We start from the raw sequence: 56,823 nt of genomic DNA, 5'->3' as shown, positions 1-56,823 counted from the left end.
CGACGTTGTCAGTGCTCTCGGCGACAATGGCGCGGTGCGTTCTACGGCGAGCATCCTCCACCTGGATCTCGACGCATTCTTCGCCGCGGTGGAGCAGCGGGACAAGCCGTCTTTGCGGGGCAAGCCGGTCTGCGTCGGCGGCATCGGCCCGCGCGGCGTGGTCGCGACCGCGTCCTACGAGGCGCGGGTTTTCGGTGCCCGGTCGGCGATGCCGACCGCCGAGGCGCGACGGCGCTGCCCGGCGGGCACGGCGTTCCTGCACCCACGCGGTGACGCCTACCGCAAGTCGAGCCGGATCGTCATGGAGCTGCTGCACGAGCTGTCACCGATCGTCGAGCAGGTCAGCGTCGACGAGGCGTATGTCGACCTCGCCGCCGGTGACCTGACCGACCTGTCGACCGATGGTGTCCGCGCTGCCGCGCACCAGCTGATCGACCAAATCCGCGATGCGACAGGCGGATTGACCGCTTCCGCGGGCATCGCCTCCTCCAAGATGCTGGCCAAGATCGGCTCCGACCTCGAGAAGCCGCAAGGCCTGGTCGTCATACCCCCGGGCCGCGAGCTGGAGACCCTCGCCCCGCTGTCGGTGCGGGTGATCGCCGGCATCGGCCCCATGACTGCAGCCCGGTTGCGCACGTTCGGAGTCGAGACGGTCGCCGATCTGCAACGCATGGAGCGCACCGACCTGGTCAGCATCTTCGGCACTGCCCACGGCGGCAGCCTGCACGAGCTCGCCCGCGCCCGGGACGACCGCGACGTCGTCGTCGAACGGGAGGCCAAGAGCGTGTCGGCCGAGGAGACCTTCCAGACCGACGTGGTGGACCGGTCGGTGCTCGAGGCCGAGCTGACCAGCCTCGCCCGGCGGACTGCCGCACGCCTCGCACAGTCGGCCGCCTTCGCCCGGACGATCACGATCAAGGCGCGACAACACGACTTCTCGACGCAGACCAGGTCGGAGACGTTGTTGCACCCGACGGGTGACGCCGGCGTGATCTTGGATGTCGCACGCCGGTTGCTCGACGGCGTCGACGTCTCGAACGGCCTGCGGTTGCTCGGAGTTGGCGTCTCCGGGTTGAGCACCCACTCGCAGGAGCGGCTGCGGTTCGACGATCAGCAAGAGCTCGCCGACCCGCTGCCGCTCGGCATCGACGACGACGCCGAGGTGCCGGCCACGCCCGCAGGGGATGTACGACGAAAGCCCGGCCCGGCCGCCTACGTCGGTGGCGGCCCGCCCTCCTGGTGGCCGGGGCAGGACGTCGCGCACACCGAGCACGGCGCGGGTTGGGTCTGGGGCAGCGGTCTCGGCAGGGTGACCGTGCGGTTCGAGGGCCCGCGTAGCGAACCCGGCAGGGTGCGCACCTTCGCCGCCGACGATCCGCAGCTTTCGGTCGCCGAGCCACCGCAGTGGTGAAATCCGATTGACCGGTGCCCGACGATGGACTGATGCGCAGCTATGAGGATCTCGTCGCCGAGGCCGATGCCGCCGACGTCAGCGGCTGGGGCTTCGACTGGCTCACCGGCCGAGCGACCGAGGAGCGACCACCCTGGGGCTACGCGGGCTTGCTGGCCGACGCGCTGGCGGGCGCCGACTCGGCGCTGGACCTGCAGACCGGCGGCGGTGAGGTCGTCGGCGAGGCGCCCCTGCTGCCGCGCCGGATGGCCGTCACCGAAGGCTGGCCACCCAACCTCGAGCGTGCGCGAAAGGCGCTGGCACCACGTGGCGTCGAGGTGGTGGACGCCGACCAGGACGCACCGCTGCCGTTCGCCGATGCGAGCTTCCAGTTGGTCAGCGCCCGCCACCCGGTGTGGACCAACTGGGCCGAGATCGACCGGGTGCTCGTGCCCGGAGGCCGCTACCTCGGTCAGCACGTCGGGCCGGCATCCGGCTTCGAACTCATCGAGCGGTTCCTGGGGCCGCTGCCGGAAGAGGTCCGTCGCGCGCGCAGTGCCGACCAAGACCGAGCCGGTGCCACCGCTGCCGGCCTGGTGGTCGACGAGATCCGCAGCGCGCGTTGTCTCCTCGAGTTCTTCGACATCGGTGCGGTCGCCTGGACGCTGCGCAAGCTGGTCTGGTGGGTGCCCGACTTCAGCTCCGAGCGGTATGCCGGCACGCTCCGCGAGCTGGACGCGCTGATCCGGCGGGACGGTGCCTTTGTCGCGCACTCGACGCGCCTGCTGGTGCGCGCCCACAAACCCGCAGGGGACCTCCGCGGCTGACGGCTGCGGGCGTCACGCCAGGCCGCGGGTGACCTGTGGGGGAGTGCGCCGGTCCTGGATCGCCGCGACCATCTCGAGCGCCTGCCGGGTCTCCGCGACGTTGTGCGCCCGGAAAACCGAGGCGCCGTGCCAGGCCGACAGCGCGGTCGCGGCGAGGGTGCCGACCAGCCGCTCACCGGGCGGCAGACCGCCGAGCGCCTCACCGACGAAGTCCTTGTTGGACAGCGCCACCAGCACCGGCCAACCGGTCGCGACGAGTTCGTCGAGCCGCCGGGTGAGGGTCAGCGAGTGCCAGGTGTTCTTGCCGAAGTCGTGCGTCGGGTCGAGCAGGATGCCGTCCCTCGGCAGCCCGCGCGCAACGAGCGACTTGGCGCGGGCCGTGGTGTCGGCGATGACGTCGGCCACGACATCGTCATAGCGCACCCGGTAGGGGCGGGAGCGCGGCGTGGCTCCACCGGTGTGTGAGCAGACGTAACCGGCGCCGAATTCGATTGCCACATCTGCGAGTTCGGGATCATGACCGGCCCAGGTGTCGTTGAGCAGATCGGCTCCCGCGTCGCAGGCTGCGGCACCGACCTCGTGCCGCCAGGTGTCGACGCTGATGACGACGTCGGGGAAGCGTTCGCGCAACGACGCCACGAACGGCACCACCCGCCGGGTCTCCTCGGCGACGTCGACGTCGTCGCCGACACCGGCCTTGACCCCGCCGATGTCGAGAATGTCCGCACCGTCGCGCACTGCGGCCTCCGCGGCACGCAGGGCGGCGTCGTCGGCGAAGGTCGCCCCGCGGTCGTAGAACGAGTCGGGCGTGCGGTTCACGATCGCCATGATCAGGGCGCGGTCGGTCCGGGTCGGGCGCCCGCGGAAGCTGATCGGCATGTGCGCAGCGTAATCACCGGCACCGCTTACCCTTGCTGACGTGCTGCGCCGTGCCGTCATCGTCCCCGACGCCCCGGCGCTCGTGCCTGCGCTGGGCGGAGCCGGCTCACCCGCGCTGCAGACGGTTCGTGACGCGATGATCCGTGCGGTCGGCCCCGGCGACCCCGACGGCCCCGGAGGCCGCTGGACCGCGGTCGGCCCGGGGGAGCGCAGCCGGCTGATCGGCACCGGCACCGGTGCGCGGCTGGCGTCATACGGACGTGAGGGGGAGCTCGGTCTGTCGGAGGCGCCGAGCGCGCACGAGGACAACCCGGAGCCGGCCCTGTTGGTCGCTGCGTGGCTGCGCGAGACCGCCCGGCTGCCGGGTATGACGGTGCAACTCGTCGGCCCCGACGCGTCGGCGCAAGAGTGCGCCGTGCTCGGCACGCAACTCGCCGCGGACACCGACACGCTGCTGGTGCTCGGCAGCGGCAGCTTCACCTGGGAGCCGGGCGACGGCACCGACCACACCGACCATCGGGTAGACACCGAGGTGCGGCGCGCCCTTGCCGCCGGGGACACCGCGCCGCTGGCCGCATTGGACGCGACCGAGTGCGACGGGGTGCACGCCGGCGGACGCGCGCCGTGGCAGGTGCTCGCGGGCGCGGTCGACGGAGCCCGCGTGACGGCGGACCTGCTCTACAGCGACGCACCGTTCGGGGTGCGCTACCACGTGGCGACCTGGGACCTCACGCGTTAGCGTCGTCCAGGAACCAGCCGTGCACCATGCCGGCCGGACGGCCGCGCTCGACGAAGTATTCGGTGCCGAAGCTGCCGTCGAAGACCTCCTTCGGCATGCTCATGAAGCCGCCGATGTCGGAGACCTGACTGCGGTGCGCCTCCATCGACGCGCGGATGCGATCGAGGTAGTCGGAAACGTCGACAGCCCAATGTATTTCGGCTTCCGGAGTGCCCATCGGGTTGCCGTCGTCCATCGGACCGTCCGGGTCGAAGGGAAGGTCGAGCCCGGCCGCCTTGGCGGCCTGCACGGCAGCACGCAGCGCATCGCGGTTGGCGGTCTCCTCCAGCACGCGCGGTGACCGCGCGGCCAGCTCGGTGGCCCGGTAGGTCACCGCGTGCACCTTCACGTGGTCGGGATGACCGTAGTTGCCGTGCCAGTCATAGCCGATGAGCACGTCGGCGCGCTCGTCGTCGAGGATCGCGGCGAGACGGGTGGCAGCCTCGTCGACCGGTGCGCAGTGGAAGGAGTCGGGTGCGGCGTTCTGCTCCCAGCCGGTCATCCCGGAGTCGTGGTAGCCGAGCCAGGCAACCCGCGCGGTGCCGGTGGCCCGCGCGGACTGCTCCGCCTCGGCGCGACGTCGGTCGCGGAGGGTCTCACCGGGCGCGAGGTCGTCGGGCACCTCGCCATGCTCGCCGCCGGTGGCGTAGACGACGACCACGCGGTGGCCCTCGTCGCTGGCTTTCGCCATCGCGCCGGCGGTCTGGGATGCTTCGTCGTCCGGATGGGCGTGGAAGAACACAATGGTCGACACCCGCACATCCTGACAGCGACGACCGACACCGAGGAGGCCGAGGTATGCCGGAACCGCATCCCCTCACCGGGCAACAGTTCGCGTCCCCGGTGCCTCCCGGCACTGGCTGGCCCGGCGACACCGCCGACGCCGACACACCGGTCGCCCGGAACGCCCGAGATGTCGCCCGGCTTGCCCGCACTGCCGACTCGGTGCCCGAGCTCGGCACGCTCATCTCGGTATGCCGGGCCTGCCCCCGCCTGGTCGCATGGCGGGAGGAGGTGGCCACGACCGGCCGGCGCAGGTCCTTCGCCGGTGAGCCCTACTGGGGTCGACCGACCCCCGACTTCGGAGACCCGGATGCGACGCGGCTGATCGTCGGTCTCGCACCGGCTGCCAACGGCGCCAACCGGACCGGCCGGATGTTCACCGGTGACCGGTCGGGCGACTGGATCTACGCCGCGCTCCATCGCGGCGGCTTCGCCACTCAGCCGACCTCGGAGGCTGCGGGAGATGGCCTGGCACTAAAGGGGATTCGCATCGCGGCGGCCGTGCACTGTGCGCCACCGGCGAACAAACCGACGACGACGGAGCGCGACACCTGCGGGCAGTGGCTGGTGCGCGAGCTGCACCTGTCGCAGGAGCGGCTGCGCGTCATACTGGCGCTCGGGTCGTTCGGTTGGGACGCGGCGCTGGCGGCTGCCCGGGCGGCCGGCTGGCAGGTGCCGCGGCCGAAGCCGAAGTTCGGGCACGGTGCGACGGCCACGCTCACCACAGCCGACGGGCGGGCGGTGCAACTGATCGGCAGCTACCACGTCAGTCAGCAGAACACCTTCACCGGCAAGCTGACCGAGCAGATGCTCGACGACGTGATCGCGCGGGTGCGTGAGCTCGGCTAGGCGCTGAGCAGCCGCCAGACGGCGTCCCGCGCCGCGGGCAGGTCGACCGGCTCGCCGGCGAGCGTGGCGAGTGCGTCGGTGAGCGGCCAGCGGACCAGCGACCCATAGCGGGCGGAGTAGATGCCAATGGCATCGATGCGGTGGTCGTCGGTGCGGTCGAACAGCGCGTAGGCCACGAGCTGGTAGATGTCGGTGCGCGGCAGCCTGTCGATGCGGGCGTGCGTGCGCGGATCACGCCGTCCCAGGCGGGTTTTCAGGTCGAGCAGGAGACCGCCCGCGATGAGATCGGCGTCGGCCGGCATGAGGCGCGACGCCGCGAACGTCGGCCCCAGGTTGTATGGCGGGAGCAGCTCAGGCAGCAGTCGCTCGCCGGCGATCGCGGCCAGCTTCTGCAGCTGGCGGCGCGCGTCGGGTGAGGCGAGCCGGAGCAGGGTGTCGGCGGTGAAGCGTTGGGTGCGCAGCAGGGGCACCAGCGGTGAGTCCGGCGGCACCCCGCCTTCGCGGTAGACGCTGGTGGTGAGGGCGAGCGCCCAACAGGCAGAGACGGATTCGGCCGACGTGGGCGACGTCTGCTGCGCGACCTCGACCACCTGCGCGATCGCGTCGAGGCAGGGCGGCAGGCCGGCAAACCCGTAATAGGCGATCTCCGGGACGTAGTCGGCGTCGAGCGCGAAGCGCACCCCGAAGTCGAAGGCGGCGCCGATCGCCGCCGGGTCGGCAGGTCCACCGGGGACGAGCAGGGTGCTGGCGCGGTCGCGATAGTCGGCCTGCAGCGCCCGGACGTCGCCGAAGTGCTGGTCCAGGAATCGTCGCAGCGGCGACCGTCGATTGCGAATCGCGCTGGTGAGGTTGGGATCTCGGTGGCTACTCAAGGCGCGCTCATTCTAGGGTCCGGCCCCGCACTAGTGCCTTGAGTCAGAAATAGAACAGGTGCGGAGCGGGCACTAGGGTGGGCGACCGTGACCACTCGCATCGCGATCGTCGGCGGCGGCATCGCCGGGCTGACGCTCGCGGCCGCGCTCGATCCGCGGCAGTTCGAGGTCGTCGTGCACGAGGCCGAGCCATTCCGGGCCGGGTTCGGCAGCGCACTCGGCCTCTGGTCGGGCGCCCGACGCGTGTTGCGCCGGATCGGCGCGTTGCCGTCGCCGGTTGATCGCGCGACCCAGGGGAGTCTCTTCGCCGTCGACGGGCGGCGCCGGGCGCGACTGCGGGCGGCCGGGCCTGCTCTGGTGGACCGGCCGGCGCTGCTCGCCGCCCTCGACGCGGCGGTGCCGGCGAGCGTGCGGCGCATCACCGAGGAAGTCACCGACCCGGCCGCGCTGGACGCGGACCTGGTGGTCGGCGCCGATGGCGTGCGCAGCCGGGTGCGTGGCCTGGTGCAACGCTCGGCCGCGGAGCGGATCGACACCGGCTACCTGACCCTGCGAGGGATTGCACCTGGCGCGCCGAAAACCACTGACATCGGCGAATATTGGGGGCGTGGCCTGCTCGCCGGAGTCGCCGCGATCCCGGGGGAGCGGACCTACTGGTTCACCGCGCACCGCAGCGAGTTGACCGAGCCGCTGCTCGCGGCCGACGCAGTGGGCGAGACGCGGGAGCGCTTCGCGGACGCGGCTCCCGTCATACGGCGATTGCTGGAGGAAGCCGGCCCGGAGACGCTCGCCACGCGGCTCTGGGTGACCCCACCGATGCATCGCTACGTGCGCGATCGCTATCTGGTGATCGGGGATGCCGCGCACGCGATGCTGCCCAACCTGGGGCGTGGCGCGTGCACGGCGATCGTCGACGCGGGCACCCTCGCCGCCGCCCTTAATTTCGGCCACGACCTGTGGCGGTGGGAGGCGCGTCGCCTGCCTGCGACGCAGCTGGCGCGGGCAGGGTCGGCGGGCGTCATGCGGCTGGCGACTCTCGCGCCCTGAGGCGCCGCTCAGTGCAGGAATTTCAGTCCGGCGACGCACGCGACGATGCCGCCGATCAGCAGCATGCGCACCAGCGTCGCAGGTTCCTCGCCGGTCGCCATCGCGTAGATGACGGTGAGCGAGGCGCCGATGCCGGTCCAGACCGCGTATGCCGTGCCGGTCGGCAGGTCGCGCATGGCGTAGGCGAGACCGCCCATGCTGAGCACGACCGCGACGACGAAGACGGCGGACGGCCAGAGGCGGGTGAAGCCCTCCGATTTGCCGAGGGCCGTGGCCCAGACGGCTTCGAGGACTCCGGCGGCGACGAGAATGATCCAGGACATGACAGCACTCCTCCAAGGAGTCGTCTTGTCGCTGTCCGGGTACGACGCCGCTCGTCCGGGGCCGAGCCCATGAGGGCGGCCTGGTTCGAGGCTCGCACGTGCGTGCGCGGCGGGCAAATCGGCGCACTCGGCCGCTTCGGGCGAGTATGCCGGTCCCGCTCGCGCCAACCCTGACGGTCAGTCGGCCGCCGCTTTGGCACCGAGCCGGGGTTTGATCCACGCCACGAGTTGCGACTCGGGGACGGCGCCGACCTGCCGGTCGACCGGCTTGCCGTCCTCGATGAGCACCAGCAGCGGGATGCTGAGCGCCTCGAACCGCTGGGCGAGCGCGGGATTCTCGTCGACGTTGACCTTGACGACCTTGAGCTTGCCGGCGTAACGGGCGGCGAGCTTCTCGAGCACGGGCGAGATCATCCGGCAGGGACCGCACCACGGTGCCCAGAAGTCGACCAGCACCGGCACCGAACTCGTCGTCTCGGCGTCGAAGCTGCTCTGGTCGGCGGTCACCACCCATGGCAGCGGCCTGTGACACTTCGCGCACCGCGGAATGCCCTTGGCGATCGGGCGCACCCGGTTTGCCGTGCCGCAGTGCGGACACTTGATGACGGTGCCGTCGGTGCTGGCCATGCGTAACCTCCCGGAGCAACTCGGTGCCGCAATGCTAGTGCGGGAGAGGCCTCTTGCGCCGACGAACGGTCATTCGGCGACGGTGGGGCGCCAGTCCGTGCGCGCGGCCCAGGCCTCTGCGGCCGTCATCAGTAGTGGTTGCGCGGTTGCCTTGACCTGTCCGTACGCCATGAGGTCGGTCGGCACGCTCTCGGCCAGCCGCTCCTTGAAGGCTCCCCAGGTCTGGCGGCATGCGTCGTCGGCGCGAAGAAAGTCCCGGAAGAGCAGGGCGTAACGAGCAGTGGCCGAATCCACTTGCCGGATATGCACATTCATCGACCTGCCGCCCACCGGAGGAGCAAAGACCAGCTTCGGCCAGATCCGGCCGTCCAGTTGCTCGTCACGGTTCCACGGCTCCGGCCGCAGCCGAAAACCTTCTCGTCGCAATGAGTCGACCTCAATCGCATCGATGTCGGCCACCCGCACCATCATGTCGAGACAGTCCTTGGCAGGCAGTCCGGGCACAGCGGTCGAGCCGATGTGGTCCACTGCGAGAGCATCGGGCATCAGCCCGCGCAGTCGATCGGCGAGATCGATCCCTTCGGCCGCCCAGCCGACGTTGTATGGCGAGACGATCACCCGCCGCGCGAACTCCTCGTCCGGGAAGGGCATCCGTCAGCGCGCCTTCGCCTGACGCACCAGGCCGCCGCCGATGATCAGTCGCTGGATCTCACTGGTGCCCTCGTAGAGGCGCAACAGCCGCACGTCGCGGTAGATCCGCTCGACGGCGAGGTCGCGCAGGTAGCCGGAGCCGCCATGGATCTGCACCGCGAGATCGGCTGTCGTTCCTGCCATTTCGGTGCAGAAGAGCTTCGCGACCGAGGGGCCGATGCGGCGGTCCTCGCCGGAGACGTACTTGGCGGCGGTGTCGCGCACGAGCGCCCGACCGGCAAGGACCCCGGTCTGCTGATCGGCGAGCATCGCCTGGACGAGCTGGAAGTCGCCGATCGGCGTGCCGCCCTGCGTCGCGACCGCGGCGTGCGCGAGCGACTCGTCGAGCGCGCGCTGCGCCGTACCCACCGCCAGCGCCGCGATGTGCACCCGGCCTCGCGCGAGCGACGCCATCGCGGCCCGGTAGCCGGCATCGACGTCCCCGCCGACGAGCGCCGCCGCGGGCACCCGGACGCCGTCGAAGCGCACGTTCGCCGTCCACGCGCCCTCCTGGCCCATCTTCTTGTCCTTCGGCGCGACCTCGACACCCGGCGTGCCGGCCGGGACGAGGAAGACCGCGATGCCCGGGCCGGACTCGTCGGCGGGCCGGGTGCGCGCGAAGGTGACGAAGAGGTCGGCCAGCGGGGCGTTGGTGATGAAGCACTTCTCGCCGTCGATGACCCAGTCGTCGCCGTCTCGAATCGCCTTGGTGCGCAACCCGGCTGGGTTGGACCCGGCTCCGGGCTCGGTGAGTGCGAACGACGCCACCACCGCCCCGGAGGCGAGCCGCTCCAGCCATTCTTGCTTCTGCTCATCGGTGCCGAAGCCGACGAGCACCTGACCGGCGATGCCGTTGTTGGTGCCGAACATCGAGCGTACGGCGAGGCTGGTGTAGCCGAACTCGAGTGCGAACTCGACGTCTTGGGTCAGATCCAGTCCGAGGCCACCCCACTGCTGCGGGATGGCATATCCGAACAAGCCCATTTCCTTGGCCTGCGCGCGCAGGTCGTCCGGGATGGCGTCGGCATCGGCAATTTCGTTCTCCCGCGGCACAACTCGGGTCCGGATCCACTGCCGCACCTGCGCCAGGATCGGCTGGAAGTCCTCGTCGCTGATCTCGGACAACGTCGTCTCCTCGGCTCGGGTTGGGCACTGCTCCGCCAGCTCCGCACCTTAGACCGGCCGGTGCGACGGGTGCGTCATCGGACTCATAGGCTGACAACGCTTCTGCGGCCGTCGCCGATCCTCGGCTGCACCCTGCACTGGGAGGTCAGCATGTCGGACACGGCCGGGTATGCCGCGTACTTCGCGAGCGAACAGACGTCGACCGGCGAACTGCTGCACCCACTGGAGCTGGCGCGGAGCGGCTGGAACCCCAAGCACCTGCGCGGACCCGCCGTGACCGGAATCCTCGCGCGCGCCACCGAACTCGGCACGAGGGACGACATGTCCGGCCTGCGCCCTGCGCGGCTGTCGATCGACCTGTTCCGTCCTGCTCGTATGGCGCCGTCATACACCCGCGTGGAGGTGGTGCAGCGCGGCCGGCGGCTCGGGCTCGTCGATGCGCAACTCCGCCAGGGTGATGAGGTGGTGGCCCGCGCGCACACGCTCTTTCTCGCGCCGGGCGCGGACGCGACCGGGCAGGTGTGGCACCCGGATCGGCGACCACCGGAACTGCCGCCGGCAGACCTGCTACCGGACGACGGCGGGCGCTACTACCGCAGCGGTGACGCACCGTGGTCGAGCGAGGCTCTCGACCACCTCAACGGCGACCGCAAGCGCGTCTGGCAGCTGCCGGTGCCGTTGGTCGAGGGGGAGGCGCCGACATCCTTCCAGCAGCTCGGGATTGCCGCCGACATGACCAACCTGGTCGTGCACTGGGGCACCCACGGGGTGGAGCACATCAACGCCGACGCGAGCGTGACGTTCGCCCGCCTGCCGGTCGGCGGAGGCATCGGCCTGGTCGCCGAGGACCGCATCGCACACGACGGGATCTCGATCGGCACCGCCGCCTACTACGACCGCGAGGGTGTCTTCGGACACGCGGCGCTGAGCACGCTCGCGAACGGGGGCCTCTCGGTGCGCCCGGGTGAGTCACCGCGGGCCTGACCCGGGACCGGCGGCCGCCGCAACAGCAAATCGGCGGCCCAGCACGAAGCCGGGCCGCCGATCCCACCAGTGTCCGGAGGGGGACTTGAACCCCCACCCCCGTTAAGGGACTAGCACCTCAAGCTAGCGCGTCTGCCATTCCGCCACCCGGACAAATGGGTGCGTCAGCAGGCGGAAACCGCCTGGCCAACGACCGGAAACACTAGCACGGAGAGGGCGAAACTCCCGCATCGGCGCCTGCCCCTGCAAGGATCGGCGGGCAACACCCCTGACCCCGGACCGGCCCCATCCCGAGAGGACCCGTCATGCCCGAGCAGTTGCACGTCACCCACGAGTTCCGCACGTCCCGGCAACGTCTCTTCCGCGCGTTCGTCGACCCGGCCGAGCTGGCCGCCTGGTTCGGCCCCGAGGGCTTCCATGTGCCCGAGGACAGCGTCACCGTCGAGCCGCGCCAGGGCGGCGCGTGGCGGCTCACGATGGTCGCCGACGACAACCCGGAGCTGAAATCGCCGGTCGAGGCGACGCTCACCGAGTTCACCGCCGACCAGACGCTGGTCGGCACCGAGCAGGTCACTGGTTTCCCCGGCCTGGAGGACGGCACCGCCGTCACGCTGCGGCTGGAATTCGCCGACGCGCCTGCCGGCACGCAGCTGTCGGTGACCCAGGGACCCTTCCCGGACGACATGGTCGAGCAGGCGAAGGCCGGCTGGGAGAGCTCCTTCGGCAAGCTCGAGAAGCTGGTCAGCCCGCCCAGCTGAGGCCGCCCCACAAGACACTCGTGGGGTATGACGGGAGCCCCGTCATACCCCACGAATCTGCTTGTGGCGCAACCGCGCTCAGACGGACAGGCCGAAGTCCTGGATGACGCCGGCGAGTCCGGTCGAGTAGCCCTGGCCGACCGCGCGGAACTTCCACTCGCCGTTGTTGCGGTAGAGCTCGCCGAAGACCAGCGCGGTCTCGGTGGCCGCGTCCTCGCCGAGGTCGTAGCGCGCACCCTTGTCGGCGTTGTTCGGGTCGTCGGCGTCGAAGACCCGGATGAACGCATCGGAGACCTGACCGAAGTTCTGGCCGCGGCTGTCGGCCTGGTCGATGGACGCCACGAACGCGATCCGGTCGACGTCCGCGGAGATCTGACCGAGGTTGAGCTTGATCTGCTCGTCGTCGCCCTCGCCCTCACCGGTGCGGTTGTCACCGAGGTGCTGCACCGAGCCGTTGTCGCCGGTGAGGTTGTTGTAGAAGACGAAATCGCTTTGCTGGCGCACCTTTCCGTCCGCGCCGAGGATCAGCACGGAGGCGTCGAGGTCGAACTGCGCGCCATCGGTGGTGCGCGGGTTCCAGCCCAGGCCGACGATCGCCGTCGACATCCCCGGCGCGGCCTTCTCCAGTGAGATGTTGGCGCCCTTGCTCAGATTGACCGGCATGATCTTCCCTTCGTGAACCTTCGAACGAACTTCGAGTCTTCCTCTTCGACAGCGACGCTAGCGCGTCGAAGGTTCCGGCGCCGCCGACACCTGCACGACGAGCTTGCCGAAGTTGTCCCCGCGCAGCAGCCCCTGGAAGGCGCTGACCGCGTTGTCCAAGCCCTCGACGACGTCCTCCCGGTAGCGCACCTTGCCGTCCGCCACCCACGCGGTCATGTCGCGGCGGAAGTCGCCGAGCTGGTCCTTGACGAACTCGCTCTGGATGAAGCCGCGCACGGTCAGGCTCTTGGTGAGGATCGTGCGCATCAGCAGACCGAGGCGGTCGGGTCCGGCCGGCGCCTCTGTCGCGTTGTATGACGCGATCAGCCCGCACACCGGCACCCGCGCGTAGGTGTTGAGTCGGGGGAGCACCGCGTCGAAGACCGGACCTCCGACGTTCTCGAAGTAGACGTCGATGCCGTCCGGTGTCGCCGCCTTGAGCTGCTCCTTGAAGTCGGGCGCGCGGTGGTCGATGGCCGCGTCGAAGCCCAGGTCGTGCAGATAGGCGACCTTCGCCGGGCCGCCCGCAATGCCGACCGCACGCGCGCCCTTGAGCTGGGCGATCTGCCCGACCGCCGAACCGACCGGGCCGGTCGCGGCGGCGACCACCACGGTCTCGCCCGGCTTCGGCCGGCCGATCGTCAGCAACCCCGAATACGCAGTGAAACCAGGCATTCCGAGCACCCCGAGCGCCGTCGAGAGTGGAGCGGCGTGCGGGTCGAGCGGGACGAGATGACCGGTGCCCTCCACCGAATGCGTCTGCCACCCGCCGTAGCCGAGCACGTAGTCACCGGGCTTGAAGTTGTCGTCGCGGGACTCCACGACGCGCGACACCGTCGCCCCGACCATCGTGCCGCCGATCGGGACCGGCTCGGCATACGACTTGGCATCGCTCATCCGGCCGCGCATGTAGGGGTCGAGCGAGAGATAGATCGTCTCGAGCGACACCTGCCCGTCCTGCGGGGCGGGCAGCTCGACCGTCTCGGTGCGGAAGTCTGCGGCGGTGGGTTCGCCTTGGGGGCGGGCGGCCAGCACGATGCGCGTTGTCTGCATGGCCCCCATTCAACTCCGCCCGTATGTCGGGGGCTGCGGGCACACTGCACACATGCTGCTGCACGACGTCATCACCACCTCGGCGCAGGTCGGCGCCACCCGGTCCCGGGACGCCAAGCGAGCCGCGGTCGCGGACGCCCTGCGGCGCGCCGACGGCGACGAGGTGCTGCTCGTCGCGGCCTACCTGGCGGGGGTGCTGCCACAGCGGCGCATCGGCGTCGGGTGGCGCGGTCTGCGCGAGCTGGCAGTGCCTGCCGAGCAGCCGGCGGTCACCGTGACCGAGCTCGACACGGCCCTGACCGAGATCGGCTCACAGAACGGCGCGGGCTCCGCGGGGCGCCGAAAGACGTTGGTAGCAGACCTTTTCGGGCGGTTGACCGCCGACGAGCAGCAGTTCGTCGCGCGACTCATCGGCGGCGAGCTGCGGCAGGGAGCCGGCGACGGGGTGATGCTCGCGGCGATCGCCGCCGCCAGCGGCGTGCCCGAGCCCGCGATCCGGCGGGCGGTCATGCTGGCCGGGTATGCCGCACCGGTCGCCCAGGCCGCGCTGCGCGGCGGACTGCCAGAGGTCGAGCAGATCGGTCTCGTCGTCGGCCGACCGGTGCGCCCGATGCTCGCCGGGAGCGCGCCCACGGTCGCCGAGGCGATCGACGGGGAGACGCTCGACCCGGGGGCGCTGGACAGGGCCGCGCAGCAGGTGGAGGTGAAGCTCGACGGCATCCGGGTACAGGCGCACAAGCTCGGCGACGACGTGCGGCTGTTCACCCGCAGCCTGGAGGAGATCACCGACCGGCTGCCGGAGGTGGTCGAGATCGTCCGCGCACTGCCCGCGGAGACCGCCGTGCTCGACGGTGAGGCGATCGCACTGCGCGCCGACGGGCGACCGGAGTCGTTCCAGGTCACCGGCGCCCGCACGGCCAGCCAGGGCGACACGGCGCAGCTGCGCGAGCAGGTGCCGGTGACGCCGATGTTCTTCGACCTGCTGCACGTCGACGGCGAGGATCTGATCGATCAGCCGCTCGCCGACCGGCAGCGCCGGATGGACGCCCTGGTGCCGCAGCGCTGCCGCGTGCCACGGCAGCAGATCACCGATCCCGACGGCGCGCAGCGGTTCTTCGACGATCAGGTCGCCGCTGGTCACGAGGGCGTGGTCGTCAAGGCGCTCGGCTCGGCATACGCAGCGGGCAGGAGGGGTGCCGGCTGGGTCAAGGTCAAACCCAGGCACACCCTCGACCTGGTGGTGCTCGCGGTCGAGTGGGGCAGCGGCCGGCGCAAGGGGCTGCTGTCCAACATCCACCTCGGCGCCCGCGACCCGCAAACCGGCGAATTCATCATGCTCGGAAAGACTTTCAAGGGTATGACGGACGAGATGCTGCGCTGGCAGACGGAGCGCTTCACCGAGCTGGCCACCGACACCGGCGACTGGGTGGTGCGCGTCCGGCCCGAGCAGGTCGTCGAGATCGCCTTCGACGGGCTGCAGCGCTCGACCCGCTACCCGGGCGGGATCGCGCTCCGCTTCGCCCGGGTGCTGCGCTATCGCGACGACAAGACCGCCGACGAGGCCGACACCATCCAGACGGTGCGGGCCCTCGGCGGCGCGTGAGCGCGCGTGGCAGGCTGGGAGGCATGACGTCCCAGGACTCCGCAAAGACCGAAGAGCACCCGTCCGCCGAGGACGAGGTGGTGCGCATCTGCCAGGACCTGATCGGCTTCGACACCAGCAATTACGGCGACGGCAGCGGCCCGGGGGAGCGCAAGGCCGCCGAATACGTCATGGGCGAGCTGACCGAGGTCGGCCTCGACCCGGTGCTGCTGGAGAGCGAGCCCGGACGGGCGTCGGTGCTGGTGCGCATCGAGGGCGAGGACTCCGAGCGCGGCGGTCTCGCCGTGCACGGTCACCTCGACGTAGTGCCGGCGAATGCCGATGACTGGCAGGTCGATCCGTTCGGCGCCGAGATCAAGGACGGCTGCGTCTGGGGCCGCGGCGCGGTCGACATGAAGGACATGGACGCGATGATCCTTGCCTGCGTGCGTGAGCTGGCCCGCAGCGGCCGCAAGCCGCCGCGCGATCTGGTGATCGGCTTCCTCGCCGACGAAGAGGCCGGGGGAGTCAAGGGCAGCCACTGGCTGGTCGACAACCACGCCGACCAGTTCGAGGGCGTCACCGAGGCGATCAGCGAGGTGGGCGGCTACTCGGTCACCTTCGACGGCAAGCAGGGCCAGCAGCGCGCCTACCTGCTGCAGACCGCCGAGAAGGGCATCGCCTGGCTGCGGTTGCGGGCGCACGGACGCGCCGGGCATGGTTCGGTGCCCAACGACGACAACGCCGTGGTGCACCTGGCCCAGGCCATCGCCCGCATCAACCAGCACGTCTGGCCGCGCGAATACATCGCGTCGGTGCGCCAGTTGCTCGACGGGCTGAGCGACCTGACCGGTGCGTCATACACCGACGACGAGCTGGGTCCGCTGCTTGAAAACCTCGGCGGCGCAAAGGGATTCGTGGAAGGAACGCTGCGCGACACGTCGAACTTCACGATGCTCGATGCCGGCTACAAACACAACGTGATCCCACAATCGGCCAGCGCGTCGCTCGACTGCCGCTTCTTGCCCGGCCACGAGGACGACCTCATGACCACCATCCGCGAGCTCGCCGGCGAGCACGTCGACGTCGAGGTGGTGCACCGCGACATCGCGCTCGACGCACCGTTCGACGCCCCGTTGGTCGAGAAGATGAAGTCCGCGCTGCTCGCCGAGGACCCGGCCGCCGCCGTGCTGCCCTACTGCCTGTCCGGCGGCACCGACAACAAGGCGCTCAAGCGGCTCGGCATCACCGGTTACGGCTTCGCGCCGCTGCAGTTGCCGGCCGACCTCGACTTCGCCCCGATGTTCCACGGCATCGACGAGCGGGTCCCGCTGGACTCGCTGCGCTTCGGCGCGCGCGTGCTCGGAAAGTTCCTCGCCGATTGCTGAGTCGCGTGGCGCTCGGAGCTAGGCGGTCCGGCGCACCCGGATGATCCGGCGGCGCAGCCATACCCGGCGCGCGCCTCCCAGATAGAGACGGGTCCGGGCCAGCTCCCAGTGGCCGTACTCCGCGTGATCGGCGAGTGCCTGGCGCACATCCGCGCGACTGGTTTCGCGCGGGAAGGTCAGCACCCGGAACTCGTACTCGGTCATCACGGCGCATTATTCATGACCCATCCGGCCGGCCGCGGAGCGACACCCGCGACACGTTCCACGGCGATGCTCTATCTCCCGCGCCGCTCATGCCGCTACGGTCGTGGCTATGACCGCTGATCCGCGTGCCGCGCTGACCGCCCTGGTGGGTGCTTTCGAACGTCATTTGGAGGCCGCCGCGTCCCGGCGTGGCGAGAACGACCCGACCGTGGTCGCGGCTTACCGGGACCTGGCGGACGCGTTCGAGAACTACGACGACGCTCTCATGGACACCTACGGCGAAGTCACCCCGCTCGAGGTCTACAGCGGTGATGAGGACGACTTCGAGGACGACGAGGACGACGACCTCGAGCCCGATCTGCTCGACGAGGACGACGACCTCGACGATGACGACGAAGCGGACGACGGTCGGTACGTTGGCCTGTCCGGCGACGACACCGACGACCTCGAATACGAGGACACCCGCAAATAACGACCGTGCGCTAAGGGGCCGAGACGTCGTCCAGCGCCTGCGCGATCTGCGCCGGCAGCTCGACGTCACCGGCCGCGAGCAGGGTGCGCAACTGCGACCGGTTGCGGGCACCGACGATCAGTGAGCTGATCCCCGGGCGCTGCCGGGCCCACGCCAGCGCGACCTGGCCGGCCGGCACGCCGAGGCCGTCGGCCGCGGTCGCCACCGCGTCCACGACCGCATCGCTGTTGCCGCCGAGCCGGCGCGCCGCCCACCCGGAGTGTTTGCCGGTGGCCGCACGCGAGTCGGCGGGTACGCCGCGGCGATACTTGCCGGTCAGCACCCCGCCGCCAAGCGGCGCCCAGGCGAGCAGACCGGCCCCGGCATACGACGCTGCGGGGAGCACCTCCCGCTCGGCGTAACGCTCGACGAGGCTGTACTCGATCTCATTCGCCACCAACGGGATTCGGGCATCGCGCAAAATGTCCGCAGCCGCGACCAGCTGCCAGCCGCCGTAGTTGGAAACCCCGACATACCGTGCCCGCCCCGACGTCACGGCGTATTCCAGCGCCGACATCGTCTCTTCGAGCGGCGTCTCACCGGACCAGGTGTGCGCCAGCCAGAGGTCGAGGTGGTCGGTGCGCAATCGGCGTAATGAGGCGTCCAGCTGATCGAGCAGCGTGCCGCGAGAGGTATCAACCACCCGCTCGCCGGTGGTGCGCGAAATGCCGGCCTTGCCGATCAGCACGCACTCCGCGCGAGCACCGCCGGTCAGCAACTCGCCGAGCAACTCCTCGGAGGCACCGTCGGCATACCCGTATGCCGTGTCGATCGTCGTACCGCCGGCATCCCGGAAGTCGCTGAGCGTCTCCTCCGCATGCTGTGGGTCGACCACCTCGCCCCAGCCCATGGTGCCGAGCGTCAGCGCGCTGACTCGAAGTCCCGATCTGCCCAGTGTTGACGAATGCACCCGGCAACCGTAGTGGTCGCGGTCACCCTGCACCGGTCGGCCGGGTAGCGTTTCGGATCATGAAGCTCGGCATCAACCTCGGCTACTGGGGGACCACCGGCACCGATGACCTCGCCGCGATGAAGGCGATCGCGACTGCCGCCGACGAATCCGGTTACGACGTGGCCTGGTTGGCCGAGGCCTACGGCTCGGACGTGCCCTCGCTCGCGGCATACCTCAGCGCGCACACGACCAAGCTGGGCTGGGGGTCGGCGGTCTTCCAGATCCCGGCCCGCACCCCGGCCATGACCGCGATGACCGCCGCGACGCTCGACAAGATCACCGGCGGGCGGTTCCGGCTCGGCCTGGGCGTCTCCGGGCCTCAGGTCAGCGAGGGCTGGCACGGTGTGCGCTTCGACGACCCGCTCGGCCGGACCAGGGAGTATGTCGACATCATCCGGCTCGCCTTCGACCGCAAGAACGTCGAATACCACGGCAAACACTTCGAATTGCCGCTGCCGGACGGCCCAGGAAAGTCGCTGCGGCTGCTCCTGCTGCCCGAGCGCGCGCAGGTGCCGATCTACCTGGCCGCCATCGGCCCGAAGAACCTGGAGCTCACCGGCGAGATCGCCGACGGCTGGCTCGGCATCTTCGTCAGTCCCGATCACCTGCCCGAGCAGCTTGCCCAGTTGCGCACCGGGCGGGCGAAGGCCGGTCATGAGGACGGCTCGCTCGACGGCTTCGACGTCGCCGCCAGCGCCGGGCTGAGCATCGCCGGCGACCTGGACACCGCCGCCGACCGGCTGCGCGCCAACGCCGCCCTCTACGTCGGTGGGATGGGCTCGCGGAAGAAGAACTTCTACAACGCGCTCGCCCGGCGGATGGGCTTCGAGCAGGCGGCACAGCAGGTGCAGGACCTCTACCTGGACCGCAAGCACCGGGACGCGGCGGCCGCGGTGCCGCGCGACTTCATCGACCAGACCGCGTTGATCGGCCCACGCGAGCACCTGGCCGACCGGCTGCACGCATATGCCGAGGCCGGCGTCACCACGCTGAACGTCTCGCCATACGGCGACACCCTGGAGGAGCGGATCGCTGCCGTCCGCACGCTCGCCGACATCGCGCGGGCCGAAGGGCTCGGCTGACCATGCCGACGGTCCTGCTCGTGCGGCACGGCCGCACCACCGCCAACAGCTCCGGTGTGCTCGCCGGCTGGACGCCCGGCATCGGCCTGGACGACACCGGACGACAACAGGTCGCACGGCTCGGCGCCAACCTGGCCGAGCTGCCCATCGCGCGGATCGTCAGCTCCCCGCTGCAGCGCTGTCAGGAGACCGCCGCCGCCATCCTCGCCGCGCGCAGTGGCGGCGAGGTGTTGACCGACGACCGCCTCGGCGAGTGCCGGTATGGCGGGTGGACCGGCGGCAAGATCAGCGAGCTCGCCAAGGATCCGCTGTGGCGGACCGTGCAGGATCATCCGTCCGCGGTGACCTTCCCGCCGTCGGACACCTTCGAGCACGAATCGCTGCGCGAGATGTCGGCTCGCGCGGTCGCCGCCGTGCGGGAGACCGACGCCGCCGTCCAGGCCGAACACGGCGAGCGTGCCCTGTGGGTCGCCGTGTCACACGGCGACGTGATCAAGGCCGTGCTCGCCGACGCGCTCGGGATGGGACTGGACGGTTTCCAGCGCATCGTCGCCGGCCCGGCTTCGGTCAGCGCCGTGCAGTACACCGCGCGCCGGCCGTTCGTGCTGCGCCTGAACGAGAGCCTGGGGCAGTTGCACGACCTGGTTGCCGCACCGCCGGCGAGTGGCGACGCGACCCCCGGTGGAGTCACCGGAACCGCCACCGAGGATTAGGCTCGACGCATGCCGACGATCGAATTCGACCACCCCGACCGGTTCGTCGCGGGCACCGTCGGCCCGCCCGGTGGCCGGACGTTCTTCCTGCAGGCCGTGCAGGGCCGCCGCGTGGTGTCGGTGTCCCTGGAGAAGGAGCAGGTCGCGGTCCTCGCCGAGCGGGTCAACGAGCTGCTCGACGAGCTCTCGGCCACTGACGACCTGCCCGCCGCGACCGAGGACAACGAACCGCTGACCACGCCGATCGAGGACGAGTTCCGGGTCAGCACGCTGAGCCTGGCCTGGGAGCCGGAGCGTCAGGTCCTGATCATCGAGGCGCACGATCGCGAGGTCGAACTCGAACCGACCGAGGACGGGCAGGACCTGCGCGAGATCGTCGGACCCGACGCTTCACTGATGCGGGTGTTGCTGGAGCCGGCCCAGGCGCGCGAATTCGCCCGGCGAGGCCTGGCGTCGGTCGCCGACGGCCGGCCCCCTTGTCCCTTCTGCGGTGGCCCGTTGGACCCGACCGGACACATCTGCCCGCGTGCCAACGGATACAAGCGCTGAGCGCGCCCGCCAGCTGCTCGAAAGCGGCGAGCTGGAGATCGAGGGACAGCTGACCGACGCCTCCAACGTGGCGCTGCGCGTCTGGGTGTCGTCGGATGAAGACCGAATCCCGGCGGTTTACAAGCCGATTCGCGGCGAACGGCCGCTCTGGGACTTCCCCGACGGGACGCTCGCGGGACGTGAGGTGGCGTCCTATCTCATCGCTGAAGCCGGTGGCTGGGACTGCATCCCGGTGACCGCACTGCGGCAGGACGGGCCGCTCGGTCCGGGGTCGGTGCAGCAGTGGGTCGGTCCCTTGGACGAGCGCGACGACCCCGACCTGCTCCGTATCGATGCGCCGATGGCCGTGCCCGACGGCTACCTGCCGGTGTTGGGCGTCCGCGACGAGGCCGACAGCCCGCTCGTCGTCTCGCACGCGGCCAGCGACGCGCTGCGCGCGGTCGCATTGCTCGACGTGGTGCTCAACAACGCCGACCGCAAGGGCAGCGCGCTGATCGTCGACGCCGGCCGGCTGTATGCCGTGGACCACGGCCTTACGCTCCACGTCGAGGACAAGTTGCGCACCGTGCTGTGGGGCTTCGCCGGGGACACCTTCGAGGCCGCGGACCTGGACCGGCTGAAGCGGTTGGCCGACGCCTTGAACGGAGCGTTCGGTGAGCGGCTGTGTGCCGTCATACAGCCGGATGAGGTGGCGGCGCTGCGGGCGAGGGTCGAATCCCTAATCCGCACAGGCAGATTCCCCGAGCCTCCCGAGCATCGGCATCCGCTGCCCTGGCCGTTGTGGTGACGCAATATCCTGGCGGGCGTGACGATTGCTTCCTGGCCCGCGCCGGATCTGCCTCAGTTGCAAGGGAACGGTGACGGCCTTGCCCTCTGGCGCCGGGGCGCGTCGACCCCCGTGCCGGTGCAGGTTGATGACGTCGCACGACTCTATGTGTGCGGGATCACTCCGTATGACGCCACGCACCTCGGTCATGCCGCAACCTACGTGACGTTCGACCTCGCGGCCCGAGTCTTGCGTGACGCCGGTCACGAAGTGCGCTACGTCCAGAACGTCACCGACATCGACGACCCGCTGCTGGAGCGCGCCGCCCGCGACGGCGTCGACTGGCGGGAGCTGGCGACCAGCGAGATCGAGCTCTTCCACGACGACATGACCGCGCTGCGGGTGCTGCCGCCGGATCACTACGTGAGCGTCGTGGAGACGATGGACAAGCACGTCGCCACGATCACCGGGCTCGCCGAGAAGGGTGTCACCTACACGGTGCCGACCCCGGAGGCACTGCACGCGGGAGCGGAGGACGTCTACCTGGACCTGTCGACCCAGCCGACGTTCGGCGAGGTCAGTGGCTGGGACCGCGGCGAGATGTTCGAGGTGTTCGCCGAGCGCGGGGGAGACCCGGACACGCCCGGCAAACGCGACCCGCTCGACCCGTTGCTCTGGCGCGTGGAGCGCGACGGCGAACCCGCCTGGGAGGGCGGCTCACTCGGCCGTGGGCGACCCGGCTGGCACGTGGAGTGCACCACGATCGCGCTCGACCATCTCGGGATGGGTTTCGAGCTGCAGGGCGGCGGCACCGACCTGATCTTCCCGCACCACGAGATGTCCGCGGTGCAGGCCGTCGCGCTCACCGACGACCCGCCGTTCGCGCGCAACTACGCCCACCAGGCGATGGTCGGCTATGACGGCGAGAAGATGAGCAAGTCCAAGGGCAACCTGGTGCGCGTCTCGCAACTGCGCAAAGAAGGCGTGGACCCGATGGTGATCCGGACGGTGCTGCTCGCCCAGCATTACCGCACCCCGTGGGAGTACACCCCGCAGCTGCTGGCCGAGGCGACGACGCGCTGGCAGACCTGGTGCGACGCGCTCAAGTCCCGCGGCGACGACGGTGCGGCGGAGTTGATCGCCGGCATCCGCGACGCGCTCTCGGACGATCTGGACAGCCCGCGTGCGGTAGCCCTCGTCGACGAGTGGGCGGCGCGCCCGGGCAACGGCGAGCCGAGTCCGCAGGTCGCCGACGCACTCGACGCGCTGCTGGGGTTGCGGGCCTGACGCGCGCTCTCGCGCGCATAAGTCGAAACGGTTGCGGTCTGCGCACGCCTGGGGCGCCGGGAGCGTGCATAACTCGAAACAGTTGCGGTCTGCGCACGCCTGGCGCGGCGGGAGCGTGCATAACTCGAAACAGTTGCGGTCTGCGCACGCCGGGGGCGCCGGGAGCGTGCATAACTCGAAACGGTTGCGGTCTGCGCGCGCCGGGGGCGGCGGGAGCGTGCATAACTCGAAACAGTTGCGGCCTACGCACCACCTGGGGCACCGGGAGCGTGCATAACTCGAAACAGTTGCGGCCTACGCACCACCTGGGGCACCGGGAGCGTGCATAACTCGAAACGGTTGCGGTCTGCGCGCGCCGGGGGCGGCGGGAGCGTGCATAAGTCGAAACGGTTGCGGTCTGCGCACGCCCGGGGGCGGCGGGAGCGTGCATAACTCGAAACAGTTGCGGCCTACGCACGCCTGGCCCGCCGGCGAGCGGCCGCCGCCCGGCCGCGCTCAGTCGTCGGTCTCGCGCCGGCGCAGGTACTTCTCGAATTCCCGGGCGATCGCGTCGCCGCTGGCCTCGGGGAGTTCGGTGGTGTCCTGTGCCTGCTCGAGCGAGTGCACGTAGTCGGCGACCTCGTCGTCGGATGCGGCGAGTTCGTCGACGCCGTGCTCCCAGGCCCGCGCCTGGTCCGGCAGGTCGGCGTGCCCGATCAGCGCGTCCAGCAGCTCCTCGAGCCGGGTCAGCAGCGCAAGCGTCGCCTTGGGAGAGGGGCTGCCCCCGGCGTAGTGCGGCACTGCCGCCCAGCACGACAGGGTCGGCAGCTCCGCCCGGTGTGCCGCGTCGGTGACGACGCCGACGATGCCGGTCGGTCCCTCGTAGCGACTCGGCTCCACGTCGTAGCGCTGCCGAGTCTCCTCGTCCTCGGAGGTGACCGTGACCGGGATCGGCCGGGTGTGCGGCACATCGGCGAGCAAGCCGCCGAGCGTGATGATCATCCCGATCTCGTACTCGGTCGCGAACTCGATGAGCTCGCGAGTGAACGACAGCCACTTCATCGACGGCTCGATGCCCTGCACGAGCAGCACGTCACGGTCGAGCGGAGTGTCCCGGGCCAGGAAGATCTTCGTGGTCGGCCAGGTGATCTCCCGGTTGCCGGCGTCGCCCGAGACCCGCGGACGGTTCACCTGGAAGTCGTAGTAGAGCTCAGGGTCCAACGCGGCGATCGGCGTGGCGTCCCAGGTCTCGATCAGGTGGGCGACGGTTGCCGAGGCGGTTTCGCCGGCGTCGTTCCAGCCCTCGAAGGCGGCGATCATGATCGGGTCGCGCAACATCGGCACGTCCTCGAACTCGATCACCTTCGCACGCTCCTTGTTCGCACCGACTGATCCCGACCAGCTTAGGGAATGCAGGCACCGCTCTGTGGCAGGTATGCCGCAGGTCGCGCGCCGGAGTCGACCCGCCACGTGCCGGAGCATCCGACCGGGTGGCTAAAATCGAGCCACTTGCGCCCACCCTCCCGAAGGGAACCCACAGTGAGCAGCCGCTCCGACCTTGCGCGCGCCAGTGCAGCGCAGCGCGACGAGTCCTTGATTCGTCCCGACCAGACCGACCAGCTGACCGCCGCCATGCAGCAGCGGGTGCTGTTGCTCGACGGCTCGATGGGTGTCTTCATCCAGCGTCACAAGCTGACCGAGGAGGAGTTCCGCGGGGAGCGGTTCGCCCACTGGGACCAGGACGTCAAGGGCAACAACGACCTGTTGTCGATCACCCGGCCGGAGCTGATCCGGTCGATCCACGACGACTACCTTGCCGGCGGCGCCGACATCATCGAGACCAACACCTTCAGCGCGCAGCGCATCTCGATGGCCGACTACGGCATGGAGGACTTGAGCTACGAGCTCAACCTGGAGTCGGCGAAGCTCGCGCGCGCGGCGTGCGACGCGGTCTCCACGCCGGAGCGTCCGCGCTATGTCGCCGGCGCGCTCGGCCCGACCAACCGCACCGCGTCGATCTCCCCGGACGTCAACGACCCGGGCGCGCGTAACACCTCCTTCGAGGAACTCGTGGACGCCTACCTCGAGCAGGCGGGCGGCCTGGTCGACGGCGGCGCCGACCTGCTGCTGATCGAGACGATCTTCGACACGCTCAACGCCAAGGCCGCGGTCTTCGCGCTCGAGACGCTCTTCGAGGAGCGGGGCCGTCGCTGGCCGGTCTTCATCTCCGGCACGATCACCGACGCGTCCGGCCGCACCCTGTCGGGTCAGGTCACCGAGGCGTTCTGGAACAGCGTGCGGCACGCCAAGCCGCTCGCCGTCGGCTTCAACTGTGCGCTCGGCGCTGCCGACATGCGTCCGTATGTCGCCGAATTGTCCCGGGTCGCAGACTGTTTCACCTTCTGCTACCCCAACGCCGGCCTGCCCAACGCCTTCGGTGAGTATGACGAGACGGCCGAGCAGATGGCGCAGATCGTCGCCGGATTCGCGGCCGACGGCCTGGTCAACGTGCTCGGCGGTTGCTGCGGCACCACCCCGGACCACATCGCCGCCATCGACGCGCGCGTGGGCGACACGACGCCCCGCGTGCGGCCGCAGGTCGCCCCGGGGCTGCGGCTGTCCGGTCTGGAGCCGCTGAACGTCACCCCGGACTCGCTCTTCGTCAACGTCGGCGAACGCACCAACATCACCGGCTCGGCGCGCTTCCGCAAGCTGATTAAGGAGGGTGACTACCCGACCGCCCTCAACGTCGCCCGCCAGCAGGTGGAGGCCGGCGCGCAGGTCATCGACGTCAACATGGACGAGGGGATGATCGACGGCATCGCGGCGATGGACCGCTTCTGCAAGCTGGTCGCCTCCGAGCCGGACATCTCACAGGTGCCGATGATGATCGACTCCTCCAAGTGGGAGGTCATCGAGGCCGGATTGCGTTGTGTGCAGGGCAAATCCATCGTCAACTCGATCTCCATGAAGGAGGGCGTCGACGCGTTCGTCGAGCGGGCGCGGCTGTGCCGCAAGTATGGCGCGGCGATCGTCGTCATGGCCTTCGACGAGGAGGGGCAGGCCGACACGCTGGAGCGCCGCAAGGAAATCTGCGGCACGGCATACAAGATCCTCACCGAGCAGGTCGGCTTCCCGGCCGAGGACATCATCTTCGACCCCAACATCTTCGCAGTCGCCACGGGCATCGAGGAGCACGCCAACTACGGCGTCGACTTCATCGAGGGCACCCGCTGGATCAAGGAAAACCTCCCGGGCGCCCTGGTGTCCGGCGGTGTCTCCAACGTGTCGTTCAGCTTCCGCGGCAACAACCCGGTGCGTGAGGCGATCCACGCGGTGTTCCTCTACCACGCGGTCCAGGCCGGGATGGACATGGGCATCGTCAACGCCGGCGCGCTGGTGGTCTACGACGAGATCGACCCGGAGCTGCGCGAGCGCATCGAGGACGTCATCCTCAACCGGCGTGCGGACGCGACCGAGCGGCTGCTCGAGATCGCCGAACAGCACAACAAGGCTGCCGACAAGGTCGACGACGGGTCCGCGACCGAGTGGCGCAATCAGCCTGTGCGCGAACGCATTACGCACGCCTTGGTCAAGGGCATCGACGAGTTCATCGTGGACGACACCGAGCAGATGCGGGTGGAGCTCGCCGAGGCGGGGGAGCGTCCGCTCGCAGTGATCGAGGGCCCGCTGATGGACGGCATGGGCGTGGTCGGTGACCTGTTCGGCGCCGGCAAGATGTTCCTGCCGCAGGTGGTCAAGTCGGCCCGAGTGATGAAAAAGGCTGTCGCACATCTAATTCCGTACATCGAGGCCGAGCGCAAGCCCGGCGACGCGGCACACTCCAACGGCAAGATCGTCATGGCCACGGTCAAGGGCGACGTGCACGACATCGGCAAGAACATCGTTGGTGTGGTGCTGCAGTGCAACAACTACGACGTCGTGGACCTCGGCGTGATGGTGCCCGGTCAGAAGATCATCGACGCGGCGAAGGCCGAAAACGCTGACATCATCGGCCTTTCCGGCCTCATCACGCCGTCGCTCGACGAGATGGTGGGCTTCGCCGAGGAGATGGAACGGCAGGGCTTCGACATCCCGCTGCTCATCGGCGGTGCGACCACTTCGCGGGCCCACACCGCGGTGAAGGTGACCCCGAAGTATCACGGCCCGGTCGTGTGGGTGAAGGACGCGTCCCGGTCGGTGCCGACCGCGGCCGCGCTGCTCTCCGACGCACGCCGGCCGAAGTTCATGGCCGAGGTGGACGCCGACTACGAGTCGATCCGCAAGCGGCATGCCGCGAAATCCAATGACCGGCCGCTGCTTTCGTATGACGACGCGATCGCGGCGCGCACGCCCATCGACTGGCAGGGCTACCAACCGCCGCGCCCGCGCTTCCTGCTGCAGCAGGCGAAGGACGTGTGCGAGGGGCCCGCGTGCGACCACCCGATGGGGCACGTCACGTCATACACGCGGACGTTCAAGGACTATCCGCTGGAGACGCTGCGCGAATACATCGACTGGCAGCCGTTCTTCAACGCCTGGGAGATGAAGGGCCGCTATCCCGACATCCTCAACAACCCGGCGAGCGGCGAGGCGGCTCGCAAGTTGTGGGACGACGCGCAGGCGATGCTCGACAAGGTGATCGACGAGCATTGGCTGTCTGCGAACGGCGTCGTCGGCTTCTTCCCGGCTGCGTCGGTCGGCGACGACATCGAGGTCTACACCGACGAGACCCGCTCGAAGGTGCGCACCGTGCTGCACCACCTGCGGCAGCAGGGGCAGCACCGCGAGGGTGTGCCCAACCGCTCACTGGCCGACTTCGTCGCGCCGAAGGACAGCGGATTGCGCGACTACATCGGCGGATTCGCGGTCACCGCGGGTCTCGGCGCGCAGGACCACATCAAGCGCTTCAAGGACGAGCTGGACGACTACAGCGCGATCCTGCTGGAGTCGCTGGCCGATCGTCTCGCCGAGGCGTTCGCCGAGCGGATGCACGCCGTGGTGCGCCACGAGCTGTGGGGCTACGCACCCGACGAGCACCTCGACAATGAGGAGCTGATCGCCGAGAAGTACCGCGGCATCCGACCGGCACCGGGCTACCCGGCCTGCCCGGACCACACCGAGAAGGTGACGCTCTTCGACCTGCTCGACGCCACCCAACAGACCGGCATCGAGCTCACCGAGTCGATGGCGATGTGGCCGGGAGCGGCGGTCAGCGGCTGGTACTTCTCGCATCCGCAGTCGCAGTACTTCGTGGTCGGCCGGCTCGGACCGGACCAGGTGCAGGCGTACGCCGACCGCAAGGGCTGGGACCTCAAGACCACCGAGCGCTGGCTGGCGCCGAACCTCGGCTACGAACCGGAGGACTGAGCTATCGGTAACCACCTTCCCGCAGCCGTGCTGTGGGACATGGACGGCACTCTCGTCGACACCGAGCCGCTGTGGATTGCGGCGGAGAAGGGTCTGGTCGCGTCATACGGCGGCACCTGGGACGACGACATGGCCCACCAGCTCGTCGGCAACCCGTTGCTGGTCTCCGCGCAGATCATCCGCGACAACAGCCCGGTGACACTGGCACCGGAGCAGATCGTGGACTACCTGCTGGAGCGGGTCATCGCGCAGATGCGCCAGCACCTGCCGTGGCGACCCGGCGCGGAGCAGTTGCTGAAAGCCTGTGTGGCAGAAGGCATCCCGAACGCCCTGGTGACGATGTCCTACCGGTCGTTCGCCGACGTCCTCATCGACGCGCTGCCGACCGGCACCTTCTCCGCGGTCGTGACCGGTGATCGCGTCACGCACGGCAAACCCGACCCCGAGGCTTACTCCACCGCGGTTGCCGAGCTCGGGGTCAGAGCCGCGGACTGTGTCGCGATCGAGGACTCGATCCCTGGAGTGCATGCCGCGGTGGCCGCCGGTGTGCCGACGATCGCGGTGCCGCACATCGTGCGGGTGCCACCGGTCGAGGGCGCGGTGCAGGTCGACTCGCTGGAGGGACTGACCCCGGTAGATCTGGTCCGCGTCACCGGCATCTAGTCGAAGCGCACGCGACCGAGCCGACCGAGTCTGGTCGGACATCGGCCCTGGTTCGCAGATCTGGTTCGCAGATCTGGTTCGCGGATCTCCTGACGCGACCAGGCCTGCCGGAGCAGGGCCGGTGCACCCCCGGTGCACCGGCCCTCCTACTCCGTTGCCGGACTACTCGCTCATCCGACGTCGCAGGACACCGACGCCTGCGACCACGACACCGAAGGCGACGAAGCCGAGACCGATGACGCCGGCGTCGTTACCGCCGCCCTGCGGGCCATCGGTGATGATCGGCGGGCCGGTTGTCGGCTCGGTGGGACCGGTCGGCGGGGCCGTCGGCGGTGATGTTGGCGATGTCGGGCTCGTGGGTGACGTCGGGTTGGTTGGTGACGTCGGCGATGTCGGGCTCGTCGGCGATGTCGGGTTGGTCGGTGACGTCGGGCTGGTTGGATTGGTTGGCGACGTCGGGCTCGTCGGTGACGTCGGGCTGGTGGGCGGCGTCTCGTCGCAGGCCACCTTGAAGACCTTGCTCTTGGCCTTCTCCACTTCCTTGGTGCCGAACTTGCCGTAGATCGTCACCTTGTACTGACCGTCCGGGATCGTGACGCCATCGGTCTCGCCGTTCGGGTCGGCGTTGAGATAGAACGACTCCGAGTAGCCGTCGGCGCCGGCCCGTGGCATCTGGATGGTCAGCACCGGGTCGTTGCCCGGCTGGGTGGTGAAGACCGCCTTGAAGCCTTCCTGGCTCGGGTCCTGGTTGAAATACTCGAGATTGAACTTGCAGATCTTCGGGTCGTTGCTCTCGGTGTGATCCGGTGTGTCGAGTTCGTGGATCTTGACGGTCGCATTGTTCCCGGGCGGCGCGGCCGCGGCCGAGCCCGCGGTGCCGATCACAATGGCCGTTCCGGCCGCGAAAAATGCTGCCCCCGCACCCACCAAGAGGTTGTTGCGGTTCCTGACATGGCTGTCCATAGCCGATTCCTCTTCCCCACGTCACCTGCAGAAGACAGGCGACTCCCGAGGGTCAGATTGCCAGAATCAATACGACTGTAAGGGCGACTTCTGGGGAATTGGGAAAGGTCGGACTAATACCCATCGGTAGCGGTCATCCGGATTTTCCGTGGTGTTAGTCCTTTATGGTGAACGGCCGGCCGAAGGACCGGTCAGTTGTCGTCGCCGTCCGCGGGCGAGGTCCCGCCGGCCCGCACCGGGTCCAGCGCCAGCTGGACCGCGTGCTCCGGCAACGGCGGCGGGGTACCCCCGAACTCGGGGCACCGGGACTGGTGGTCGCACCAGTCGCACAGCCGACTGCGTCGCGGACGCCAGTCGCCGGTGGTCGCGGCGCGCTCGATGGCCGCCCACAGCGCCTTGACCTTGCGCTCGGTCGCCAACAGGTCCGACTCGTCAGGCTCGTAGCGGACCAACTCGCCGTTGCCGAGGTAAACCAGTTGCAGCATGCGGGGGAGGACGCCGCGACTGCGCCAGAGCACGAGGGCGTAGAACTTCATCTGGAACAGCGCCTTGGCCTCGAACAGCTCCGAGGGAGACCGGCCGGTCTTGTAGTCGACGACGCGCAGCAGCTGTCCAGGAGCCTCGTCGAGCCGGTCGACATAGCCTCGCAAGGTCAGTCCGTCGATCTCGGCCTCGACGTAGAGCTCGCGCTCGGCCGGCTCCAGGCGGGTCGGGTCCTCCAGGGTGAACCACCGCCGCAGCAGGGCGGTCGCCTCGGCGAACCACGTGGCGCGTTCCTCCGGGTCGTCGCCGAGCAGCTCGGCGAGGACCGGCTCGCGCTCCAGCATCCGCTGCCACTGCGGACCGAGCAGCTCGGTGGCCGCCTCGATCGTCCGCTCGGCGGGCGGGGCGTCGAAGATCCGCTCGAGCACGGCGTGCACCAGCGTGCCTCTGGCGGCGGCCGCCGACGGCTCCTCAGGGATCCGGTCGACCACCCGGAAGCGATAGAGCAGCGGACACTGCATGAAGTCGCCGGCCCGGCTGGGGGAGAGGGCCGCCCGCAGTTGACGTGGCTCGACGTCGTGCTCCGGCACGGCGTGCTGGTCCTGCGCGGCCTCCGTCATACCGGCAAACGTAACCCGGCCCACCGACAGGGCCGACGCATTGCTGGCTGATCTCGATACGCGGCTCGTTCCTCGCCGCTACTCGATCAGCACAACCCGCGCTCGTTCCTCGCCGCTACTCGATCAATGGTGGCCGGTGCCCTCTCGTTAGGCTGATCCAATGAATTCAGGTGGCGCCCCGGGCTGGCTGTTCGGGACGCTGCGCGGCACCCCGATCTACATCGGTCGCACCTGGCCGATCATCGGGCTGGTCATCGTGATCACCTTCGGCCCGCAGATCCGCAACAGCTATCCCGATCTCGGCGCACAGGCGTACTTCGTGGCCCTGCTCTACGCGCTGCTCCTGCTGCTGTCGGTGCTCGCCCACGAGGCGGCGCATGCGCTGGTCGGGCAATGGCGCGGCTACCGGGTCCGGCAGATCGTCGCCGACCTGTGGGGCGGGCACACGGCATACGACACCGACGACACCTCGCCGCTGTCGAGCGCACTGGTCGCCGTCGTCGGCCCGCTCGCGAACGGCGTTCTGGCGCTTGTCGGTTGGGGTCTGCTCGGCGTGGTCGACGGTGACGTGCCGCGGCTGCTGCTCTACGCATTCGTCATCTCCAACACGTTCGTGGCGATCTTCAACCTGCTGCCGGGTATGCCGCTGGACGGCGGTTTCCTGGTCGACGCCCTGGTATGGCGGATCACCGGCTCACGGTCCGCGGGCATGCTGGTGGCCGGCTGGTGCGGACGGGTCGTCGCGGCGCTCGTCGTGCTCTGGGCCATCGCCTGGCCGCTGCTGCGCGGCAACGAACCCGACACCTTCTACGTGCTGTGGTCGGTGCTGATCGCCGGCTTCCTCTGGATGGGCGCCAGCAACGCGATCGCCCGTGGTCACTCGAGCCGCCTGTTCGCCCGCGTGCGGGTCCGGGACGTGCTGCGCCCGGTCGCGGTCGTGCCCGACCAGGTGCAACTCGCCCAGTTGCCGCCCGGGGTCGACCTTGCCGTCATCGATGCTCGGGGCGCGGCATGGGGCTTCATCCCGGCAACCCAGGTCGCGCAGGCGCCGGCGGCCACTGCGGCCGCCATCACCGCCCAGTCGCTCGCGCAGGTGCAACCTGCCGGCTGGGTGGCGCAGGTCGACTCACCCGATGCGGATGTCACCGAGCTGGTGCGCGCGGCACAGCAAGCGGCCCCCGGCATACAGGAATTGCTCGTGGTGGCCGACGGTCGTCCGATCGGCCTGGTGTCGATCGAGCAGCTCGGCAACGCGCTCGGCGCGGCCGAGAAGCGCAAGTCGGCGCAGGCGTAGTGCGCCGTTAGACTCGCCCCTCGTGACTTCTTCGCCCGAGCCCACCGGCGCCTCCGCCCGACGCGGACCGTTCATCGCCGGTGAACGCGTCCAGCTGACCGACGCCAAGGGGCGGATGCACACGCTGACCCTCGAGCCGGGCAAGCAATTCCACACCCATCGCGGGCATCTGGTGCACGACGACCTGATCGGGCTGCCCGACGGCAGCACGATTACGAACACGGCCGGCACCGAATACCTCGCGATGCGACCGTTGCTGTCGGACTACGTGATGTCGATGCCGCGTGGCGCGGCGGTGGTTTACCCGAAGGATTCCGGCCAGATCGTCGCGATGGCCGACATCTTCCCCGGCGCCCGGGTGGTCGAGGCCGGGGTCGGCTCGGGTGCGTTGTCGATGTCGCTGCTGCGCGCGGTCGGTGACCAGGGCAGCCTGCACTCGATCGAGCGCCGCGCCGACTTCGCCGAGATCGCGCAGGGCAACGTCCGGGCCTTTTTCGCCGGCGATCACCCGGCATGGCAGGTGAGCGTCGGTGACTTCGCCGACGTGCTCCCGACGGTGGCCGACCCCGGCTCGATCGACCGGGTGGTGCTCGACATGCTCGCGCCGTGGGAGTGCCTCGACGCCGCTGCCGACGCGCTCGCGCCCGGCGGCGTCCTCATCGCGTATGTCGCCACCGCCACGCAGTTGTCACGGGTCGCCGAGGCGATGCGCGCCCACGGCGGCTACACCGAGCCGCAGGCATGGGAGTCGATCGTGCGCGGGTGGCACCTGGAAGGACTGGCCGTCCGCCCCCAGCACCGGATGCACGGACACACCGGCTTCCTGATCTCCACCCGCCGGCTCGCGCCGGGTGTCACGCCGCCGCTGCGCAAGCGCCGGCCGGCCAAGGGCGCGTATGGCGAGGACGGCACGTCGCATGGTGAGACGGACGGTGTCGATGTGAGCAACACCACAGGGGAGTGGACCGCCGAAGATCTGGGCGAACGCCCGGTGTCCGAGCGCAAGATTCGCAAATTGCGCCGTTCGGCGAGCGAGCCGCCGCCCGAGTGAACAGGTTGCCGAGTTAGGGTCGGGTGGCATCACTCGCAAGCACCTTGAGCAAGGTGCTCCCGCGCGAAGGAGGCCGACGTGAACGACCAGCCACAGCAGCCCGGCACGCCCGACGAAGGCGCCGAGAGCCTGCAGCGTGAGGTGCAGGGCCTGCGCGACCGGCTCGGTGGCTCCGGCCCGGGCCGCGGCACGCCGCGCGACCTGCAGGACCAGGTTCGCCAGTTGCAGGCGTCGGTCGGCACACTCTCTGCCCAGAATGAACGCCTCGTGCGCACGCTCAAGGAAGCGCGCGAACAGATCGTGAACTTGAAGGGTGAGGTCGACCGCCTCGCCCAGCCGCCTGCGTCATACGGGATCGTCATCGAGACGTATGACGACGCGACCGCCGACATCCTCTCCAGTGGTCGCAAGATGCGGGTCGCGGTCAGCCCCTCGATCGAGGCCGACGAGATGCAGCCCGGCCGCGAGGTCATGCTCAACGAGGCGCTCAACGTCGTCGCGGCAGTCGGCTTCGAACAGGTCGGCGAGCTGGTCCAGGCCAAGGAGTTGCTCGGCACCGACCGGGTGCTGGTGGTCGCGCACGCCGACGAGGAGCGGGTCTGCCGGCTCGCCGCGTCGCTGGAGGGCGAGACCATCCGCGCCGGCGACTCGTTGTTGCTCGACACCCGCAGTGGTTTCGTCTTCGAGCGCATCCCGAAGGCCGAGGTCGCCGACCTCGTGCTGGAGGAGGTGCCCAACATCCACTACGAGGACATCGGTGGTCTCGCCGGCCAGATCGAGCAGATCCGGGACGCGGTCGAGCTGCCCTACCTGCACGCCGACCTGTTCCGCGAGCACGCGTTGCGGCCGCCGAAGGGTGTGCTGCTCTACGGGCCTCCCGGGTGCGGAAAGACGTTGATCGCCAAGGCGGTTGCCGCCAACCTGGCGCGCAAGGTTGCCGAGAAGACCGGACGCGGGGAGACCGCCTACTTCCTCAACATCAAGGGCCCGGAGCTGCTCAACAAGTATGTCGGGGAGACCGAGCGGCACATCCGGCTGATCTTCCAGCGGGCCCGGGAGAAGTCGTCCGAGGGCACGCCGGTGGTGGTGTTCTTCGACGAGATGGAGTCGCTCTTCCGCACTCGCGGCTCGGGCGTCTCCTCCGACGTGGAGACCACGATCGTGCCGCAGCTGCTGGCCGAGATCGACGGTGTCGAGCGGCTGGAGAACGTCATCGTGATCGGCGCCTCCAACCGTGAGGACATGATCGACCCGGCGATCCTGCGGCCCGGCCGGCTCGACGTGAAGATCAAGATCGAGCGCCCGGACGCCGAGAGCGCGCGCGACATCTTCTCCAAGTACCTCGTGCCGACCCTGCCGCTGCACGCCGACGACGTCGCGGAGAACAACGGCTCGCTCGACGACACGGTCGCCGCGATGATCCAGGCGACGGTCGAGCGGATGTACACCGAGATCGACGAGAACAAGTTCCTGGAGGTCACCTACGCCAGCGGTGACAAGGAGGTCCTCTACTTCAAGGACTTCAACTCCGGGGCGATGATCCAGAACATCGTCGACCGGGCCAAGAAGATGGCGATCAAGGAGCAGCTGACCACCGGGCAGAAGGGCATCCGGGTCGAGCACCTGCTGCGGTCGTGCGTGGACGAGTTCAAGGAGAACGAAGACCTGCCCAACACCACCAACCCCGACGACTGGGCGCGCATCTCCGGCAAGAAGGGCGAGCGGATCGTCTACATCCGCACGCTCATCGACGGCAAGGACGGCGCCGAGCCGGGCCGGTCGATCGACTCGATCAAGGGCACCGGGCAATACCTGTGATCCGCCCGTAATCGCCTGTCGTTCGGGCAGTTTCGCGCCGGAGCCGGCGGACCACCGTGGTCTGCCGGCTCCGGCGTTTCTGCTGCGTGGAAGGCGTGACCGCCCGACGTCACTTGACGTTGACGGCGCTCCAGGCCTTGCCGACCGCGGTGTATTGCGCGGAGGTCGCGCCATACAGGTCCTTGGCGGCGTTGAGGGTGGCGGTGCGGGCACCGGCGTAGTTGGTGCTGCTGGTCATGTAGACCGTCAGCGCGCGGTACCAGATCTGCTGCGCGTCGGCCCGGCCAATACCGGTGACGCTGCTGCCGTCACAGGTCGGGGAGTTGTGCGCGACACCGTTGATCGTCTTGGCACCCGACCCCTCGGCCAGCAGGTAGTAGAAGTGGTTACCGACACCGGAGGAGTAGTGCACGTTGAGGTTGCCGACACCCGAGCTCCAGCAACCCACGCTCTTGCCATCCGCGGCCGGGTTGTCCATTCGCCGCAGGCCCTGACCGGTCTTGTCGAACATCTCCCCGATCAGGTAGTCGCCGGTGTCCTTGGCATTGGCCGAGAAGAACTCCACCATCGTGCCGAAGATGTCACTGGTCGACTCGTTCAACCCGCCGGACTCCCCGCTGTAGGTCAGGTTCGCCGAGTTCTCCGTCACCCCGTGACTCATCTCGTGGCCGGCCACATCGAGGGAGGTCAGCGGCCCGTAGTTGGCGCCGTCCCCGTCGCCATACGTCATCTTCGTGCCGTCCCAGAACGCATTCACATAGTTCTGCCCGTAGTGCACCCGGTTGAACGAACCCTTGCCGGTGTTGAAGATGCCGTTCCGGCCGAAGTTGGTCTTGTAGTAATCCCACGTCTCGTCCGTGCCGAACTGCGCGTCCACACCCGCAGACTCCCGACTCGACGTGCTGCCATTGCCGAAACTCGTGTCCGGACCTGCGAAGACCGGACCCGAGGCACAGAAGATGCCGATCAGCGGACACACAACGGCCAGGTCCGTGCCGTTGCGGACGTCGATCGTGTAGGTGTTGCCGCGGGTCGGGTCCTTCATCAGGTAGTTGGCACCACTCTGCGTCAGCTGGAGCGGGACCGTCCCGCCATACAACGAATTGCCTTGCCCGCCAACGGTCATGATGCGCTCCTCGGAGCGGATCTGCTTGCCGCTCTTGGCATCGGTGTAGACCAGCTTCCGGCTTGGCGTCCCATCGGTCTGCACACCGGTGACCGTCTGCTGCCAGGCGAGACGCGGCTTCGCAGTCGCGTCCACCACCAGAGTCGCTTTGCTCGCCGAACGTGATTGCGCCGGAGCGGATTTCGCTGCTTTCACATCGAGCGAGAGCGGCTTGTCGAGGGTGCGCGAGAGCGACACCTTCCCGCTCTTGGTGCGGTGGATCACCGTGTCACCACCAATCACCGGCAGGCCCTTGTAGGTCTGGGCCACTCGCACGTGAGTGGTGCCCGTGCTGTCGAGCAGCGCCGACTTCTTGGTCAGCTTCTGGTCCGCCGACAGGCCATACCGACCACGATTGGAGGTCACCGCGCCGACCGCGCCGTCGGTCTGGGCAGCGTCGAGACGCACGGCGGTGGTCGACCGGACCCGACCTGAGTCGGCAGCTGGTGCGGCGAACGCGCCGGTGCCGGTCGCGGTGGCGACGGCCACGGTCGCGCCGGTGAAGGCAAGCAGGAGAGAGGCGTGACGGGCTTTTCTCATGACAGGGATTCCCTTCGTATGCCCCGGGTTGGGCGGTCGTCAGCGTAGCTGTCCACGTGTCAAGGTGGGGCAAACAACGGAGCACGCATTCGCCGCCGGTTGACCTTCGACTTGGCTGAAGCTGCAAGCTGACGTCGTGCACGATCAACAACCCCTGCTGACCATCAGCTCGTTCGCGCGGCTGGTCGGGCTGACCCCGAGCGCGCTGCGGTTCTACGACGACTGCGGGCTGCTGCGGCCGGACCAGGTCGACGACGCCTCCGGCTACCGCTATTACACGGCGGCGCAGGAGCGACGCGGCATTGCCATCAGCCGCTTGCGCTCGATCGGCTTGCCGTTGCAGGACATTCGGCTGGTGCTCGACGGGGACCCGGACCAGGCACGCGCCGTCCTGCGGTCGTATGCCGAGGAGACCGCCGGACGGGCTCGGCGCGCACGGGAGACGACCGACGACGTCATCGCATCGCTGCGCGCCGCGGGGGAGACCGACCGGGAGCCGACGACGGCGACCATGCCGGGCCCGGAGCTGGCCAGCGCGATCCGGCAGGTGTCGCCGGCCGCGGCCGCCGTGCCGGACATTCCTGCGCTGCAGGGTGTGCTCCTCGAGCTCACCGCCGACGGGCTCACGGTGGTCGCCACCGACCGCTACTGGATGGCGGTGCGGAGTCTCCCGCTGCACGAGGTGAGCGGGCCGGACCGCGCCCTGGTCGTGCCGTCCGCGTCGCTGCCGGAGCTGTCGTCGTGGGCGAGTCGTCGTGACCGTGTGCGGCTGCGAGCGACCGACCACGAGGCCGCCCTCGAATCGACGGATGTCCGCCTTGCCGTGCCGACCATCGAGGCCGAATACCCTTCCTATCAGGCGATTCTCGCCGGTCTGCCCGCGACGGCGGCACGGGTCACCGTCGATCGGCAGCACTTGCTCGACGAAATCGACCGCACCGGCCGCGAAGGCGGTGACGACGTCCTCGTGCTCACCACCGGTGCCGAGCATCTGGACCTGCGCCTCGACGGCGACCGGCACGGCGTGCGGCTGCCCGCGGTGTGCACCGGCGCTGCGCTGACCGCTGCCTTCCGCCCGGGCCTGCTCGCCCAGGCCGTGCGCACCAGCATCGGACCGGAGGTGCTGCTCGAACTCGCCGACGACCCCTCACGTCCCGCCGTGGTGCGGTCGGCCGATCAGGGCACGTTCACCACGGTGGTGATGCCGGTCCGCCGGGAGCGGCCGTGAAGGTCGGCACCCGGCGCGCGAGGGCGGAGGAGGAGGGGGCTGCAACCGGCGCTGCGCGGGTGCGCGATCCGCTGCCTGCGCCATACCTGATCTGGGTGGGTGCGGCGGCGATCAGCACGCTCGGCACCGGCGTCCTGGAGTTCGGGATCGTCTGGTATGCAACGGGATTGTCCACCAATCTCGCCGGAGTGGTCACGACCGTGGTCGTCGCTCCGCGCATCGCGCTGTTGCTGGTTGGCGGGCTGACCGCCGACCGACTCGGCATCCGGAGGGTGCTGGTGGCCGGCGACCTGGCGATGCTGGTGATGTGCGTGGCGCTGGCGGTCTGGACCTCGCTCGACGGCGTGCAGGCCGCCCTCCTGGTGGCCGTGTCGGTCCTGGCCGGGGTGGTCGATGCCTTCTACCTGCCCGTCACCGGAGTACTGCCACGTCTCTTCGTCGACGGAGCGGGACTGCCGCGTGCGTTGGCGGTGAACAGCACGTTCGCACAATTGGCGCGTCTTGCCGGCCCGGCGCTCGGCGCGGTTGTGGTGGTCGCACTCGGGCTGACCGGCGCAGCAGTCATCGACGCGGTGAGCTTCACGATCGTCCTCACCGCGCTCGTCATGATCCGCCCACCGCTGCGTGCTGCTTCGGCGACCCCGGAGCGTGTCGCCCTCCGGCGAACCATGCGGGACGTGTGGGACGACCAAACGCTGCGGCGCACTCTGGTGGCCACCGCCGTCATCGCCGCAGTCGTGCTTCCGGCGGTGACACTCGGCACACCGTTGCTGGCTCCTGAAAACTCTTGGGGCGCAACGGTGTCGGGCCTGCTCGAAGCCGGATGGATCGTCGGTGGTCTGCCCGTCACCGCGGTCATTGCGCGGTGGGGCGTCTGGCGGCGTCAGCTGCTGGCGGTCACCGCCGGCCTGCTCGCCCAAGCAGTGGGACTGACCGGCCTGGGACTTGCCACGAGCCCGTGGGCCGCAGGCATCGGCGCGGTGCTGCTCGGCGTCGGCGTGGCTGTGTGCACCGGCCATCTCTGGCCGGCCTATCTGGCAGCCACGCCGCCGGGGCAACTCGCCCGATACCAGGCGATTCTCGTGCTCGCCCAGATGCTCCCGCTGGTGGTCACGACGTTCGTCTTCGCGTCATCGGTTGAATCCGTAGGTGCACCAACGGCGTTCATCGGCGCAGGAGTGGTCCTGCTGGTCACCGCCATCTGGTGGCTCGCCAAATCCGGGATGCGTCCGGTGGGGTGGACCCGGCATACTGGCCTGAGGTGCGCCAAGAGAGCGGCGCGCGATCGAGTTGGTTGAAGGAGCGAGCAGATGCGCGGCTGGACCGCAGGGGGCGAGGTGGCCACGTCGGCCTGCTCAGCCGCCCCGTGCGCGCATCTCCTTTGCGGCTGAGTGCCGCCTTCTTCTCAGACTCGATCGAAAGCAGTGACCCTTGAAACCCTTGACCGAAAACGAAATCCGCGCGTCCTTCGTCAACGCCTCCAAGCGAGAGGCGCGTGAAGCGGCCGTGCCCGACCTGTCCGCCGTGCCCTGGGACGACCTGGACTTCCTCGGCTGGCGGGACACCAAACGGGAGCGGGACGCCTACGTGGTTGTCGACCTCGGCGACGACGTCGTCGGCCTGCGCCTCACAACTGCGGCCCCGAAAGGGCCGCGCCGGAAGGCGGTCTGTGCCTGGTGCCAGGACGTGGTCGTCGAGGACGACGTGAGCCTCTACGTCGCCCGCCGCACCGGCGCGGCCGGCAAGCGTGGCAACACCATCGGCACGATGATCTGCTCTGACTTCGGCTGCTCGGCCAACGTCCGGCGGCAGCCAGCGCTGACCGAGGTCGTCAGCGACAACGACGCCGATCGCGAGTGGTTCGTGCAGCAACGTGTCGCCGGCCTGCAGGAGCGCGCGGCGCGGTTCGCCCGCTCGGTGCTGCGCGGGGAGTAGCCCCTAGCCGACGACGTGCTCGCGCAGGAAGTCGTTGAGGAACTTCCCGTCCGGGTCGAACTCGCGGCGCACCCGCTCGAAGTCGTCCAGCTTCGGGTAGGTGCCCGTGAGCCGGCCCGGTCGCACGAAGACCTTGCCCCAGTGCGGCCTCGGGTCGTATGGCGCGAGCGCTTGCTCGACGACCGCGACCGCCTCGTGGACGGCCTCGGCGTCCGGCCGCCAGGTGAAGTGGAAGGCGATCGAGTCACGGCCGAAGGCAGGACTCAACCACTGGGATTCGGCTGCCACGGTGCGGATCTCGGCGACCAGCAGCGCGGGTGCGACGGCGTCGCCCACGGCGAGCAGCGCCTCGATCGCGGCGGCGCCGTCCGCGCGTGGCAGGAAGAACTCCGACTGGATCTCCGCGCCCGCGCTCGGGGTGAAGCCCAGGCGGAAGTGCGGCAGCCGGTCGGCCCACACTCCGGGCCGGCCGCCCTGCTCGGTGACCGCGTCGGGTGTCGCGCCGGACGCCTGCAGCGGGTGCAACGTCTGCGAGGTCCATTGCGCACCGGGCACATCCGGCCGGTCGACGGCCGCGGGCAGCCGTGACTTTAGGACGAGGTGGTCGGGCCCGTCGCCGATCCATCGGCCGAACACGCTCACGCTGTAGGCAGCTTCGAGCACCTCGTCGAGGCGTCCGGTCAGATCGCCCCACGACAACCCGGTGAAGGCGTCCTGGCGCATCTCGAACGACGGCTCGACGCGCAGTCGCAGTCTCGTCACGATGCCGAGCGCGCCGAGCGAGACCACGAGCGCAGGGAAGACCGGGTCGGTGCGGTCATACCAGCGCAACTGCCCGTCGGCGGTCAGCAGTTCGATCGCGTCGACCGCCTCGGCGAGTCCGGGTTGACGGGCACCGGAGCCGTGGGTGCCGGTCGCGACGCTGCCTGCCACCGTGATGTGCGGCAGCGACGCCAGGTTGGCCAAGGCGAGGTCCGCGTCGGCCAGGTGCGGCACGAGTGCGCCGTAGGTCATGGCTCCGCTGACCTCGACCGTCGTGCGGTCGGGGGAGACCACCGGGGATGCGATGAGCTCGGAAAGTTCCAGCTGCCAGCCGTTTTCGCTGTCCGCGACCCCGTTGAAGCTGTGGCCGGAGCCGGCGACCTTCACCGCGGGAGCGTCGGCAACCGCCTGCCGTAGCTCGTCGATCGACGCCGGCTGCAGTCTCTTGGCGGCGCGGTACTCGTACGTCCCTGACCAGTTGCTCATGGTTTCGCCTTTCGCTGCCAGAACGACGCAATCGCTCGCCAGCCGAGCAGGAAGACCCCGAGGAAGATCGTCGCGACCACGACGAACGAGAACGCGACACCTCGGCCGGTCAGCTGACGGAGCAGCATGCCGCCCGCGACCGCGCAGATCCACACCGGAAGGGAGTGACGCACCAGGATCGGGGCCACCCGCCATACGACGACGGAGACCGCCCAGCCCAGGGCCGCTCCGGCCAGGAACGGCCAGGCCGTGCCGAGCGCGTCGACCACGGGGTTGGACTCGTGGTGCGAGGCTCGGCCGATCGCGGCGAAGACCAGGATCACCGCGATGTCGAGCACGGCGGCCGGCAGCGCTCGCCTCATGACGGCTCACCCGGGAAGCGGACGCCGAGTTGGGCGCGCACCTCGTCCATGAGCTGCATGATCCGCAGCGTCTCGTCCCAGGGCATGAGCGGCGACTCGGTCTCGCCAGCGGTGGTCCGGCGCGCGACCTCGGCCGCTTCGAAGTGCAGCCCGTGCTCGGTGGAGTCCGGCTGGTAGGTGTCGAGCACCGCGTCGCCGTGGGCGACCAGCCGTACCGGGCCGGGCTGGTAGAACCACCCGTCGAGCTCCAGGCGAGCCGAATCTCCGGCGATGACAGCAGTGTTCGCGGTCTGCCCGGTCATCGTCGACACGCAGGACGCAAGCGCGCCGCCCCCGGTCAGGGCGACCACCTCGCTCGCGTCGACACCCTCTGGAGTGAGCACGCCGGTGGCGGTGACCGACAGCTCACCCGGCATCAGCATCGCGGCGAGCGAGATCGGGTAGATGCCGAGGTCGAGCAGTGCACCTCCGGCGAGCGCCGGATCGGTGAGCCGCTGCGGACCGTTCGGGTAGAGCAGCTGCCCGTGGTCGGCGACGATCGTCTGCAGCGTGCCGATCAGGCCCTCGGCGACCGCCTGCCGCACCACGTCGTAGCGCGGCAGGAAGCGCGACCACATCGCCTCCATGCAGAACAGGTTGCGCGATCGCGCCTCATCGATCACCTCACGTGCCTCGGCCGCGTTGCGGGCGAACGCCTTCTCGACCAGCACCGGCTTGCCCGCGCGAAGGGCGGACAAGGCGAGGTCATGGTGCCCTGAGTGCGGGGAGGCGACGTAGACGACGTCGACCTCGGGGTCGGCGACCAGCTCGTCATACGAGCCGTATGCCGTGAATCCCCCGAAACGAGAGGCGAATTCGCGAGCCCGCTTCAGACTGCGCGAGCCGCACGCGACCACCTGCTGTCGGGTGCCGGCCTGCAGCGCGGCAACGAACGTCGAGGCGATCCCGCCCGGCGCGAGCACGCCCCATCGCAGCGGGGGAGCGTCCATCGGGTCGGGGGTCGTCGGTGAGGGAAGCCGGACCATGCCGCTCATCCTCGCAAACCCGTCGTAGGGTCGGGGACATGACAGTGCGCCGGGTGATGGGCATCGAGACCGAATACGGCATCTCCGTGCCAGGCGACCCCACCGCCAACCCGATGGTGTTGTCGGGGCGGGTCGTCACGGCATACGCCACCCAGCAGGGCATGCGCGCGGCCCGCGCCGGCTGGGACTACGAGGACGAAGCGCCACTGCGCGACGCTCGCGGCTTCGACATGGCCCGCGCGATCGCCGACCCGAGCCAGCTCACCGACGAAGAGGACCCGACCCTCGCCAATGTGGTGCTCACCAACGGCGCCCGGCTGTATGTCGACCACGCCCACCCGGAGTACAGCTCACCGGAGGTGACCACGCCGCGCGCCGCGATCACCTGGGACCGGGCCGGGGAGCTGGTCATGCGAGAGGCCGTCGGGCTGCTCGCGGCACCCGGCGCGCCGGGGGTCAACCTCTACAAGAACAACACCGACGGCAAGGGCGCCTCCTACGGCACCCACGAGAACTACCTGATGAGCCGCGCGACACCGTTCGCGGACGTGGTGCGCCACCTCATTCCGTTCTTCGTGGCGCGGCAGGTGATGTGCGGCTCCGGACGGGTCGGCATCGGCGTCGAATCCACCCGGCCCGGCTTCCAACTGGCCCAGCGGTCGGATTTCTTCGAGGTCGAGGTCGGCCTGGAGACGACCCTCAAACGGCCCATCATCAACACCCGCGACGAGCCGCACGCGGTCGCCGAGCGCTACCGCCGGCTGCACGTGATCATCGGCGACGCCAACCACAGCGACGTCAGCAACCTGCTCAAGCTCGGCACGACCAGCCTGGTGCTCGGCATGATCGAGGCCGGTGCCATCACGCAGGATCTGACCGTCGACAAGCCGGTCGAGTCGTTGCACCGGCTGTCGCATGACCCGACGCTCAAGGCGACCATCGAGGTAGCCGGCCGGCGCACCATGACCGGCGTCCAATTGCTCTGGAGCTACTACGAACTCGCCGACGCCTGGCTCCAGCAGCTGTATGGCGGGGAGCTCGATCCCGACACCGCCGAAGTCATGCAGCGCTGGGAGCAGGTGCTCACCACGCTCGAGCGTGACCCGATGGACGCCGCCCGTGAAGTCGACTGGGTCACCAAACTGCAGGCGCTGGAAGGGTTTCGGGCGCGGGACGGCTTGGAGTGGTCCGACCCACGGCTGAAGGCGATCGACATCCAATGGTCCGACGTGCGGGCCGACAAGGGCCTGTTCAACCGGCTGCTCGCCGCCGGCCGGGTCGACCAGCTCGTCGACGACGAGACGGTGCGCGCCGCCGTCACCGCGCCGCCCGAGGACACCCGTGCCTATTTCCGCGGCACCTGCCTCGCGCGCTTCCCGCACGAGGTCGCCGCCGCATCGTGGGACTCGGTGATCTTCGACGTCAGCAGCCAGCCCAGCCTGCAGCGGGTGCCGACGCTGGAGCCGGAACGCGGGACCAAGTCCCATGTCGGCGGACTGCTCGAGCAGGCCGACACAGCAGACGAGTTGCTGCGGTTGCTCGCCCAGGACACCCCAGCAGGCGCCTGACCGCTGCTGGGCGACGCGCCGCGAGACACCCGTCGCATCCGTCGGGACCGACGATTAGGGTTGAAGTCTCCGCACGAGAGGACGAGAGCATGGCCACTCAGGAACACAAGAGTCCGCAACGCCGTGACGCCGACCCGGCCGACGACGCACCCGAGCCGGCACCGGCCACCGCGCCCGCCAAGCAGGAGCTCGACAGCGACATCGACAGCGTGCTCGACGAGATCGACGGCGTGCTGGAGTCCAACTCCGAGGAGTTCGTGCGCGGCTTCGTCCAGAAGGGCGGCCAGTGAGCAAGGCCGACGACACCCGGCTGCCCTCGCCATACAGCCGGCCGGGGTCCTCGTCGTTCACCGACTTCCTCGGTGACCACGCGCCGACCCTGGTGCCCGGCTCTCGCAGCGTGCCGGGCGGCCCGGTCGACGTGCCGCACGGCACCACGATCGTCGCGCTGGCCTACGACGGCGGCGTGCTGATCGCCGGTGACCGACGCGCCACGATGGGCAACCTGATCGCCAACCACGAGATGCAGAAGGTCTTCGCGACCGACGACTACTCCGCCGTCGGCATCGCCGGCTCGTCCAGCCTGGCGATCGAGATGGTCCGGCTGTTCCAGGTCGAGTTGGAGCACTACGAGAAGATCGAGGGCACCCGCCTCTCGCTCGTCGGCAAGGCCAACCGGCTCGCCACGATGATCCGCGGCAACCTCGGCATGGCGATGCAGGGGCTGTCGGTCGTGCCGCTCTTCGCCGGCTTCGACATTGACACCGGCCGCGGTCGGATCTTCTCCTACGACGTCACCGGTGGCCCCTACGAGGAGCACGACTACCACTCGGTCGGGTCCGGCTCGCTCTTCGCCCGCGGCTCGCTGAAGAAGCTGTGGCGCCGCGATCTCGACCAGGACGCCGCGGTGCGGGTCACCGTCGAGGCGCTGTATGACGCCGCCGACGACGACTCCGCCACCGGCGGACCGGACCTCGGTCGGCGGATCTGGCCGACGGTCGCGGTGATCGACACCGACGGCGTGCGCTTCGTCGCCTCCGACACACTCGAAGAAGTGGTCGCCCGGGTCGTCGCCGGCCGCCAGGAGCCGCGAGGAGGTGACCTGCCCCGATGAGCATGCCGTTCTACGTCTCGCCCGAGCAGTTGATGAAGGACCGGGCGGACTTCGCGCGCAAGGGCATCGCCCGCGGGCGTTCGGTGGTGGTGCTGACCTACGACGGCGGCATCGCCTTCGTCGCGGAGAACCCGAGCCGGGCGCTGCACAAGATCTCTGAGATCTACGACCGCATCGGCTTCGCCGCGGTCGGCAAGTACAACGAGTTCGAGAACCTCCGGGTCGCCGGCATTCGCTACGCCGACTTCCGCGGCTACTCCTACGACCGCTCCGACGTCACCGCGCGGGGCCTGGCCAACGCCTACGCGCAGACCCTCGGCACGGTCTTCACCCAGGAGTCCAAGCCCTACGAGGTCGAGATCGTCGTCGCCCAGGTGGGCGCGACCCAGGCCGAGGATCAGATCTACCGGCTGACCTATGACGGCTCGGTCGCCGACGAGCGCGGCTTCGTGGCGATGGGCGGCGCCGCCGAGCAGATCAACTCCGACCTGGGCGAGCACTGGTCCGACGGGCTGGACCTCGGCGCGGCGCTTCGACTGGCCGTCAGCGCGCTGGGACAGGGCGCCGACGGTGAACAGCGCGAGCTCGCTGCCGACCAGCTCGAGGTCGCGGTGCTCGACCGCGCCCGCGAACGCCGCACCTTCCGGCGGATCAGCGGCGACCTGCTCACCGCGTTGCTCAGCCCGGACGACCCCACCAGCGACGTGCCACCGGGTGACGACAAGACCACCCGCGGCGTGCATGACACCCACCGGCCCGAGGACGAGCAGCAGGTCTGATCGCGGCGGCGGAAAAGCACCTGAGGGCTGTCAGTGCGCTCTGGCATGATCCATAGGCAGCAGAGCTTCTCGGTGCAGGGCAACCCGTCTTGACTTCAAGCGCCCTTGAAGTCGCAGGCTGGGCCGTGGCCGAGTAGCTCGCTCCACCACCACGCCGAGGGGGACCCGCACCACGATGACCGCACCACCCCGCCTGCGATCCGAACCGGCGATAGCGCCCATCCCGACCCGCAGGCGGCGGCACACCGATCTGCTCCGCTTGTTGCCCTACTTGCGGCCCTATCAGGCCCGGTGGATCACGATGGTGGTCATCGCGTTCGTCAGCCTTGGCGCGACCATCGCCATACCGCTGATGACCAAGGCAGTCATCGACGGCCCGGTGGAGCACCACGATCAGCGCGGCCTGTGGGTGCTCGGCACGGCGGCACTCGGGGTCGGCGTCCTCGAGGCGGTTCTCTGGTTCATCCGGCGCTGGCTGGTCACGCGCGCCACGATGGGCGTCGAACGCGACATCCGCAAGGACCTCTACGCGCGGCTGCAGATCCTGCCGATGTCCTTCCACAACCAGTGGCAGTCCGGCCAGTTGCTGTCGCGCATCATGAACGATCTCAGCACCGTCCGCCGATTCCTGAGCTTCGGGCTGGTCTTCCTCCTGCTCAACGTCACCCAGATCGTGGTCATCACCGGCATCCTGCTCGCGATGTACTGGCCGCTCGGGGTGGTCGTGCTGTTGTCGATCGCACCGATCACCGCGACCGTGCTGCACAACCAGCGGCAGTTCACCGTGCTGGCCCGCCAGGCGCAGGACCAGGCGGGCGTCGTCGCGACCGGGGTGGAGGAGTCCGCGCTCGGCCTGCGCGTCATCAAGTCGTTCGGCCGGGAGGACTACGTCTACGACCGGTTCGACGGCCAGGTCAGCGAGCTGTTCGACATCCAGGTCCGCAAGGTCCGGCTGCAGGCGCGATTCTGGACGCTGCTGGAGGTCATCCCCAATCTCACACTGATCATCGTGCTCGGCCTGGGCGCCGCGGCGGTCGGCTCCGGGCGCATCACCCTCGGCACGCTGGTCGCCTTCATCACGATGATGCTGTCGCTGGTCTGGCCGATCGCCTCGCTGGGCTTCCTGTTGTCGATGACCCAGGAGTCGATGACTGCCGCCGACCGGGTGGCCGAGATCTTCGACGCCCCGATCGACATCGGCGACGGTCCGCTCGGGCAGCCGCGCACCGGCGGCCGGCTGCAACTGTCCGACGTGGGCTTCCACTTCCCGGGCGGCGACGACGAACACACCGATCCGGACGACGCCGGCTGGGCGTTGCGGCACGTTGACCTGGAGGTGGCGCCGGGGGAGACCATCGCCCTGGTCGGTGCCACCGGCTCCGGCAAATCGGTGCTCACCTCGCTCATCCCACGCCTGTATGACGTCACCGAGGGCAGCATCCGCATCGACGGCACGGACATCCGGGAGCTCAGCCTGCCGGCGCTGCGCAGCACGGTCGCGACCGCGTTCGAGGACCCGACACTCTTCTCGCTCTCGGTGCGGGAGAACCTCACCCTCGGCCGGCCCGACGCGAGCGACGAGGAGATCGCCGAGGCGATCGAGGTCGCGCAGGCACAGTTCGTGCACGAGCTGCCGTTCGGTTTGGACACCCGCATCGGTGAGCAGGGGATGAGCCTGTCCGGCGGGCAGCGGCAGCGGCTGTCGCTCGCGCGCGCGGTGCTGGCGCGGCCGAAGATCCTGGTGCTCGACGACACCCTGTCCGCGCTCGACGTGCACACCGAGGCGCTGGTCGAAGAGGCGCTCGGGCGGGTGCTGCACGACGTCACCGGTCTGGTCGTGGCGCATCGCGCGTCCACCGTGCTGCTCGCCGACCGGGTCGCGCTGCTCGAGCACGGCACCATCACCCACGTCGGCACGCACGGCCAGTTGCTGGCGACCGTGCCGCACTACCGCTACCTGCTCGCCGCCGACGACGAACTCGACGACGGTGCGTCACCCGACCCGGTCTGGGACACCGACGACGCCCGCGCCGAGTTGCGGTGCGGGCACGAGGTGGCGTCCGGAGCCGAGGAGGCCTGCCGCGACTGCGGAGCCGGCGAGAGCAGCGAGACCGGGCGGGAGGTGCGCCGATGAGCACGGACACCCAGGCAAGCCAAGCGGATTCACCAACAACGTCCCCGGCTTCGGCACGCCCCGAGCAACGCTGGCGCGGCGTCATGTCCGACGGCAAGGACGACCTGCCGATCGACGAGCAACGACCACTGCGCCGGGAGGCGCGTGCGCTGCTCGGATCGCTGCTTGCGCCATACAAGAAGATGGTGGGGGTGCTGCTGGTCGCGGTCGTCATCGAGAACATCGCGCGGCTGTCGGTGCCCCGGCTGGTGCAGGTCGGCATCGACCACGGCGTGCCGCCGCTCACCCGCGACGGCAACGCCCACGACCTGCTGGTCGTCGTCGGCGCGCTCTGCGTCATCGTCGCGGTGCAGGCGATCAGCCGGTGGTTCTTCCTGCGGCAGTCCGGCCGCATCGGCCAGCTCGCGCTGCTCGAGCTGCGGCGCCGGGTGTTCCGGCACTTCCAGCGGCTCGACGTCAGCTTCCACGACAAGTACACGTCCGGGCGCGTGGTGAGTCGCTCGACCAATGACGTCGAAGCGATCCAGGAGATGCTGGAGAACGGCTTCGACAGCCTGATCACCGCCGTGCTGACCCTGCTCGGCACGTCAATCCTGTTGGTAACACTCGACATCGAGCTCGGGCTGATCTGCCTGATCAGCTTCCCGGTGCTGGTCGCGCTGTCGATCTGGTTCCGCAACGAGTCGAGCAAGACCTATCGCGAGGTACGCGAGAGCGCTGCCCTCGTGATAGTGCAGTTCGTCGAGACGATGACCGGGATCAAGGCGGTGCAGGCCTACCGGCGCGAGCCGCGCAACCAGGAGATCTTCGAGGAGGTCGCCGAGCGCTACCGGGCGATCAACGAGCGGACCTTCCGGCTGATCGCGATCTTCATGCCCGCGGTGAAGCTGGTCGGCAACATCATGACCGGCGTCGTCCTGCTGTATGGCGGATGGCGCGTCCTGCACGGGCACATGACGGTTGGCGTGCTGGCCGCGTTCCTGCTCTACCTGCGGATGTTCTTCGAGCCGATGCAGGACATCACCCAGTTCTTCAACACGTTTCAATCGGCGACGTCCGCGCTGGAGAAGCTGGCCGGGGTGCTCGCGACGGGGCCTGGCATCGCCGACCCGGCCACTCCCAAACAGCTGGAGAACGTCCAGGGCGCAGTGCGATTCGACAATGTCCGGTTCGGCTACGTCGAGGACCGGCCGGTGCTGCCCGGCCTCGACCTCGAGATCCCGGCCGGGCAGACGGTCGCACTCGTGGGCACCACCGGGGCCGGCAAGACGACGATCGCCAAGCTGATGGCCCGGTTCTACGACCCGACCTCCGGCAGCATCACTCTGGACGGCACCGACCTGCGCGACGTCGACCAACCCCAGCTGCGACGGCACGTGGTGATGGTGACCCAGGAGAACTTCATGTTCGAGGGCAGCGTCGCCGACAACATCCGCTTCGGCAAGCCGACCGCGTCGGACGCCGAGGTGCGGGCGGCCGCTGAGGCGGTTGGCGCGCACCACTTCATCGAGGAGTTGCCGGATGGCTACGACACCTCGGTGGAGAAGCGCGGCGGACGTCTGTCGGCAGGACAGCGTCAATTGGTCGCATTCGCAAGGGCTTTCCTCGCCGACCCCGCGGTCCTGATCCTCGACGAGGCGACCTCGTCGCTCGACATCCCGAGCGAACGCCTGGTGCAGCGCGCCCTGGAGACCGTGCTCGCCGACCGCACCGCGCTGATCATCGCGCATCGACTGTCGACCGTCGAGGTCGCCGATCGAGTGCTGGTGCTGGAGCACGGTCAGGTGCTCGAGGACGGCGCCCCGGCCGACCTCATCGCCTCGGACGATGGCCGGTACGCCGCGCTGCACCGCGCGTGGGTGTCGTCGCTGGCCTGACCCGGCATACGCAAAACTCACCGACAAGGTGCGTGACTCGCCGGTACGGACCCGCTTCGCGGCGCGTCGGGGTCGTCGCTGGCCTGACCCGGCATACGCAAAACTCACCGACAAGGTGCGTGACGCGCCGGCACGGACCCGCTTCGCGGCGCGTCGGTTACCTTATCGGCGAGTTCCGCGCCGGTCGCCAAACTCCGCCAGCAACTCACGCTCGTCGCCGGGGGACAGTCCCGCCCGCCGCTGCCGGCCGGGACCGCCCCGCAGCTCCCACTTGAGGGTGTCGCGGATCGACTCGGCGAGCAGTCGCGGCCGCAACCCCGCGCCGAGTGCGGCGTCGACCCTGCGTGTGGAGAACCCGGCGAAGTCGGGTTGCGGCAGCCAGATCGGAAAGCTGCGCGGACCGCTCCACGGCGCGATGTCCCGCGCAGCGATCCACTCTTGGTCGACCGGCACCACCCTGCCCGTGTGACCCGCGACCTGCCGTGCGGTGTCGAGGTATTCAGGCAGCGGCACGTGCTGCGCCATGGCGTTGAAGACGCCCGAGGTCCGGTGCGCCGCGCCGTCGACGAGCCACGTTGCGAGATCGCGCACATCGATCAGTTGCACGGCCGCGTCGGGAGCGTCCGGCACCAGCACGGCTCCGTCGTCGCTCGCCGGGTGCGCGAACCGCAGCGGCCAATACCCCGTGCGATCGCTGTGGTCACCGGGCCCGGTGATCAACCCAGCGCGCGCGATCATCGCGTGCTCGATCCCGTATGACGAAAGCACCGCCTCCTCGCACGCGACCTTGGCCTCGCCATACCGCTCCATCGTGTAGGCGCCGGTCAACGCCGGCAGCAACGGCCCCGACTCATCCTGTCCGGGAGTGGCATCGTCGGCATACACCGAACAGGTGGAGACGAACACCCAGTGCGGCACCCGGTCACGCAGGGCGCTCACCGCACCGCGTGCATGAGTCGGGTCCCGGGTGAGATCGATCGCCGCGTCGAAGTGGCCCTCCAGCGCCGAATAGCACTGTGGATCATCGCGATCCGCGCGCACAAGGAGGGCGCCCACAGGCACGTCCGAGGTGCCACGAGCGAGGCAGGCCACCTCGTCGCCGCGCACGAGGGCGGCCCGTACTACCTCGCCACCAAGCCAAGCTGTTCCACCGAGCACCAGGAGCCGCATGCTGACCACCGCAACACCTCCCAACCGTCGGCGCAACACGGCGCTGCTCTGGGCAGGGAACACCTGCGCCACCAGAGGCGTTGCGAACATGCCCCGGCGGCCGACTGTGGCGGACCCGAACAGCCCAGTGCGCACTACTCGGTTCGATTGCCGCCCGACTGACCCTCGCCGCCCGATCTGCCCACCCCCTGATTACCCGCCCAGTCACCAGAGGTGCTGGAGCGAAACAGGTGCTTCATGACGATCGGCAGCCGCCTGACGAAGCCGTCCGGGCGGCTGGACTCGCGCACACCGGCCATCTGGATCAGCAACGGCACAGGCCGGGACGGCAAAGAACGCCGTGACGCCCCCAAGGTCGGCTGGTGCCGGGCGGGCAACCGGCATACCTGGTTGGGCTTTGCGTCAACCGCCGGGCGACGGCCCTGGGGGGCTGCGCTGAGCAGTTAGCTTCCGGGATACCAACGTAATTCGATGGTGTTGCCGTCCGGGTCCGTGGTGTAGAGCGACATTCCCGTGCCGCGTGCCCCCGACCGCTCGGCCGGCGTGCGGTCGGTGAACTGCAGCCACGGGTTGGCCAGTAGCGCCTCAGCATCCCCAGGTTCGACGACGAGGCAGAAGTGGTCGAGCGCCGCCGACGGCTGGCCCGCGACCAGGTCGATGATCGTCTCGTCGGTGACGCGCACCGACGGGAACGGCAGTCGGCCGGCCCGCCACTGCTCGACCCGCTCCGCCGGGAGGCCGAGCCCGTGGGTGTAGAAGTCGAGTGCACGCTCGACATCCGCGACGCGGAGCACCAGATGGTCGAACTGTAGGACGCCCATCTGGTCAGGGTAGCGGGGTCAGGGACAGCGATCGTCGGCGTCCGAACGGGCTGTCGGTGGTCGGTGTTTGACTGCTCGCATGACCGCAGGACGAATGCGCGGAAGTCCGACTCCGCAGCCGAGTGATAGTGCGAAATACACTGACACTGTGGCAAATTCGCCTCATCCGACCGGTTCCTCCGTCGGTTCTGACGACCCGTCCGACCTGCTGGCTCCCGGTGACGACACTGCGCAACCGGCCAACCCGCTACAACTCGCTCGTGACGAGCTCGGCGAGATCTGCGGTCAGATCAACAACGGCCACAGCCGACTCGTCGACCTGATGCGTCGGGTGCTGGCTGACGAGCTGTGGGCCGGTGCCGGGCTGAAGTCACCAGAGCACTGGCTGACCGCATTCGCCGGCGTCGCCTGGTCGAGCGCGCACGACATCGTCCGGATCGCCCGACGCGCGGACGAATTGCCCCGGATGTCAACGCTGCTCGACAACGGCAGGCTCACCCTGGGCCAAGCCGCCGTCGTCGCAAAGTACACCCCTGCTGCGTATGACGAGGATGTCGCCGAGTTCGCGTCCTACGCCACAGTGACCCAGTTGCGGCGCAGCCTGACTCGATATGAGTTCAACGCCGACACCGTCGCCGACGACGACGGATCCGGGGCAACGGCATACCTGCCGGACGGAGCTGTCGACGACGTCGAGACGCAGCAGCAGTCCGTCGATGCCGCAGAGCAGCGGGCACCCGACCTGTTCGACCCGGCGACCGCGGCGGCGCAACTCCACATGCGCTACGCGGCCGGCCGATTCAAGCTGACCTACGAGGCACCGGCCGACATCGGGGCCCTCGTGGAGCAGGCTCTGCTCGAGGCCAAGGATGCGTTGTTCGCGCTGCGCCGAAACCAGTCGAGGTCCGCCGACGCGCCGGATGGGAAGGCCACTTCGCCGCATTCGCCGGCCAGCCCGCCGCCGAACAGATCAACGCTCGGCGAGGCGATGGCCGTGCTGGCCGAGCGGTCACTCGACACCGGGGCACCGGTCGGTGGCTCCCGCGCCGATCGTTATCGGGTCTATCTCCACCTCGACACCGCCGGCAACGCATGGCTGCAGAAGGGGGCGGCGATACCGCCCAGCCTGCGTGATCGGATGATCTGCGACGGGTCGGTGCAGCCGATCTGGGAGACCGAGGGCCGCCCGGTGAACGTTGGGCGATCTCAGCGCATCGTTCCCGCGCGGACTCGCCGCATCCTCGAAGATCGCGACCGCGGTTGCCGATTCCCTGGGTGCCTCGCGTTGCACAACCTCGAGTGTCACCACCTCGACCACTGGATCAACGGCGGCGCGACCGACGACAACCGGCTCATCATGCTCTGTCGGTTTCACCATCATGAGCACCACCGTGGCGCGTTCACGATCGTCGGCGACCCGAGCCGCCGCGACGGTGTCATCTTCACCGAGCGCGGTGGCGCGGCCATCGGCCCGACCCGCCCGAACCCTCGCGGGCCGTCGCCCACCGGCTGCTCGCCAGACCCGCCCGAGCCAACACCGACCGAGCCAGATCCGGCCGCGACCACCCCGGCCGCGAGAGACTTTGCGCCGTATGCCGGGCCGACGAACGACCCGCTGCACCTCGCGTGGGTCCGATTCGACCCGCGGCGCGCAACGGACATCGGCCCGGTCGAGCGGATCGTGCGACGAAACAGCGAACGGGTGGCTCGACGAAACGACGACATCGAGGATGACCCCGACCCGCCTGGAGCCTGAGGACATCGCGGCCGCCAACGTGGATGCTGAGGACATCGAGGCCGCCAACGTGCAGCCTGACCAGGACCATGTGGGCAGCCGCTGCGCGACCCCGCCATACGCAAATGTAGGACTTTTCCTTAAGTTGTCAGGATGAAGACGTTGGCCTTCCGGCGAGCGTGGCCGTGCGCCGCTAAAGCCGCTAACCGCGCACTCGCCCGATGAGCCGTGACAACACATCCTCGAGAGCGAGCAGTCCGACCGGTTCGGCGCCGTCGGTCACCAACGCGAGATGCACCTGGTGCTGCTGCATCATTTCCATTGCCGCGCCCAGATCCCCGGAATGGGCCAGCTTGGGCAGTGGACGTAGCAGGCGGGCCGGCACGACCTCCGAGATGTCTTCGCCGTCCAGGATCAGCAGGTCCTTCAGGTGCAGGTAGCCGACCGGCATACCGCCGTTGTCGGGCACCACCGGCAGCCGGGAGTAGCCCGCCTTGGCGGCGACGGCCTCGACCTGACTGCGCGACACCGAAACCGGCACCGTGACGACCCGGTGCATGGGCACCATCGCGTCCGCGACCGTCTGCTCCTCGAAACCGAGTGCGCCTGCAAGCAAAGCCTGTTCGGCGTCGTCGAGCAGACCCTCACGCCGTGATTCGGCGACGAGCTCGCCGACCTGATCGCGATTGAAGGTGCTGCTCACCTCGTCCTTGGGCTCCACCCGCAGGATCCGCAGGACGAGGTTGGCCAACGCGTTGAGCGAGACCACGAACGGCCAGAGCAACTTGCTGATCAACACCAGCGGGGGAGTGAGCCAGAGCGCTGCCCGGTCGGGCCCGGCGAGCGCGATGTTCTTGGGGATCATCTCGCCGAGCACCACATGCAGGAAGACCACGATCGCGAGGGCGATCACGAACGCGACGATCGTGCTGACCGATTCGGGGATGCCGAGCAGCTGGAAAACCGGCTCCATCAGGTGGGCGACCGCGGGTTCGCCGAGTGCACCGAGTCCCAGTGACGCCAGGGTGATCCCGAGTTGCGCGGTCGCCATCATCAACGACACCTGCTCCATCGCGGAGACGGTGATCCGGGCAGCACGCGAACCCTCACGCGCCTTGGGCTCGACCGCCGAGCGCCGTGCAGAGATCAGCGCGAACTCCGCGCCCACGAAGAACGCGTTGAGTAGCAACAGCACCACCGCGAAGCCGAGCGCGATCCAGTTACCCACGTCGCTCACCGCCCTCGGGGTGAGATTGGCCGTGAGTGTCGAGTTCGTCGTGAGGGTCGGGTTGGTCGTGAGTGTCGGGCCGGTCGCCGGCGGGCTCATCGCCGACTGATCTTCCGCCGGGCGCTTCGTCGCCGGCTGATCTTCCGCCGGGACGTTCGTGGGCGTCGCGGTGCACGCTCACCCGCACCGCGTCCACGCGCAGGTCGTCCATCGCCAGCACCCGCAGCTCCACCTCGTATGGCGCAGCGTCATCGTCATACAGCTGCAGTCGCACCACGTCACCGTCGCGCGCCAGCCGCCCGAGTCGGTCGACGATCAGCCCGCCGAGAGTCTCGTACTCCTCATCCTCCGGGAGCTCGACACCGATCGCATCGCGGATTTCGTCGGGACGCAGCAAACCGGACAGCTCCCACGTGCCCGGGACCACCTCGCGCACCGGGGTGGAGTGCGTGTCGTGCTCGTCGTCGACCGCGCCGACGAGTTCCTCGACCAGGTCCTCCAGGGTCACAACACCGTCGACGCCGCCGTACTCGTCGATCACCACGGCGAGTTGCTGCCCGCCGTCGCGCAACTGGCCGAGGAGCGAGTCGAGATCGACCGACGCCGGCACGAGCAGGGGTGTGCGCATGGCCGAACGCACCGACGTACCAGCGCGTTTCGGCGCCGGAACGCGCAACAGCCCGCCGGTCGCGATCACGCCCACAACCTCATCGGTGCCGGCGTCGAGCACCGGGAAGCGAGAGTGACCGGTAGCGCGCACCAGGCGCACCACATCGGCGAGCGAGTCGTCCGGGCCGACGAAGTGGACCGTGCTGCGCGGGGTCATGACGTCGCTCGCGCGTCGTTCGCCGAACTCCAGGCTGCGCCGCAGCAGCCGCGCGGTGTCGGCCGGCAGCACACCGGCCTGGGCCGAATGCTCGACCAGGAAGGAGAGTTCCTGCGGGCTGCGCGCGGACGCGAGTTCCTCGGTCGGCTCGATGCCCATCCGGCGCAGCGCCGCGTTCGCCGCGCCGTTGAGCACCGCGATCGCCGGCCGGGTGACGGCAGTGAAGCCACGCATGAAGCCCTGCACGCTGCGCGCGGTGCGCATGGGCAACGCGATTGCGAGGTTCTTCGGCACCAACTCGCCGATCACCATGGTGCCGGCCGTGCTGAGCACCATGGCCACGATGACCGCGATCGCGGGCACCGTCCCGGACGGGACGCCGGTGGACTCAAGTGGACCGTGCAACAGCTTCGCAATCGCCGGTTCGGCGAGAAAGCCGATCGCCAGGTTGGTGATGGTGATGCCGAGTTGTGCACCGGACAGCTGGGTCGACAGCGACCGCAGCCCGTGCAGCAGGCCGTCCGCGGTGCGGTCACCCGCGGAGGCGGCGCGCTCGACGGCCAGCCGATCGACGGTGATGAACGAGAACTCGGCGGCAACAAAAATGCCGCAGCCGAGCACCATGAGGAGGGCAATGAACAGCAGCAGCAGTTCGATCATGAGTGTGGATACAGTAACCAAACCCCCGGCGTTCGGCGAAAACGACCCGGTGCGACCATGCGCCGACGCCGACGGGTGCGGGTCGGGGCCAGCGACCAGCAGGGCCGCCAGCACCGCCAGCGACCAGCACCAACCAGCAGCACCGCCAGCACAGTCAGCGACCAGCAGCACCGCCAGCGACTAGCACCAACCAGCAGCACCGTGAGCACCGTCAGCACCGACCCAGGCCGACGGGACGGCGCGCAACCAACCAACTCCAGAAGATGACCGAACAGCCGAACTACCGCACCATTGCCCGCGATTGCCGCGGCGAGCTCGAGGTGAGCCGCTCGCGCTTCCTCGCCGTGCTGGCCCGAGTGGAGACCGAGGACGCGGCGCGGGCGGTGATCGCCGGCCAGCGAGCGGCATACCCCGAGGCGCGGCATCACTGTTCAGCATTCGTGCTC

General features: G+C 69.3%; 53 protein-coding genes, 1 tRNA gene, 1 pseudogene and 1 riboswitch (1 of these 56 running past the window's edge). Of the genes and pseudogenes, 32 read left to right on the top strand and 23 right to left on the bottom strand.

All coding sequences use genetic code 11. The annotated features are described in order from the left end of the window. The first annotated feature begins 34 nt into the window (after positions 1–34). Both N2M23_RS15130 and N2M23_RS15125 read left to right on the top strand, forming a co-directional pair. Complete coding sequence (locus tag N2M23_RS15130) at positions 35–1,411, top strand: DNA polymerase IV (RefSeq protein ID WP_265446582.1); 1,377 nt, start codon at positions 35–37, stop codon at positions 1,409–1,411. 32 nt (positions 1,412–1,443) lie between these two features. Further along, a complete protein-coding gene (locus tag N2M23_RS15125; RefSeq protein WP_265446580.1) occupies positions 1,444–2,217 on the top strand; it encodes a methyltransferase domain-containing protein in 774 nt (257 codons plus the stop codon). 12 nt (positions 2,218–2,229) lie between these two features. Here the strand turns inward: N2M23_RS15125 and folP are convergent, their stop codons facing one another. After that, complete coding sequence (gene folP / locus N2M23_RS15120) at positions 2,230–3,096, bottom strand: dihydropteroate synthase (RefSeq protein WP_265446578.1); 867 nt, start codon at positions 3,094–3,096, stop codon at positions 2,230–2,232. Positions 3,097–3,136: 40 nt separating this feature from the next. On the opposite strand from folP, the gene N2M23_RS15115 reads away from it, so the two are divergent. Further along, positions 3,137–3,835 carry a class III extradiol ring-cleavage dioxygenase family protein gene (locus N2M23_RS15115; RefSeq protein WP_265446577.1) on the top strand — a complete coding sequence of 233 codons (699 nt, stop codon included), beginning with the start codon at positions 3,137–3,139 and terminating at the stop codon, positions 3,833–3,835. On the opposite strand, the gene N2M23_RS15110 is transcribed toward N2M23_RS15115, so the two are convergent. Beyond that, positions 3,825–4,628: a PIG-L deacetylase family protein gene (locus tag N2M23_RS15110; RefSeq protein WP_265446576.1), complete on the bottom strand. Its 804-nt coding sequence runs from the start codon at positions 4,626–4,628 to the stop codon at positions 3,825–3,827. The two genes, N2M23_RS15115 and N2M23_RS15110, sit on opposite strands and share 11 nt — an antisense overlap. A gap of 44 nt (positions 4,629–4,672) precedes the next feature. On the opposite strand from N2M23_RS15110, the gene N2M23_RS15105 reads away from it, so the two are divergent. After that, positions 4,673–5,506 (top strand): uracil-DNA glycosylase, encoded by an 834-nt coding sequence (locus tag N2M23_RS15105; protein WP_265446574.1) that lies wholly within the window; start codon positions 4,673–4,675, stop codon positions 5,504–5,506. On the opposite strand, the gene N2M23_RS15100 is transcribed toward N2M23_RS15105, so the two are convergent. Then, positions 5,503–6,378: a hypothetical protein gene (locus N2M23_RS15100; RefSeq protein ID WP_265446572.1), complete on the bottom strand. Its 876-nt coding sequence runs from the start codon at positions 6,376–6,378 to the stop codon at positions 5,503–5,505. The two genes, N2M23_RS15105 and N2M23_RS15100, sit on opposite strands and share 4 nt — an antisense overlap. Positions 6,379–6,465: 87 nt before the next feature. On the opposite strand from N2M23_RS15100, the gene N2M23_RS15095 reads away from it, so the two are divergent. Next, complete coding sequence (locus N2M23_RS15095; RefSeq protein ID WP_265446570.1) at positions 6,466–7,425, top strand: FAD-dependent oxidoreductase; 960 nt, start codon at positions 6,466–6,468, stop codon at positions 7,423–7,425. A gap of 8 nt (positions 7,426–7,433) precedes the next feature. On the opposite strand, the gene N2M23_RS15090 is transcribed toward N2M23_RS15095, so the two are convergent. The 4 genes from N2M23_RS15090 to N2M23_RS15075 all read right to left on the bottom strand — a co-directional run bounded on the left by N2M23_RS15090 (position 7,434) and on the right by N2M23_RS15075 (position 10,190). Further along, positions 7,434–7,748 carry a DMT family transporter gene (locus tag N2M23_RS15090; protein ID WP_265446568.1) on the bottom strand — a complete coding sequence of 105 codons (315 nt, stop codon included), beginning with the start codon at positions 7,746–7,748 and terminating at the stop codon, positions 7,434–7,436. A 14-nt stretch (positions 7,749–7,762) separates the two neighbouring features. After that, positions 7,763–7,833: riboswitch (guanidine-III (ykkC-III) riboswitch) on the bottom strand. Positions 7,834–7,925: 92 nt separating this feature from the next. Next, the gene (trxA, locus tag N2M23_RS15085) at positions 7,926–8,375 is read right to left on the bottom strand and encodes a thioredoxin (RefSeq protein ID WP_265446567.1); all 450 of its coding nucleotides are present in this window, start codon (positions 8,373–8,375) and stop codon (positions 7,926–7,928) included. A 69-nt stretch (positions 8,376–8,444) separates the two neighbouring features. After that, positions 8,445–9,026, bottom strand: coding sequence for a GrpB family protein (locus tag N2M23_RS15080; RefSeq protein ID WP_265446566.1), 582 nt, complete (start codon positions 9,024–9,026; stop codon positions 8,445–8,447). 3 nt (positions 9,027–9,029) lie between these two features. Continuing rightward, complete coding sequence (locus tag N2M23_RS15075; protein WP_265446565.1) at positions 9,030–10,190, bottom strand: acyl-CoA dehydrogenase family protein; 1,161 nt, start codon at positions 10,188–10,190, stop codon at positions 9,030–9,032. Positions 10,191–10,340: 150 nt separating this feature from the next. Here N2M23_RS15075 and N2M23_RS15070 point away from each other — a divergent pair, with 150 nt between their 5' ends. After that, positions 10,341–11,174, top strand: coding sequence for an acyl-CoA thioesterase domain-containing protein (locus N2M23_RS15070; protein WP_265446564.1), 834 nt, complete (start codon positions 10,341–10,343; stop codon positions 11,172–11,174). A 70-nt stretch (positions 11,175–11,244) separates the two neighbouring features. On the opposite strand, the gene N2M23_RS15065 is transcribed toward N2M23_RS15070, so the two are convergent. Next, positions 11,245–11,327, bottom strand: a tRNA-Leu gene (locus tag N2M23_RS15065). 152 nt (positions 11,328–11,479) lie between these two features. Here N2M23_RS15065 and N2M23_RS15060 point away from each other — a divergent pair. Further along, positions 11,480–11,932 carry an SRPBCC family protein gene (locus N2M23_RS15060; RefSeq protein ID WP_265446562.1) on the top strand — a complete coding sequence of 151 codons (453 nt, stop codon included), beginning with the start codon at positions 11,480–11,482 and terminating at the stop codon, positions 11,930–11,932. A gap of 78 nt (positions 11,933–12,010) precedes the next feature. On the opposite strand, the gene N2M23_RS15055 is transcribed toward N2M23_RS15060, so the two are convergent. Next, positions 12,011–12,595, bottom strand: coding sequence for a TerD family protein (locus N2M23_RS15055; RefSeq protein WP_265446561.1), 585 nt, complete (start codon positions 12,593–12,595; stop codon positions 12,011–12,013). Between the two features lie 57 nt (positions 12,596–12,652). Further along, complete coding sequence (locus tag N2M23_RS15050) at positions 12,653–13,687, bottom strand: NADP-dependent oxidoreductase (protein ID WP_265446560.1); 1,035 nt, start codon at positions 13,685–13,687, stop codon at positions 12,653–12,655. Between the two features lie 52 nt (positions 13,688–13,739). On the opposite strand from N2M23_RS15050, the gene N2M23_RS15045 reads away from it, so the two are divergent. Together N2M23_RS15045 and N2M23_RS15040 are read left to right on the top strand one after the other, a co-directional pair. Next, positions 13,740–15,290: an ATP-dependent DNA ligase gene (locus N2M23_RS15045; protein ID WP_265446558.1), complete on the top strand. Its 1,551-nt coding sequence runs from the start codon at positions 13,740–13,742 to the stop codon at positions 15,288–15,290. Positions 15,291–15,313: 23 nt separating this feature from the next. After that, positions 15,314–16,657: a M20/M25/M40 family metallo-hydrolase gene (locus N2M23_RS15040; protein WP_265446556.1), complete on the top strand. Its 1,344-nt coding sequence runs from the start codon at positions 15,314–15,316 to the stop codon at positions 16,655–16,657. An 18-nt stretch (positions 16,658–16,675) separates the two neighbouring features. Here N2M23_RS15040 and N2M23_RS15035 read toward each other — a convergent pair whose 3' ends face one another. Continuing rightward, positions 16,676–16,861 carry a DUF5703 family protein gene (locus N2M23_RS15035; protein ID WP_265446555.1) on the bottom strand — a complete coding sequence of 62 codons (186 nt, stop codon included), beginning with the start codon at positions 16,859–16,861 and terminating at the stop codon, positions 16,676–16,678. A 109-nt stretch (positions 16,862–16,970) separates the two neighbouring features. Between N2M23_RS15035 and N2M23_RS15030 the strand changes: the two genes are divergently transcribed. Continuing rightward, entirely contained in the window at positions 16,971–17,333 is a 363-nt protein-coding gene (locus N2M23_RS15030; RefSeq protein WP_265446553.1) for a hypothetical protein, read from the top strand. 10 nt (positions 17,334–17,343) lie between these two features. Here the strand turns inward: N2M23_RS15030 and N2M23_RS15025 are convergent, their stop codons facing one another. Beyond that, positions 17,344–18,282 (bottom strand): aldo/keto reductase, encoded by a 939-nt coding sequence (locus N2M23_RS15025; RefSeq protein WP_265446552.1) that lies wholly within the window; start codon positions 18,280–18,282, stop codon positions 17,344–17,346. Between the two features lie 59 nt (positions 18,283–18,341). Here N2M23_RS15025 and N2M23_RS15020 point away from each other — a divergent pair, with 59 nt between their 5' ends. The 5 genes from N2M23_RS15020 to mshC are packed head-to-tail and all read left to right on the top strand — an operon-like array spanning position 18,342 to position 22,721. Continuing rightward, entirely contained in the window at positions 18,342–19,406 is a 1,065-nt protein-coding gene (locus N2M23_RS15020) for an LLM class F420-dependent oxidoreductase (protein WP_265446550.1), read from the top strand. Positions 19,407–19,408: 2 nt separating this feature from the next. Further along, positions 19,409–20,119, top strand: coding sequence for an MSMEG_4193 family putative phosphomutase (locus N2M23_RS15015; protein WP_265446548.1), 711 nt, complete (start codon positions 19,409–19,411; stop codon positions 20,117–20,119). A gap of 9 nt (positions 20,120–20,128) precedes the next feature. Next, positions 20,129–20,668: a DUF3090 domain-containing protein gene (locus tag N2M23_RS15010; protein ID WP_265446546.1), complete on the top strand. Its 540-nt coding sequence runs from the start codon at positions 20,129–20,131 to the stop codon at positions 20,666–20,668. Beyond that, the gene (locus N2M23_RS15005; RefSeq protein ID WP_265446545.1) at positions 20,646–21,455 is read left to right on the top strand and encodes an SCO1664 family protein; all 810 of its coding nucleotides are present in this window, start codon (positions 20,646–20,648) and stop codon (positions 21,453–21,455) included. Before N2M23_RS15010 ends, N2M23_RS15005 begins: the two co-directional genes overlap by 23 nt. Before the next feature lie 24 nt (positions 21,456–21,479). Then, positions 21,480–22,721: a cysteine--1-D-myo-inosityl 2-amino-2-deoxy-alpha-D-glucopyranoside ligase gene (gene mshC / locus N2M23_RS15000; RefSeq protein WP_265446985.1), complete on the top strand. Its 1,242-nt coding sequence runs from the start codon at positions 21,480–21,482 to the stop codon at positions 22,719–22,721. 495 nt (positions 22,722–23,216) lie between these two features. Here mshC and N2M23_RS14995 read toward each other — a convergent pair whose 3' ends face one another. Then, positions 23,217–24,062, bottom strand: a complete 846-nt coding sequence (locus N2M23_RS14995) for a PAC2 family protein (protein ID WP_265446544.1) — start codon at positions 24,060–24,062, stop codon at positions 23,217–23,219. A 177-nt stretch (positions 24,063–24,239) separates the two neighbouring features. Between N2M23_RS14995 and metH the strand changes: the two genes are divergently transcribed. Further along, the gene (metH, locus tag N2M23_RS14990) at positions 24,240–28,070 is read left to right on the top strand and encodes a methionine synthase (RefSeq protein WP_425270245.1); all 3,831 of its coding nucleotides are present in this window, start codon (positions 24,240–24,242) and stop codon (positions 28,068–28,070) included. 27 nt (positions 28,071–28,097) lie between these two features. Beyond that, the gene (locus tag N2M23_RS14985; protein WP_341870605.1) at positions 28,098–28,733 is read left to right on the top strand and encodes an HAD family hydrolase; all 636 of its coding nucleotides are present in this window, start codon (positions 28,098–28,100) and stop codon (positions 28,731–28,733) included. A 162-nt stretch (positions 28,734–28,895) separates the two neighbouring features. Here N2M23_RS14985 and N2M23_RS14980 read toward each other — a convergent pair whose 3' ends face one another. Both N2M23_RS14980 and N2M23_RS14975 read right to left on the bottom strand, forming a co-directional pair. Continuing rightward, positions 28,896–29,696, bottom strand: a complete 801-nt coding sequence (locus N2M23_RS14980) for a hypothetical protein (RefSeq protein ID WP_265446543.1) — start codon at positions 29,694–29,696, stop codon at positions 28,896–28,898. Between the two features lie 191 nt (positions 29,697–29,887). Next, a complete protein-coding gene (locus N2M23_RS14975) occupies positions 29,888–30,799 on the bottom strand; it encodes a RecB family exonuclease (RefSeq protein ID WP_265446542.1) in 912 nt (303 codons plus the stop codon). Between the two features lie 160 nt (positions 30,800–30,959). On the opposite strand from N2M23_RS14975, the gene N2M23_RS14970 reads away from it, so the two are divergent. The 3 genes from N2M23_RS14970 (at position 30,960) to arc (ending at position 34,962) form a co-directional block, all read left to right on the top strand. Further along, entirely contained in the window at positions 30,960–32,093 is a 1,134-nt protein-coding gene (locus N2M23_RS14970) for a site-2 protease family protein (RefSeq protein WP_265446540.1), read from the top strand. Positions 32,094–32,115: 22 nt separating this feature from the next. Next, positions 32,116–33,144: a tRNA (adenine-N1)-methyltransferase gene (locus tag N2M23_RS14965; RefSeq protein WP_265446538.1), complete on the top strand. Its 1,029-nt coding sequence runs from the start codon at positions 32,116–32,118 to the stop codon at positions 33,142–33,144. 78 nt (positions 33,145–33,222) lie between these two features. Beyond that, positions 33,223–34,962 (top strand): proteasome ATPase, encoded by a 1,740-nt coding sequence (gene arc, locus N2M23_RS14960; protein WP_425270244.1) that lies wholly within the window; start codon positions 33,223–33,225, stop codon positions 34,960–34,962. A 109-nt stretch (positions 34,963–35,071) separates the two neighbouring features. On the opposite strand, the gene N2M23_RS14955 is transcribed toward arc, so the two are convergent. Beyond that, positions 35,072–36,667: a M4 family metallopeptidase gene (locus tag N2M23_RS14955; protein ID WP_265446537.1), complete on the bottom strand. Its 1,596-nt coding sequence runs from the start codon at positions 36,665–36,667 to the stop codon at positions 35,072–35,074. Between the two features lie 136 nt (positions 36,668–36,803). On the opposite strand from N2M23_RS14955, the gene N2M23_RS14950 reads away from it, so the two are divergent. From N2M23_RS14950 to N2M23_RS14940, 3 genes are all read left to right on the top strand, one after another. Continuing rightward, on the top strand, positions 36,804–37,895 hold the full coding sequence (locus N2M23_RS14950; protein ID WP_265446535.1) for a DNA polymerase III subunit beta family protein: 1,092 nt from the start codon (positions 36,804–36,806) through the stop codon (positions 37,893–37,895). Further along, complete coding sequence (locus N2M23_RS14945) at positions 37,892–39,193, top strand: MFS transporter (RefSeq protein WP_265446534.1); 1,302 nt, start codon at positions 37,892–37,894, stop codon at positions 39,191–39,193. Before N2M23_RS14950 ends, N2M23_RS14945 begins: the two co-directional genes overlap by 4 nt. A gap of 142 nt (positions 39,194–39,335) precedes the next feature. Beyond that, positions 39,336–39,830: an FBP domain-containing protein gene (locus N2M23_RS14940; protein ID WP_341870604.1), complete on the top strand. Its 495-nt coding sequence runs from the start codon at positions 39,336–39,338 to the stop codon at positions 39,828–39,830. Positions 39,831–39,833: 3 nt separating this feature from the next. On the opposite strand, the gene N2M23_RS14935 is transcribed toward N2M23_RS14940, so the two are convergent. From N2M23_RS14935 to N2M23_RS14925, 3 genes are read right to left on the bottom strand one after another with little or no spacing between them, the layout of a single operon-like run. Continuing rightward, the gene (locus N2M23_RS14935) at positions 39,834–41,078 is read right to left on the bottom strand and encodes a D-arabinono-1,4-lactone oxidase (RefSeq protein WP_265446531.1); all 1,245 of its coding nucleotides are present in this window, start codon (positions 41,076–41,078) and stop codon (positions 39,834–39,836) included. Further along, a complete protein-coding gene (locus N2M23_RS14930) occupies positions 41,075–41,440 on the bottom strand; it encodes a DUF3054 domain-containing protein (protein WP_265446530.1) in 366 nt (121 codons plus the stop codon). Before N2M23_RS14930 ends, N2M23_RS14935 begins: the two co-directional genes overlap by 4 nt. After that, positions 41,437–42,465, bottom strand: a complete 1,029-nt coding sequence (locus N2M23_RS14925) for a Gfo/Idh/MocA family protein (protein ID WP_265446529.1) — start codon at positions 42,463–42,465, stop codon at positions 41,437–41,439. Before N2M23_RS14925 ends, N2M23_RS14930 begins: the two co-directional genes overlap by 4 nt. 38 nt (positions 42,466–42,503) lie before the next feature. On the opposite strand from N2M23_RS14925, the gene dop reads away from it, so the two are divergent. From dop to N2M23_RS14895, 6 genes are all read left to right on the top strand, one after another. Beyond that, on the top strand, positions 42,504–44,033 hold the full coding sequence (gene dop / locus N2M23_RS14920; RefSeq protein ID WP_279672276.1) for a depupylase/deamidase Dop: 1,530 nt from the start codon (positions 42,504–42,506) through the stop codon (positions 44,031–44,033). A gap of 89 nt (positions 44,034–44,122) precedes the next feature. Then, entirely contained in the window at positions 44,123–44,323 is a 201-nt protein-coding gene (locus tag N2M23_RS14915; RefSeq protein ID WP_171157895.1) for a ubiquitin-like protein Pup, read from the top strand. Then, complete coding sequence (prcB, locus tag N2M23_RS14910) at positions 44,320–45,147, top strand: proteasome subunit beta (RefSeq protein WP_265446527.1); 828 nt, start codon at positions 44,320–44,322, stop codon at positions 45,145–45,147. The genes N2M23_RS14915 and prcB overlap by 4 nt, the downstream gene beginning before the upstream one ends. Next, positions 45,144–45,926, top strand: a complete 783-nt coding sequence (gene prcA, locus N2M23_RS14905) for a proteasome subunit alpha (RefSeq protein ID WP_265446526.1) — start codon at positions 45,144–45,146, stop codon at positions 45,924–45,926. The genes prcB and prcA overlap by 4 nt, the downstream gene beginning before the upstream one ends. Positions 45,927–46,101: 175 nt before the next feature. Beyond that, entirely contained in the window at positions 46,102–48,060 is a 1,959-nt protein-coding gene (locus N2M23_RS14900) for an ABC transporter ATP-binding protein (RefSeq protein WP_265446525.1), read from the top strand. An 83-nt stretch (positions 48,061–48,143) separates the two neighbouring features. Then, positions 48,144–49,937: an ABC transporter ATP-binding protein gene (locus tag N2M23_RS14895; RefSeq protein WP_265446980.1), complete on the top strand. Its 1,794-nt coding sequence runs from the start codon at positions 48,144–48,146 to the stop codon at positions 49,935–49,937. Positions 49,938–50,099: 162 nt separating this feature from the next. Here N2M23_RS14895 and N2M23_RS14890 read toward each other — a convergent pair whose 3' ends face one another. Then, positions 50,100–51,197: an NAD-dependent epimerase/dehydratase family protein gene (locus tag N2M23_RS14890; protein ID WP_265446523.1), complete on the bottom strand. Its 1,098-nt coding sequence runs from the start codon at positions 51,195–51,197 to the stop codon at positions 50,100–50,102. A 111-nt stretch (positions 51,198–51,308) separates the two neighbouring features. Between N2M23_RS14890 and N2M23_RS14885 the strand changes: the two are divergent. Further along, positions 51,309–51,554: pseudogene (locus N2M23_RS14885) on the top strand (DUF5701 family protein); the annotation flags it as partial. Here N2M23_RS14885 and N2M23_RS14880 read toward each other — a convergent pair. After that, positions 51,551–51,928 (bottom strand): VOC family protein, encoded by a 378-nt coding sequence (locus N2M23_RS14880; protein WP_265446521.1) that lies wholly within the window; start codon positions 51,926–51,928, stop codon positions 51,551–51,553. The pseudogene N2M23_RS14885 and the gene N2M23_RS14880 sit on opposite strands and share 4 nt — an antisense overlap. Before the next feature lie 148 nt (positions 51,929–52,076). On the opposite strand from N2M23_RS14880, the gene N2M23_RS14875 reads away from it, so the two are divergent. Next, positions 52,077–53,684: an HNH endonuclease signature motif containing protein gene (locus N2M23_RS14875; protein WP_265446519.1), complete on the top strand. Its 1,608-nt coding sequence runs from the start codon at positions 52,077–52,079 to the stop codon at positions 53,682–53,684. A gap of 181 nt (positions 53,685–53,865) precedes the next feature. Here the strand turns inward: N2M23_RS14875 and N2M23_RS14870 are convergent, their stop codons facing one another. Beyond that, a complete protein-coding gene (locus N2M23_RS14870; RefSeq protein WP_341870602.1) occupies positions 53,866–54,900 on the bottom strand; it encodes a hemolysin family protein in 1,035 nt (344 codons plus the stop codon). Further along, the gene (locus tag N2M23_RS14865; RefSeq protein WP_265446517.1) at positions 54,884–56,377 is read right to left on the bottom strand and encodes a hemolysin family protein; all 1,494 of its coding nucleotides are present in this window, start codon (positions 56,375–56,377) and stop codon (positions 54,884–54,886) included. The genes N2M23_RS14870 and N2M23_RS14865 overlap by 17 nt, the downstream gene beginning before the upstream one ends. Positions 56,378–56,640: 263 nt before the next feature. Here N2M23_RS14865 and N2M23_RS14860 point away from each other — a divergent pair, with 263 nt between their 5' ends. Beyond that, positions 56,641–56,823, top strand: partial view of an IMPACT family protein gene (locus N2M23_RS14860; protein ID WP_265446516.1) — the start only. It continues 486 nt past the right edge of the window; only the first 183 of its 669 coding nucleotides appear in the window; it begins with the start codon at positions 56,641–56,643; its stop codon lies beyond the right edge, outside the window.

Origin of the sequence: Flexivirga meconopsidis, assembly GCF_026162425.1 — a bacterium.
Classification (GTDB): domain Bacteria; phylum Actinomycetota; class Actinomycetes; order Actinomycetales; family Dermatophilaceae; genus Flexivirga; species Flexivirga meconopsidis.
Note: the sequence above shows the minus strand (reverse complement) of the source record. Positions and strands in the feature narration are given on the sequence as shown.

Coding starts and splice junctions, on each gene's coding strand:
- N2M23_RS14880 (WP_265446521.1), bottom strand. CDS start 51,928: ATGGGCGTCCTACAGTTCGACCATCTGGTGCTCCGCGTCGCGGATGTC.
- N2M23_RS14865 (WP_265446517.1), bottom strand. CDS start 56,377: ATGATCGAACTGCTGCTGCTGTTCATTGCCCTCCTCATGGTGCTCGGC.
- N2M23_RS14935 (WP_265446531.1), bottom strand. CDS start 41,078: ATGAGCAACTGGTCAGGGACGTACGAGTACCGCGCCGCCAAGAGACTG.
- prcA (WP_265446526.1), top strand. CDS start 45,144: ATGAGCATGCCGTTCTACGTCTCGCCCGAGCAGTTGATGAAGGACCGG.
- N2M23_RS15030 (WP_265446553.1), top strand. CDS start 16,971: ATGACCGCTGATCCGCGTGCCGCGCTGACCGCCCTGGTGGGTGCTTTC.
- N2M23_RS15060 (WP_265446562.1), top strand. CDS start 11,480: ATGCCCGAGCAGTTGCACGTCACCCACGAGTTCCGCACGTCCCGGCAA.
- N2M23_RS14915 (WP_171157895.1), top strand. CDS start 44,123: ATGGCCACTCAGGAACACAAGAGTCCGCAACGCCGTGACGCCGACCCG.
- N2M23_RS15050 (WP_265446560.1), bottom strand. CDS start 13,687: ATGCAGACAACGCGCATCGTGCTGGCCGCCCGCCCCCAAGGCGAACCC.
- dop (WP_279672276.1), top strand. CDS start 42,504: ATGACAGTGCGCCGGGTGATGGGCATCGAGACCGAATACGGCATCTCC.
- N2M23_RS15070 (WP_265446564.1), top strand. CDS start 10,341: ATGTCGGACACGGCCGGGTATGCCGCGTACTTCGCGAGCGAACAGACG.
- folP (WP_265446578.1), bottom strand. CDS start 3,096: ATGCCGATCAGCTTCCGCGGGCGCCCGACCCGGACCGACCGCGCCCTG.
- N2M23_RS15090 (WP_265446568.1), bottom strand. CDS start 7,748: ATGTCCTGGATCATTCTCGTCGCCGCCGGAGTCCTCGAAGCCGTCTGG.
- N2M23_RS14955 (WP_265446537.1), bottom strand. CDS start 36,667: ATGAGAAAAGCCCGTCACGCCTCTCTCCTGCTTGCCTTCACCGGCGCG.
- trxA (WP_265446567.1), bottom strand. CDS start 8,375: ATGGCCAGCACCGACGGCACCGTCATCAAGTGTCCGCACTGCGGCACG.
- N2M23_RS15055 (WP_265446561.1), bottom strand. CDS start 12,595: ATGCCGGTCAATCTGAGCAAGGGCGCCAACATCTCACTGGAGAAGGCC.
- N2M23_RS15015 (WP_265446548.1), top strand. CDS start 19,409: ATGCCGACGGTCCTGCTCGTGCGGCACGGCCGCACCACCGCCAACAGC.
- N2M23_RS15040 (WP_265446556.1), top strand. CDS start 15,314: ATGACGTCCCAGGACTCCGCAAAGACCGAAGAGCACCCGTCCGCCGAG.
- N2M23_RS14980 (WP_265446543.1), bottom strand. CDS start 29,696: ATGGACAGCCATGTCAGGAACCGCAACAACCTCTTGGTGGGTGCGGGG.
- N2M23_RS14975 (WP_265446542.1), bottom strand. CDS start 30,799: ATGACGGAGGCCGCGCAGGACCAGCACGCCGTGCCGGAGCACGACGTC.
- N2M23_RS14925 (WP_265446529.1), bottom strand. CDS start 42,465: ATGGTCCGGCTTCCCTCACCGACGACCCCCGACCCGATGGACGCTCCC.
- N2M23_RS15045 (WP_265446558.1), top strand. CDS start 13,740: ATGCTGCTGCACGACGTCATCACCACCTCGGCGCAGGTCGGCGCCACC.
- N2M23_RS15125 (WP_265446580.1), top strand. CDS start 1,444: ATGCGCAGCTATGAGGATCTCGTCGCCGAGGCCGATGCCGCCGACGTC.
- N2M23_RS15020 (WP_265446550.1), top strand. CDS start 18,342: ATGAAGCTCGGCATCAACCTCGGCTACTGGGGGACCACCGGCACCGAT.
- N2M23_RS14900 (WP_265446525.1), top strand. CDS start 46,102: ATGACCGCACCACCCCGCCTGCGATCCGAACCGGCGATAGCGCCCATC.
- N2M23_RS15035 (WP_265446555.1), bottom strand. CDS start 16,861: ATGACCGAGTACGAGTTCCGGGTGCTGACCTTCCCGCGCGAAACCAGT.
- N2M23_RS15080 (WP_265446566.1), bottom strand. CDS start 9,026: ATGCCCTTCCCGGACGAGGAGTTCGCGCGGCGGGTGATCGTCTCGCCA.
- N2M23_RS14970 (WP_265446540.1), top strand. CDS start 30,960: ATGAATTCAGGTGGCGCCCCGGGCTGGCTGTTCGGGACGCTGCGCGGC.
- N2M23_RS15105 (WP_265446574.1), top strand. CDS start 4,673: ATGCCGGAACCGCATCCCCTCACCGGGCAACAGTTCGCGTCCCCGGTG.
- N2M23_RS15010 (WP_265446546.1), top strand. CDS start 20,129: ATGCCGACGATCGAATTCGACCACCCCGACCGGTTCGTCGCGGGCACC.
- N2M23_RS14895 (WP_265446980.1), top strand. CDS start 48,144: ATGTCCGACGGCAAGGACGACCTGCCGATCGACGAGCAACGACCACTG.
- N2M23_RS14890 (WP_265446523.1), bottom strand. CDS start 51,197: ATGTTCGCAACGCCTCTGGTGGCGCAGGTGTTCCCTGCCCAGAGCAGC.
- N2M23_RS14930 (WP_265446530.1), bottom strand. CDS start 41,440: ATGAGGCGAGCGCTGCCGGCCGCCGTGCTCGACATCGCGGTGATCCTG.